This is a genomic window from Kitasatospora sp. NPDC043950, assembly GCF_056435345.1.
Genome location: NZ_JBWKER010000020.1, coordinates 57,672 through 114,477 on the forward strand (window position 1 = coordinate 57,672; position 56,806 = coordinate 114,477).

General features: G+C 73.8%; 46 protein-coding genes (1 of these 46 running past the window's edge). 18 read left to right on the top strand and 28 right to left on the bottom strand.

Features of this window, described 5'->3' with window-relative positions:
- The 4 genes from AC07BF_RS15745 to AC07BF_RS15760 form a co-directional block, all read left to right on the top strand.
- A protein-coding gene (locus tag AC07BF_RS15745; RefSeq protein WP_400804710.1) for an ATP-binding protein crosses the window boundary here: on the top strand, positions 1–265 show its 3' portion. 920 nt of this gene lie to the left of the window's left edge; 265 of the gene's 1,185 nt are visible here — the last part of the coding sequence; its start codon lies off the left edge, out of view; the stop codon is at positions 263–265.
- Between the two features lie 4 nt (positions 266–269).
- Complete coding sequence (locus AC07BF_RS15750; protein WP_400804713.1) at positions 270–4,025, top strand: vWA domain-containing protein; 3,756 nt, start codon at positions 270–272, stop codon at positions 4,023–4,025.
- Complete coding sequence (locus AC07BF_RS15755; RefSeq protein ID WP_478333475.1) at positions 4,022–5,968, top strand: hypothetical protein; 1,947 nt, start codon at positions 4,022–4,024, stop codon at positions 5,966–5,968. The genes AC07BF_RS15750 and AC07BF_RS15755 overlap by 4 nt, the downstream gene beginning before the upstream one ends.
- A gap of 100 nt (positions 5,969–6,068) precedes the next feature.
- The gene (locus AC07BF_RS15760; protein WP_363579560.1) at positions 6,069–6,548 is read left to right on the top strand and encodes a MarR family winged helix-turn-helix transcriptional regulator; all 480 of its coding nucleotides are present in this window, start codon (positions 6,069–6,071) and stop codon (positions 6,546–6,548) included.
- 145 nt (positions 6,549–6,693) lie between these two features.
- Here AC07BF_RS15760 and AC07BF_RS15765 read toward each other — a convergent pair whose 3' ends face one another.
- From AC07BF_RS15765 to AC07BF_RS15785, 5 genes are all read right to left on the bottom strand, one after another.
- The gene (locus AC07BF_RS15765) at positions 6,694–7,269 is read right to left on the bottom strand and encodes a GTP-binding protein (protein ID WP_363579559.1); all 576 of its coding nucleotides are present in this window, start codon (positions 7,267–7,269) and stop codon (positions 6,694–6,696) included.
- Between the two features lie 53 nt (positions 7,270–7,322).
- Complete coding sequence (locus tag AC07BF_RS15770; protein ID WP_363579557.1) at positions 7,323–7,703, bottom strand: DUF742 domain-containing protein; 381 nt, start codon at positions 7,701–7,703, stop codon at positions 7,323–7,325.
- Positions 7,700–8,131 carry a roadblock/LC7 domain-containing protein gene (locus AC07BF_RS15775; RefSeq protein WP_360205186.1) on the bottom strand — a complete coding sequence of 144 codons (432 nt, stop codon included), beginning with the start codon at positions 8,129–8,131 and terminating at the stop codon, positions 7,700–7,702. The genes AC07BF_RS15770 and AC07BF_RS15775 overlap by 4 nt, the downstream gene beginning before the upstream one ends.
- Positions 8,131–10,308: a sensor histidine kinase gene (locus AC07BF_RS15780; protein ID WP_478333476.1), complete on the bottom strand. Its 2,178-nt coding sequence runs from the start codon at positions 10,306–10,308 to the stop codon at positions 8,131–8,133. Before AC07BF_RS15780 ends, AC07BF_RS15775 begins: the two co-directional genes overlap by 1 nt.
- A 464-nt stretch (positions 10,309–10,772) precedes the next feature.
- Positions 10,773–12,047 carry an acyl-CoA dehydrogenase family protein gene (locus AC07BF_RS15785; protein ID WP_400804726.1) on the bottom strand — a complete coding sequence of 425 codons (1,275 nt, stop codon included), beginning with the start codon at positions 12,045–12,047 and terminating at the stop codon, positions 10,773–10,775.
- A gap of 420 nt (positions 12,048–12,467) precedes the next feature.
- Between AC07BF_RS15785 and AC07BF_RS15790 the strand changes: the two genes are divergently transcribed.
- The 3 genes from AC07BF_RS15790 to AC07BF_RS15800 all read left to right on the top strand — a co-directional run bounded on the left by AC07BF_RS15790 (position 12,468) and on the right by AC07BF_RS15800 (position 17,892).
- Positions 12,468–13,541, top strand: coding sequence for a GAF domain-containing protein (locus AC07BF_RS15790; RefSeq protein WP_363579553.1), 1,074 nt, complete (start codon positions 12,468–12,470; stop codon positions 13,539–13,541).
- Positions 13,542–13,919: 378 nt separating this feature from the next.
- Positions 13,920–15,509, top strand: a complete 1,590-nt coding sequence (locus AC07BF_RS15795) for a lipase maturation factor family protein (protein ID WP_400805270.1) — start codon at positions 13,920–13,922, stop codon at positions 15,507–15,509.
- A gap of 205 nt (positions 15,510–15,714) precedes the next feature.
- The gene (locus AC07BF_RS15800) at positions 15,715–17,892 is read left to right on the top strand and encodes a hypothetical protein (RefSeq protein ID WP_478333477.1); all 2,178 of its coding nucleotides are present in this window, start codon (positions 15,715–15,717) and stop codon (positions 17,890–17,892) included.
- An 88-nt stretch (positions 17,893–17,980) separates the two neighbouring features.
- Here the strand turns inward: AC07BF_RS15800 and AC07BF_RS15805 are convergent, their stop codons facing one another.
- Both AC07BF_RS15805 and AC07BF_RS15810 read right to left on the bottom strand, forming a co-directional pair.
- A complete protein-coding gene (locus AC07BF_RS15805; protein WP_363579549.1) occupies positions 17,981–19,009 on the bottom strand; it encodes a transglycosylase SLT domain-containing protein in 1,029 nt (342 codons plus the stop codon).
- Between the two features lie 49 nt (positions 19,010–19,058).
- Entirely contained in the window at positions 19,059–19,865 is an 807-nt protein-coding gene (locus AC07BF_RS15810) for a helical backbone metal receptor (RefSeq protein ID WP_478317844.1), read from the bottom strand.
- 186 nt (positions 19,866–20,051) lie between these two features.
- Between AC07BF_RS15810 and AC07BF_RS15815 the strand changes: the two genes are divergently transcribed.
- The 3 genes from AC07BF_RS15815 to AC07BF_RS15825 are packed head-to-tail and all read left to right on the top strand — an operon-like array spanning position 20,052 to position 23,146.
- Positions 20,052–21,164, top strand: a complete 1,113-nt coding sequence (locus tag AC07BF_RS15815) for an ABC transporter substrate-binding protein (RefSeq protein WP_400984204.1) — start codon at positions 20,052–20,054, stop codon at positions 21,162–21,164.
- Between the two features lie 3 nt (positions 21,165–21,167).
- Positions 21,168–22,256 carry a FecCD family ABC transporter permease gene (locus tag AC07BF_RS15820; RefSeq protein WP_363579543.1) on the top strand — a complete coding sequence of 363 codons (1,089 nt, stop codon included), beginning with the start codon at positions 21,168–21,170 and terminating at the stop codon, positions 22,254–22,256.
- Entirely contained in the window at positions 22,253–23,146 is an 894-nt protein-coding gene (locus AC07BF_RS15825) for an ABC transporter ATP-binding protein (RefSeq protein ID WP_363579542.1), read from the top strand. The genes AC07BF_RS15820 and AC07BF_RS15825 overlap by 4 nt, the downstream gene beginning before the upstream one ends.
- On the opposite strand, the gene AC07BF_RS15830 is transcribed toward AC07BF_RS15825, so the two are convergent.
- The 4 genes from AC07BF_RS15830 to AC07BF_RS15845 all read right to left on the bottom strand — a co-directional run bounded on the left by AC07BF_RS15830 (position 23,131) and on the right by AC07BF_RS15845 (position 27,908).
- Positions 23,131–24,153: an L-tyrosine/L-tryptophan isonitrile synthase family protein gene (locus AC07BF_RS15830; protein ID WP_478333478.1), complete on the bottom strand. Its 1,023-nt coding sequence runs from the start codon at positions 24,151–24,153 to the stop codon at positions 23,131–23,133. The two genes, AC07BF_RS15825 and AC07BF_RS15830, sit on opposite strands and share 16 nt — an antisense overlap.
- 99 nt (positions 24,154–24,252) lie before the next feature.
- On the bottom strand, positions 24,253–25,623 hold the full coding sequence (locus AC07BF_RS15835; protein ID WP_478333479.1) for a cytochrome P450 family protein: 1,371 nt from the start codon (positions 25,621–25,623) through the stop codon (positions 24,253–24,255).
- Positions 25,624–25,727: 104 nt separating this feature from the next.
- Complete coding sequence (locus AC07BF_RS15840; RefSeq protein ID WP_478333480.1) at positions 25,728–27,101, bottom strand: MFS transporter; 1,374 nt, start codon at positions 27,099–27,101, stop codon at positions 25,728–25,730.
- A 243-nt stretch (positions 27,102–27,344) separates the two neighbouring features.
- Entirely contained in the window at positions 27,345–27,908 is a 564-nt protein-coding gene (locus tag AC07BF_RS15845) for a sigma-70 family RNA polymerase sigma factor (protein WP_363579536.1), read from the bottom strand.
- 55 nt (positions 27,909–27,963) lie between these two features.
- Between AC07BF_RS15845 and AC07BF_RS15850 the strand changes: the two genes are divergently transcribed.
- Positions 27,964–28,248, top strand: coding sequence for a zf-HC2 domain-containing protein (locus tag AC07BF_RS15850; RefSeq protein ID WP_478317848.1), 285 nt, complete (start codon positions 27,964–27,966; stop codon positions 28,246–28,248).
- 307 nt (positions 28,249–28,555) lie between these two features.
- Here the strand turns inward: AC07BF_RS15850 and AC07BF_RS15855 are convergent, their stop codons facing one another.
- Complete coding sequence (locus tag AC07BF_RS15855; RefSeq protein ID WP_478333481.1) at positions 28,556–29,476, bottom strand: hypothetical protein; 921 nt, start codon at positions 29,474–29,476, stop codon at positions 28,556–28,558.
- 243 nt (positions 29,477–29,719) lie between these two features.
- Here AC07BF_RS15855 and AC07BF_RS15860 point away from each other — a divergent pair, with 243 nt between their 5' ends.
- Positions 29,720–30,970 (top strand): cytochrome P450, encoded by a 1,251-nt coding sequence (locus AC07BF_RS15860; protein WP_478317850.1) that lies wholly within the window; start codon positions 29,720–29,722, stop codon positions 30,968–30,970.
- An 85-nt stretch (positions 30,971–31,055) separates the two neighbouring features.
- Here AC07BF_RS15860 and AC07BF_RS15865 read toward each other — a convergent pair whose 3' ends face one another.
- Positions 31,056–31,514, bottom strand: a complete 459-nt coding sequence (locus AC07BF_RS15865; RefSeq protein ID WP_400843622.1) for an Lrp/AsnC family transcriptional regulator — start codon at positions 31,512–31,514, stop codon at positions 31,056–31,058.
- A 167-nt stretch (positions 31,515–31,681) separates the two neighbouring features.
- On the opposite strand from AC07BF_RS15865, the gene AC07BF_RS15870 reads away from it, so the two are divergent.
- From AC07BF_RS15870 to AC07BF_RS15880, 3 genes are read left to right on the top strand one after another with little or no spacing between them, the layout of a single operon-like run.
- Complete coding sequence (locus AC07BF_RS15870) at positions 31,682–32,311, top strand: LysE family translocator (protein ID WP_363579528.1); 630 nt, start codon at positions 31,682–31,684, stop codon at positions 32,309–32,311.
- Between the two features lie 22 nt (positions 32,312–32,333).
- Positions 32,334–33,845: a CoA transferase gene (locus AC07BF_RS15875; protein ID WP_478333482.1), complete on the top strand. Its 1,512-nt coding sequence runs from the start codon at positions 32,334–32,336 to the stop codon at positions 33,843–33,845.
- A gap of 60 nt (positions 33,846–33,905) precedes the next feature.
- On the top strand, positions 33,906–34,541 hold the full coding sequence (locus tag AC07BF_RS15880; protein ID WP_063349874.1) for a DUF6461 domain-containing protein: 636 nt from the start codon (positions 33,906–33,908) through the stop codon (positions 34,539–34,541).
- Positions 34,542–34,590: 49 nt separating this feature from the next.
- Here AC07BF_RS15880 and AC07BF_RS15885 read toward each other — a convergent pair whose 3' ends face one another.
- Positions 34,591–35,190, bottom strand: a complete 600-nt coding sequence (locus tag AC07BF_RS15885) for an HdeD family acid-resistance protein (protein WP_363579522.1) — start codon at positions 35,188–35,190, stop codon at positions 34,591–34,593.
- 263 nt (positions 35,191–35,453) lie between these two features.
- Between AC07BF_RS15885 and AC07BF_RS15890 the strand changes: the two genes are divergently transcribed.
- Positions 35,454–37,286 carry an NAD-binding protein gene (locus AC07BF_RS15890; RefSeq protein ID WP_478333483.1) on the top strand — a complete coding sequence of 611 codons (1,833 nt, stop codon included), beginning with the start codon at positions 35,454–35,456 and terminating at the stop codon, positions 37,284–37,286.
- A gap of 122 nt (positions 37,287–37,408) precedes the next feature.
- On the opposite strand, the gene AC07BF_RS15895 is transcribed toward AC07BF_RS15890, so the two are convergent.
- From AC07BF_RS15895 to AC07BF_RS15915, 5 genes are all read right to left on the bottom strand, one after another.
- A complete protein-coding gene (locus AC07BF_RS15895) occupies positions 37,409–38,194 on the bottom strand; it encodes an enoyl-CoA hydratase (protein WP_063349877.1) in 786 nt (261 codons plus the stop codon).
- A gap of 171 nt (positions 38,195–38,365) precedes the next feature.
- The gene (aceE, locus tag AC07BF_RS15900) at positions 38,366–41,092 is read right to left on the bottom strand and encodes a pyruvate dehydrogenase (acetyl-transferring), homodimeric type (RefSeq protein ID WP_478333484.1); all 2,727 of its coding nucleotides are present in this window, start codon (positions 41,090–41,092) and stop codon (positions 38,366–38,368) included.
- 195 nt (positions 41,093–41,287) lie between these two features.
- Entirely contained in the window at positions 41,288–41,950 is a 663-nt protein-coding gene (locus AC07BF_RS15905) for a GntR family transcriptional regulator (RefSeq protein ID WP_478333485.1), read from the bottom strand.
- A gap of 74 nt (positions 41,951–42,024) precedes the next feature.
- Positions 42,025–43,071 (bottom strand): enoyl-CoA hydratase/isomerase family protein, encoded by a 1,047-nt coding sequence (locus AC07BF_RS15910; RefSeq protein WP_478333486.1) that lies wholly within the window; start codon positions 43,069–43,071, stop codon positions 42,025–42,027.
- 148 nt (positions 43,072–43,219) lie between these two features.
- Complete coding sequence (locus AC07BF_RS15915; RefSeq protein WP_478333487.1) at positions 43,220–43,831, bottom strand: TetR/AcrR family transcriptional regulator; 612 nt, start codon at positions 43,829–43,831, stop codon at positions 43,220–43,222.
- Between the two features lie 97 nt (positions 43,832–43,928).
- On the opposite strand from AC07BF_RS15915, the gene AC07BF_RS15920 reads away from it, so the two are divergent.
- Positions 43,929–44,702, top strand: a complete 774-nt coding sequence (locus AC07BF_RS15920) for an SDR family oxidoreductase (RefSeq protein WP_478333488.1) — start codon at positions 43,929–43,931, stop codon at positions 44,700–44,702.
- Positions 44,703–44,839: 137 nt separating this feature from the next.
- On the opposite strand, the gene fahA is transcribed toward AC07BF_RS15920, so the two are convergent.
- The 7 genes from fahA to AC07BF_RS15955 form a co-directional block, all read right to left on the bottom strand.
- Positions 44,840–46,063, bottom strand: coding sequence for a fumarylacetoacetase (fahA, locus tag AC07BF_RS15925; protein WP_363579508.1), 1,224 nt, complete (start codon positions 46,061–46,063; stop codon positions 44,840–44,842).
- Complete coding sequence (locus tag AC07BF_RS15930) at positions 46,060–46,938, bottom strand: hypothetical protein (RefSeq protein ID WP_363579506.1); 879 nt, start codon at positions 46,936–46,938, stop codon at positions 46,060–46,062. The genes fahA and AC07BF_RS15930 overlap by 4 nt, the downstream gene beginning before the upstream one ends.
- Complete coding sequence (locus tag AC07BF_RS15935; protein ID WP_363579504.1) at positions 46,935–48,149, bottom strand: homogentisate 1,2-dioxygenase; 1,215 nt, start codon at positions 48,147–48,149, stop codon at positions 46,935–46,937. Before AC07BF_RS15935 ends, AC07BF_RS15930 begins: the two co-directional genes overlap by 4 nt.
- Before the next feature lie 76 nt (positions 48,150–48,225).
- A complete protein-coding gene (gene hppD / locus AC07BF_RS15940; RefSeq protein ID WP_363579502.1) occupies positions 48,226–49,440 on the bottom strand; it encodes a 4-hydroxyphenylpyruvate dioxygenase in 1,215 nt (404 codons plus the stop codon).
- Positions 49,441–49,646: 206 nt separating this feature from the next.
- Complete coding sequence (locus AC07BF_RS15945; RefSeq protein ID WP_478333489.1) at positions 49,647–50,993, bottom strand: phosphoribosyltransferase family protein; 1,347 nt, start codon at positions 50,991–50,993, stop codon at positions 49,647–49,649.
- 156 nt (positions 50,994–51,149) lie between these two features.
- A complete protein-coding gene (locus AC07BF_RS15950) occupies positions 51,150–52,850 on the bottom strand; it encodes an acyl-CoA dehydrogenase family protein (protein ID WP_478333490.1) in 1,701 nt (566 codons plus the stop codon).
- A 141-nt stretch (positions 52,851–52,991) separates the two neighbouring features.
- On the bottom strand, positions 52,992–53,564 hold the full coding sequence (locus AC07BF_RS15955; protein WP_478333491.1) for a PadR family transcriptional regulator: 573 nt from the start codon (positions 53,562–53,564) through the stop codon (positions 52,992–52,994).
- 186 nt (positions 53,565–53,750) lie between these two features.
- On the opposite strand from AC07BF_RS15955, the gene AC07BF_RS15960 reads away from it, so the two are divergent.
- Positions 53,751–54,221 (top strand): SPW repeat protein, encoded by a 471-nt coding sequence (locus AC07BF_RS15960; protein ID WP_063349890.1) that lies wholly within the window; start codon positions 53,751–53,753, stop codon positions 54,219–54,221.
- 104 nt (positions 54,222–54,325) lie between these two features.
- Here AC07BF_RS15960 and AC07BF_RS15965 read toward each other — a convergent pair whose 3' ends face one another.
- Entirely contained in the window at positions 54,326–55,732 is a 1,407-nt protein-coding gene (locus AC07BF_RS15965) for a class II fumarate hydratase (RefSeq protein WP_363616539.1), read from the bottom strand.
- A 253-nt stretch (positions 55,733–55,985) separates the two neighbouring features.
- Positions 55,986–56,729 carry a carbon-nitrogen hydrolase family protein gene (locus AC07BF_RS15970; RefSeq protein ID WP_478333492.1) on the bottom strand — a complete coding sequence of 248 codons (744 nt, stop codon included), beginning with the start codon at positions 56,727–56,729 and terminating at the stop codon, positions 55,986–55,988.
- Between the last annotated feature and the right edge of the window lie 77 nt (positions 56,730–56,806).

Genomic DNA, 56,806 nt, shown 5'->3' on the forward strand with positions numbered 1-56,806 from the left:
CGTCGAGCGCCCGTCCACCGTGATGAGCACCGCGGAAGCCGTCTCGGTCGCCACCGCGCTCGGTGTCACCGCCGCCTACCTGCCCGACGGCGGCGACCTGCTCGGCCGCCTCCCCGGCCAGCTCATCGGCGTCGTGCGCAAGGACGACCCGGCCGACGCCGCCCGGCTGCTCGGCTACTGGGACGGACCGGTCCGCCGGCGCGCCGAACAGGGCGCCGGCACCTGGCGCACCCTGTGGGACCTCCGCTCGGCCCTGGAGGCATGAGGCCATGACCAGCACGGTGACGCCCGCCCCGGCCGGCCCTGATCGCCAGGCCGGCCGCGACCACCAGGACGGCCCCGCCCGTCCGCTCGGTCCTGACCACCTGGACGGCCTGGACGGCTTGGACGACCCGCGCCAGGCCGTCCGGGCCGCGGCCGACCAACTGGCGGCCTCCGGCACCGACCGGCCCGGGCCCTACCTGATCGGCGTGCGGCACCACGCGCCGTCGCTCAGCGCGGTCCTCCCCGCGCTGCTCGACGCCGCCAAGCCCGAGGTGGTGCTGGTCGAACTCCCCGCCGAGTTCCAGCCCTGGCTCGGCTGGCTGGCGGACGAGGCCACCCAGGCCCCCGTCGCCCTCGCGGCCGCCCCGGCCGGCCGCGAGGGCGGTCGGGGCACCGCGGCCGATTCCGGCCCCGGCCGGCTCGCCTTCTACCCGTTCGCCGACTTCTCCCCGGAGCTGGTCGCCCTGCGCTGGGCCCGGCGCAACGGCGTCGAGACACTCGCCTGCGACCTCCCGCTCGCCCACCGCACCACACTCCACGGGGAACAACAGCCCGTCGCCGACGACCCAGGCACCCCCGGCGTCGCCGACGCGCTGCGCCACCGCCTCACCGGGCGCGCCTTTGACGACGACCTGTGGGACCGCCTCGTCGAGACCGCAGCCCCCGGTTCCACCCCCGACGCCGTCCGGCGCGCCGCCCTGCTGGTCGGCTGGGCGCTGCGCCGCGACGCCGAGACCGGCTCCGGCGTCGACCCGTACGACCTGCGGCGCGAAGCCTGGATGCGGGCCCGGATCCGGGCCGCGGCGGCCGACGGGCGCCGGGTCGCCGCCGTCGTCGGTGCCTTCCACGCGCCCGCCCTGCTCGACGGGCCCGCCGCCACCGAGGAACCGCCGCACCCGGACGACCTCGGGCACGCCCTCTCCCTGATCCCCTACACGTACCCGCTGCTCGACGCCCGCTCCGGCTATCCGGCGGGCATCCGCGATCCCGAGTGGCAGCACACCGTCCTCGACGCCGGCGGCGACCCCGACCGCCTCACCCTGGCCCTCACCACCACCGCCGTCCGGATCTGCGAGGCACTGCGCAGCCAGGACCACCCCTCCGGCCCGGCCGACGCCCGCGAGATCGTCCGCCTCGCCGGAGACCTCGCCCGCCTGCGCGGCCACGCGGCCCCCGGCCGCGGCGAACTCGTCGAAGCCGTCCAGACCGTCCTCGCCCAAGGCGAACCCCTCGGCCGCGGCCGGGCCGTCGCCCGGGCGCTCGAACGCGTCCTGGTCGGCACCCGAACCGGCCGCGCCACCCCCGCGGCCCCGCGCAGCGGGCTCGCCCCCGCCGTCGAAACCCTCCTCGCCGACCTCGGCCTCCCCGGCCCCGCCGACCCCGAGCCCCGCGAACTCCGCCTCGACCCGCTGCGCACCCCCCTCGACCGCCGCCGCGAGATCCTCCTCCACCGCCTCACCACCTGCGGGGTCCCCTATGCCGACCCCGTCACCACCACCGGCGCGGGCGGCACCGAAACCATCGGCACGCGCTGGAGCCTCCACTGGACCCCGGCCACTGCCGCGATGCTCACCGTCGCGGGCACCCGGGGCGTCACTCCCGCGCAGGCCGCCGAAGGCACCCTGCGCGAACGCCTCCGCCGAGAACAGCAGGCCGACGGTCCCACCGCCCGCGAGGTCCTCCAAGGCCTCACCGACGCGGCCGCCTGCGGCCTCCCGGCCCTCGCCGACACCCGCCTCACCCAACTCGCCGCCGTCCTCCCGTCCTCCGGCACCCTCCCCGAACTCCTCGACGCCCTGGCCCTCCTCGACCGCCTCGCCGCCGGCCACCTCCCGGGATACCCCTCACCCGACACCCCCGACGGCTCCGACGGCTCCGCACCGTTGCCCGATGCACCCGATGCACCCGATGCACCCGATGCACCCGATGCGGGCGGGTCGTCGGCCGTGCGGGCGGGGCGGTTGGGGGCGGTGGGCGAGGTGTTGACCGTGGCGGCCGTACGGCAGCTGGAGGGGCTGGGCGGGTCGGACGATCCGGCGGATGCGCGGGCACTGGTGGAGCTGGCGCGGCGGGCGGACCTGGACGGCGGGTTGCGGCTGGGGCACGTGCTGGCCGAACTCGCGGACCGGGGGAGTCCGTTGGTGCGAGGTGCGGTCGGAGCGGTGCGGGTGCTGCTGGGCCGGGAGCGGGCGGAGGTGCTGGGCGGGCGGGCGGCTTCGTGGGTGGACGGGGCGACCGGTCCGGAGGCCCGGCACGCGCTCGGTCGGGGGCTGGTCGGCCTGCTGACGGCGGCGGAGGGGCTGTTCGCCGCCGCACCGGAGGCGCTGGAGCCCGTGCTGGAGCGGATCACCTCGCTGCCCGACGCCGCCTTCCTGGACCGGCTGCCGGCGTTGCGCGGCGGCTTCGACGCGCTCAGTCCGGCCGCCCGGGACCGGTTGCTGGTCCTGGTCGAGGAACGTCTGGGCACCCGGCTCGCGAGCCTGCCCGAGGACGTCCCACCGGCGGTGGTGGCCGGCTGGGTCCGCGCGGATCTGGCCGCCCGCGCGGCGCTGGCCCGGCGCGGCCTGCTGCCGGCGCCCGGGGACGACCCGGTGCCCGAGCCTCCGCACCACGTCGGCCCTCTACCTTCCGCACCCGTCGCCACGCGGCACGCCCTCGCGACGGCCGAGCGCTGGCGGCTGCTCCTCGGCCGCCCCGGCAGCGGTGGCCTGAACGGGCGTTGCGCCCGACTCGCCACCGCCCTGGACGAGTTGTACGGCAGCGGGCGAGGCGAGGGCTCCGGCCCGGGCCTGGACGGGCGGTCCGGGCGAGGAGGCCGCGAGGCGCCCTTTCCGGGGGTACGGGAGTGGGCCGAGGAACTGTCGGCGCTGTTCGGGCCGGGCGTTCGGGAGGAGGTGCTGGCGGCCGCCGTGGCGCAGGGCCGGACGGACGTCCTGGAGGCGATCGAGCCGGGCGCCGTCCGCCCGTCGGTCGACTTGCTGCGCACGGTGTTGGAGCATGCGGGCGGCCTGCCGGAGGCGAGGGTGGCGCGGCTGCGTCCGCTGGTGCGGCGTCTGGTGGACGAGCTGACGCGCGCGTTGGCGACCAGGCTGCGTCCGGCGCTGACCGGGATCAGCGTGCCGCGTCCGACGCGTCGGCCGGGTGGCGGACTGGACCTGGACCGGACCATTCGCGCCAATCTCGCCACGGCCCGCCCGTCGGGGGACGGCGGCACGCTCATCGTGCCCGAGCGCCCGGTGTTCCGGACCAGGGCCCGGCAGTCGGCCGACTGGCGGCTGATCCTGGTCGTGGACGTCTCCGGGTCGATGGAGGCGTCGACGGTCTGGGCGGCGCTGACGGCGTCGATCCTGGCCGGAGTGCCTTCGCTGAGCACCCACTTCGTGGCGTTCTCCACCGAGATCGTCGACCTGACCGAGCGGGTGGAGGATCCGCTGAGTGTGCTGCTGGAGGTGCGGATCGGTGGTGGCACCAGCATCGCGGGCGGCCTGCGGTACGCGCGGAAGCTGGTGACGGTGCCGTCCCGGACGCTGGTCGTGGTGGTCAGCGACTTCGAGGAGGGCGGTCCGGTGGGCGGGCTGCTGGCCCAGACCCGGGCACTGGTGGATTCCGGTGTGCACCTGCTCGGTTGCGCGGCGCTGGACGACACGGGGACGGCCCGCTATTCGAAGGCGGTCGCGGGCCAGCTGGTCGCGGCCGGCATGCCCGTGGCGGCGTTGAGTCCGCTGGAACTGGCCCGCTGGGTGGGGGAGAAGGTGCGATGAGTGTGACGGAGCGGACGAGCGGCTGGCCGGTGGTCCGGCCGGAGGTGGTCGCGGAGGTGGTGGCCGGGTTGAGCGCCCGGTTGCAGAAGCGGCTGGACGGCGCGGCGGCGAAGCTGGCGGAGCGGCCGGTGATCCGTTGCGGCGACGAGTGGCGGGTGGAGGTGGACGAGGAGACGGCGCTCGTGCTGCACGCCCCGGGCGCGGTGGTCGCGGATGCGGCCGACGTGCGCTGCGGCTGCCTGCTGGCCCCGGCCTGCGTGCACCGGGCCGCTGCGGTCACGCTCTGCCCGTTGGCCGAGCTGGCCGAGCTGGCCGAGGAGACCGAGGAGACCGAGGAGGTCACGCCGACCGAGGCCGCCCCAGCGTCCTCGGAGGAGGCGAAGCCCGAGGCCGGGCCCACCCCGGTGGAGGTGGCGGCGGCCCATCATCTCCACCGGGCCGGGTGTGCCGTGCTGGCCGCCGGGGTGAGCGGCGCGGGGGCGGTCGCGCAGGCCGAGCTGCTGCGGGCGGCCCACCGGGCGCGGCTGGCGGGGTTGTACCGCCCGGCCGTGGCGGCGGTCGCGGTGGTGACGAGGGTGCGCGCGGCCCGGTCCGGGGCGCCGGACCACCGGCTGGCGGACCTGGTGGCCGGTCTGCGTGAGCTGCTGGACCTGACCACCGCTCTGAGCACCGGCTGCGGCCCGGTCTCCGAGCTGCGCGGCACCGCCCGCCAGGCGTACGGCGAGGAGGGCGGGTTGCGGCTGTACGGGCTCTTCGCCGAGCCGGTGCTGACGGCCACGCATGCGGGAGTGGTGAGTTGGGCGGTGGACGCCGGGGGGCGGCTCAGCACGGTGGCCGAGGTGATGCCGCACGGTGATGCGGCGGACGCGGCCCCGCAGGCGGTCGGTGCGGGCAACCGGACGGTCCGGCTGGGGGAGGCCCCGCTCAGCCACCGGGAGTTCAGCCGCGCCGGGCTGGCCGTCCAGGGCGCCACCCGGTCCGCCGCCGGGCGGCTGGGCGCGGGTGCTTCCGTCCGGGCGGTTCGGGCGGCGGGCGCGGCGTGGACGGCGGAGCCGGTGGCCGCGCTCTGGGCCGAACCGGCGGCCGCCCAGGTGGCGCGGGTGCTCGCGGCGGAGCCGCTGCCGTACGAGGGCCGTCCGGCCGGGAGCGACCTGCTGTTCCTGGACGTGACTCTGCTGGGCCCGGCTCCGGCCGGCCCGGGCGGGGCGCCGAGGCTGCTGGCGCGCTGCGAGGGCGGTGCCGACGGCGCCGACGGCGGCTTGGTGGTCGGTCTGTGCACGGGGCACGAGCACCCGGGGCTGGCCTTCCGGGCGAACCTCGCACTGCTCGCCACCGCGCCCGGCCTGCGGCTGCGGGTGATCGGCCGTCTGGAGCGATCGGACCGGCCGGAGCTTCGCCTGCTCGCGATCGGTACACCCCCGGAGCCCTCGATGGCCCCCGAGATCCCCGGCCTTCCCTCGCTCGCCGTCCCCGCGGACCGGGCCGACCGGGTCAATCTCGGCCTCGAACGCCTCCAGACCGCCGACCTCCGGACCGCCGACCAGCGGACCGCCGCACCCGCCGATGCCGGGCCCGGCTTCCCGGCTGGTCTCCCGAACGAGGCCCCTTACGGTCCACCCGTCCACGTGCTCGGCCGCCGGGTCGAGCAGGCGGTCACCACGGGGCGCCACGCCCTGGCCCCGAGCGCGGCCACGGCGGCCGCCGACGGGAGCCTGCTGCGCGCCGCCGGGCTGGTGACGGCCGCCGAGCTCCTGGACGCCCTGCGGGCCGCCGCGGCCGACCGGCGCCGCGACGTGTTCGGCCGGGTGGTCCCGGACGACCACGACGCCTTCGCTGGGTCCTGGCTGGCGGCCGCCTGCTACACGGAGGAGCTGGCCGCCGCGCTCTGCGCCGCCGCCTGGGCCGGGGAGCCCGCTCTGGACCGGCATCGGGGGGAGGTATAAGGAAAAGTATTTGCATAGACAGCTAATCCGCGTCGGCTGGCATACTTGTCGCAGGGAAGACGTCGCGAGACGTGCAGGGACGTGGAAGGGAAGGCGAGCTATGGGTATCCGCGACGACGCGGCCGAGGTCCGGGCCCGTGGCTGGCGAACTCTCGCCGCGCTGCACGGGCTGATCGACGCGGCGCTGGAGAAGGCGCTGCAGGCGGAGCACCGGCTCTCGGTGGTCGAGTACACGGTGCTGGACGCCCTGTCGCGGCAGGACGGGTGGCACATGCGGATGCAGCAGCTGGCCCGCGCCGCGGCGCTGAGCAGCAGCGCGACGACCCGCCTGGTGACCAGGCTGGAGGACCGTGGGCTGCTCAGCCGCTACCTCTGCGCCGACGACCGGCGCGGGATCTACACCGAGCTGACGCCGGAGGGCCGCACCCTGCTGACGTCCGCCCGCCCGGTGCACGACGCCACCCTGGAGGCGACGCTGGCGCAGGCCGCCGAGGTGCCGGAGCTGGCACCGCTGGTCCACGCGCTCTCCGGACTCGACGACCCGGCCGGGCTCACCGGCCGCACTCCGGCCAACGCCTGAACCCTGGCCAACGCCTGAACCCCGGCCAACGCCTGAACCCCGGCCCTGACCTGACCCCCGACCCCGACCTGGCCCCCGACCCCGACCCCGACATCAAGGTCGGCGCCGGCCCCGGCAAGCCGGCAAGCCCGTACGGACCGGACGCTCAACGCCGCCCGGCGGACAGGGCGTTGCGGTGCACCTGGTCGAGCAAGGCGAGCAGCAGCTCCTTGCTGGACGCCCGTTCCCGCACGTCGCAGAGCACGATCGGGACCTCGGGGTCGAGGTCAAGGGCGCGCCGGACGTCCTCGGGGCTGGCGTCGCGGCGGCCGTGGAAGCAGTTGACGCCGATCGCGAACGGGATGCCGCGCTGCTCGAAGAAGTCCACGGCGGCGAAGCTGGATTCGAGCCGCCGGGTGTCGGCGAGGACGATCGCCCCGAGGGCGCCGAGCGCGAGGTCGTCCCACATGAACCAGAACCGGAACTGGCCGGGTGTGCCGAACAGGTAGAGCACCAGGTCCTCGCGGACGGTGATCCGGCCGAAGTCCATCGCCACGGTGGTGGTGGACTTGCCCTGGACGCCGTCGAGGCTGTCGACCCCGATGCTGGCGCGGGTCATCCGCTCCTCGGTCTGCAGCGGTTCGATCTCGCTGACCGAGCCGACCATGGTGGTCTTGCCGACGCCGAAGCCGCCGGCGACGAGGATCTTGACCGCGCCCGGCACCAGGCTCTGGGTCGTCAATTCGGTTCTCCTGGAGTGGGACTGAGAGGTGCGGGGCGGTCGGGTCCGCAGGGTCAGAGCCGGCGGACGCCCTCGATCACGGCCTGGATCAGCGAGATGTCCGGCGCCTCGGCGAGCTGGACCGGGGCGCGGGTGAGGATCAGCCGGGCCTCGGCGAGGTCGTCGAGCAGCACCTTGACGACGCTGACCGGCAGGTCGAGGGTGGCCGCGATCTCGGCCACGGCCAGCGGGCGTTCGCGGCACAGGTCGAGGATCGCGGCCGGTTCGGGCGTGAGCCGGCTGGTGTCGGTGCGCGGGTCGGAGGTGACCACCAGGGTGATCAGCGCGAATCCGTCACGGACCGGGCCGGTGCGCCCGTTGGTGATCGCGTAGGGGCGGACCAGATGGCCTGCGTCCTTGTCGTAGAACCAGGCCTCGTCGGCGTCGGCGGTCACGCACCGCCGCCCGCGCCGGCCTGGCCTGCGTCGCTGCGCGGCGCCGCGGTGAGGTACTGGCCGACCTGCTTGACCAGCATGTTGATCTCGTAGGCCATCAGCCCGGCGTCCACCTGCTCGCTGGTGAGGACGGCGAGCCGGGCGCCCTGCCCGGCGGTGGTGACGAACAGGAACAGCTGGTCCATCTCGACCACGGTCTGCCGGACCCGGCCGCCGTTGAAGCGGTGGCCGGCGCCGCGGGCGAGGCTCTGCAGGCCGGAGGCGACGGCGGAGAGGTGTTCGGCGTCGGCCCGGTCGAGACCCTGGGACATGCCGACCAGCAGGCCGTCCTCGGAGAGGACGATGGCGTGCCGGGTCTCGGGTACCCGCGCCACCAGCTGGTCCAGCAGCCAGTTGAGGTCGCGCTGGGTGTCGGTGTGCTGCGTCATCACTGCTGTTCCTTGGCTTCCTGAACGGCGGAGGCTTCCCGGGCGGCGGAAGGTGCGGCCGGGAAGTGGGGCGCGGCGGGCGCCTGGGGGGCGGTGGGGCTGGTCGGCGCGTCGGGGTCGGCCGCGCGGGCGGTCCGGGTGCCGCGCTGGATGGCGGCCATGGTGGTGCGGGATCGCTGTGGCGACGGGTCGTCGGCCCTGGCGGCCCCGGTTTCTCCGGTGGCCCCGGCGGCTCCGTGCCAGGGCCCGGCCTGGGTCGGCGGGCCGACCACGGGGGGCGGCATGGCGCCGGGAGCGTGGGCCTCGCGGAGCTGTTCGGCGAGGCTGGCGTTGCGGACCCGCTGCGGCAGGACCCGCGGGGTGCGCAGTTCGCCGTCCGGTCCGTGGTTCAACTGCTCCTCCTGGGCGCGTTCGTGCGCGGGCGCAGGGGGCTCGGCGGTGGCACCGTAGAAGGGCCCGGCCGTGGTCCCGGCCGTGGTTCCGGCCGGCACGTCCGCAGCACGGCCGTCGGCCGACGGCTCACCGGGCGAACTGTCGGACGGGGCCTCGTACGGGCGCGGGAGAACGGGCCGGGGGACGACCACGGCCCCGGGCAGTCCGGGTATCTCGGCACCGACCGGCAGACCGCCGTTGGCCGGGCCGGGGGCGGCTCCCCCGGCCGGGCCGCCCTCCAGGGGGTACTGGGCGAGCAGTTCGCCGATGATCACACCGCTGCCACCCGCACCGGGCACACCACCCACACCGGGCACACCGGGAACGCCAGGCGCGCCGGGAACACCAGGAGCTCCGGGAACGCCAGGCGCCACCAGGCCGCCGGCGACACCACCAGCCCCGGGCTCGCCGGGCCCGCCGGGCGCACCCGGCTCGGCCCCGGGCGCCGGAGCGCCCGGTCCGGTGCCGATCAGCCCGCCGAGCACTCCGGCGAGCGCGCCGGTCAGCCCCCCGTCCGGACCGCCGGGGTCGTTGCCGCCCGCCGCCCGCAGGGGCTCGGGGACGGGGGTCCGGGTGACTCGCGCGCCGGACGGCAGCCCGGCCATGGCGGCCGGCTGTTCGGCCTGCTCCAGCAGCACCGACGGCACCAGCACCACGGCCCGGGTGCCGCCGTAGGGCGAGGGCCGCAGGGTGACCTGGATGTCGTGCCGGGCGGCCAGCCGTGCGACGACGAACAGGCCGAGGCGCAGGTCGTCGCCGAGGGCGGAGACGTCCAGCTCGGGCGGGTTGGCCAGGTAGTCGTTGAGCCGCTCGTACTCGTCCTCGCCCATGCCGAGGCCGCGGTCCTCGACCTCGACCGCCAGGCCCTTGGGGACTTCCTGCGCGGAGACCTGCACCTGGGTGTACGGCGGGGAGAAGGTGGTGCCGTTCTCGATGAGTTCGGCGATCAGGTGGATGACGTCTGCGACGGCCTGTCCGCTGAGTGAGGCGCGCGGCACGCCCTGGACGACGACGCGGGCGTAGTTCTCGGTCTCGGAGACGGCACTGCGCAGCACGTTGACCATGGGCACGGCGTTGCGCCAGCGCCGGGCGGGCAGGGCGCCGCCGAGGATGACGAGGTTCTCGGCGTTGCGCCGCATCCGGGTGGCGAGGTGGTCGACCGCGAACAGTTCGCGCAGCAGCTCGGGTTCCTCGTGCTCGCGCTCCAGGGCGTCGAGCATGCTGATCTGCCGGTGGATCAGGATCTGGGTGCGGCGGGCGATGTTGAGGAAGACCTTCTTCGTCCCCTCGCGGCCCTGGGCCTGGTGGATGATGGCGGCGACGGCTGCCTGGCGGACGGCGGCGAGGCCGTCGGAGGTCTGCTGGACCTCGTCGCCGGTCCGGCGGGACGGCGACCAGGCGGGCGGTGTGGGCACGGGCTCCCCGGCGCGCAGCCGTCCGACGACCTCGGGGATCTCGTCCTGGGCGAGCGCGAGGGTGTCGGCGCGCAGTGCGCCGAGGCGGGCGGACAGGGTTCGCGCGGTCCGGATGCCGTGGACCAGGCTGATCAGCAGGACCAGGGCGACGACGGCGCTTCCGGCGATCACGGTGGTGCGGTGTTCGGCGCCGCGCAGCAGGTAGGCGGCGTAGCCCCAGGCGGCGGCGAGGCCCAGGCTGGGGACCAGGACGAGGGCGAGGAGCGAGCTGCGGAGCGAGCCGGACCGGCCGGCGCGGTGGGCCGTGCGGGGGGCCGATATGCCTGGCATCTGATTCCTTGTTGCAGGGCCGAGTCGCTGGGCCGAACGGCGGGTCGGCCTGAACGAGGTCCGGCCGGGGCTTCAGGGCGCCACGGCCGGGGTGGCCGGACGGGGTGACGCGGTGTCATCGCCCGGGCGGGGGTGCAGCACGGCCGCCGACGGCAGGAACGGTATCAGTCCCAAGTGCCCTCATCGCAACATCAACTGACGATATGTGGGCGGGTGATGGCGATGGCGGAGGTGCCCGGAAGGAGTGTCCGCCGGCGGAACGTCGCAGCTCACGTCGGCCGCGGGCGGCGCGTGGGCGGTGCGCGGACGGCTCTCCGGGGGCCGGGAGAACCTCCCGGAGAGTCGTCAGGAACAGGTCAATTCACCGCCGCGCCGAACGTTCGCCCTCGCCCGACAGCCCGGCCCGCCGGTCCGCCGGTGCGCAGGTCGGTCGGTGTACAGGTCCGTCGGTGCGCAGCGCCGGTTCAGCCCGCCAGCGGTATCGGTACCACCTGCCCGCCGCCGATGGCCTGAAGCTCCACTGCGGCCTCCCGCTGGGACAGTTCGGTCCACGCCCAGCTCGCCAGGTCGGACAGCTCCGCCGACCACTGCTTGCCGTAGGTGCCGCAGGCGACCTGGCCGAGCCGCAGCCGCTGGACGTCCGAGGTCCCGGCCGGCGGGTAGACGTGGGTGGCGTCGCGCAGGTAGCGCTCGATGCTGAACTCGGTTTGCAGGCCCCGGGCGGCGTGGATCTCCATGGCGTTGCGCGCGGAGTCCAGCGCGTACTCGGTGTTGATGAGTTTGGCGTTCATCAGCTCGGCATCGCAGGCCTTGCCGTGGTCGAGCAGGTGCGAGGCGTGGTAGGCGGCCAGCTTGGCGGTCATCAGCCTGGACTGCATCTCGCCGAGCTTCAGCGCGATGTTGGGCAGGCGGTTGATCGGCTTGCCGTAGAGCACCCGCTCCTCGGCGAAGCGCGCGGTGTCCTCGACGATCGCGGTGTGGATCCCGAGCGCGACGGCGGCGAGGTTGAGCCGGCCGTAGAGGGTGGAGGAGGAGTAGGCGACGTCCAGGCCCTGGCCCTCCAGGCCCAGCCGGTTGCCGACGGGGATGCGGCAGTCCTCGAAGACGATCTCGCCGAAGCTGAAGCCGTGCAGGCCGCTCTGCGAGCCGAGTTCGCCGACGCGGAAGCCGGGGCGCTCGCTCTCGACCAGGAACGCGGACAGGCCCCTGCTGCCCTCGCCGGTGCGGAGGACCACGCCGTGCACGTCGCCGATGTGGGAGTTGCCGACGAACCACTTGCGGCCGTTGAGCACGTACTGGTCGCCCTCGCGGCGGGCGGTGCCGGACATGCCGAGCACGTGGCCGCCGCACTCCGGCTCCGTGACGGCGATGGTCGGCAGCGACTCGCCGGAGGCGAACCTCGGCAGCCACTTGCGCCGCTGGACGTCCGAGCCGAAGTGGATGACCTTGGCGACACCGAGCTGTGAGGCCTGCGCCACCGCGCCCATGGCGCCGCTGACCCGGGCGAGTTCCTCCACGATGACGGTCTTGGCGAGGTGCCCCAGCCCCAGTCCGCCGAATTCGCGCGGAATGGTCACCCCGATCCAGCCCCGCCGGGCGATCTCCCGCGACAGTTCGAACTCGACGGTCCGTTCGGCCTCCATTCGGGCCACGTGCGGGCGTACCTCCTTCTCCGCGAACTCCCGGACCTCCGCTCGGAGACTCTCGTGGCGCTCGTCGGTGAAGTAGTCCATCGCCATGCTGGGGTCCTCTCGTGTCAGTGGATGTGCCGTGCCTCCGTCCGTGCTGTCGAAGTCGCTCCAGCCGCTCCCCGGGGATGAGTGGGGGTTCGAGGTGGTGGCGGCCGACTGCCCCGTCGCAATCGGTGCATGCGGAACTCGGGGCGGCTTCCCGGGGATTGGGAATGCCGCCCGTGTCTTCGGCAGGGCTCATTGTCGTATGGGCCTCCTGTGCTGACCCAGAGTCGATCTTGAATTGGCGGAAATCGGCCCGTCCTTACGCTGAGGAGTTTTGCCATGGCTCTGAGTGGGAAGTGATCTTGACCCGCCGCGGCAACCTGCTGAGCGGCCGCTCACATGCGGCTTTGACTGTCCATCAGCAACGGCGATGAGCCGGACCGGGAGCACCGAACCGCCCGGATGTCTGATTACATGTGCGCCATGACTGATGTGATGAGCACTCAAGGCCAGTTCCCGGGTGCCGCCGGGGAGTCCGAGCGGACCCGCAGGCTGCGCAGCCTTGGTCTCAACGAACCGTCCGCGGACGAGGCCTTCGACCGCTTCGCCCACCTGGCCGCCAGCATCACCCGCGCTCCCATCGCGATGGTCAACTTCATCAACGACGAGCGCCAGATGTTCCGGGGGCTCTACATTCCGCCAAACTCGAACGACGTCGCGGTCGACGACGGCGCTTCCTGGGCCGATCGGGGCATCGCCTTCGACCTGCCCACCCGTCAGATGCCGCTGAGTCACGGTTTCTGCCCGCACGTCGTCGCCCAGCGCTCCCCCCTCGCGCTCGACGACATCCTCGCCTACCCCCGGTTCTCCGGGAACCCGGTCGTCGACGAACTGGGCGTGCGCGCCTACCTCGGCGCCCCGCTCGTCGACGACACCAACACCGTCATCGGCACCGTCTGCGTCCTCGACCGGGAACCCCGGCAGTGGGGGCGCGAGCGGCTGCGCGACATCCAGCACCTCGCCGAGGCGCTGCTCTCCGAGATCCGGCTGCGCGACAACCTGCTCGCCCAGCAGCAGGAGATGTTCGCCGCCTTCGACGGCTCCCCGTTCCCCATCATGCTGACCGACGGCCCCGGGCAGGAGATCCGCTACGCCAACGCCCAGCACGCCGACACCTTCGGCGCCCCAGTGGCGTACGGCGCGATCGGCCTGGCCTACCCGCAGCTCGGCGCCGCCGGCCTCCAGCAGGCCATCGTCGAGGCCTACCACACCGGGCGCAGCACCGTCCTCAACGACGTCCGGATCCAGTCAGGCCGCCCCGACGCCCAGCGCGGCCAGCAGGTCTTCAGCTTCACCTGCACCCCGTTGCGGGCCGCGCGCACCGGCCAGGTCAACGGTGTCCTCACCGTCGGCATGGACGTCACCGCGCAGTCCCGCACGGAGGAGGAACTCGGCACGCTGGCCGCCCTGCTGGTCGACCGGCTCCAACAGAACGGCGCCACCCCCGTCGGCCGCCCGGGCATCGCCGGGGAGTCCGGACTCGTCCTGCCGAACTGAGCCGCCGACCCGCCGACCCGCCGTCCGCGTGCGGCGTCGCCGTCCCCCTCCGCACCATCGCTCGCCGATCCGCACCACCGCGCACCACCCACCACCGTGGGGGGGGGGGGGGGGGGGGGGGGGGGGGGGGGGGGGGGGAGGGGGTGGGGGGGGGGGGGGGGGGGGGGGGGGGGGGGGCGTCCCTTCTCCCCACCCAACACTCTCGCCACATCACCCACCACCCCACCCCCCCCACCCTTGGGGCGGCCCCCCCCCCCCCCGGGGGGGGCCCCCCCCCCCCACGGTGCCGTCCGGGTGCGGGCCCGAGCGGGTGAACCGTCCCCGCCCGCACCCCGGCCGCGTCCCGCCCGGCGGCCGCCGATGGTAGGCATGGGCCGCATGGACTGGTTCGCCGCCCCCGACCACTGGCTGAGCCGACTGCTCGTCCAACGCCTGCTCGCCGGCCTCTACCTGATCGGATTCCTCGCCGCCGCCGCACAGTTCCGCGCCCTCATCGGCAGCGACGGCATGCTGCCGGTGCCCCGCTTCACCGCCCGGGTCCCGTTCCGCCACGCGCCCGGACTGTTCCACCTCCACTACAGCGACCGCTTCTTCGCCGCCGTCGCCTGGAGCGGCGCCGCGCTCGCCGCCGCCGTGACCGCCGGACTCGGCGACGCCGTCCCGCTCTGGGCGTCCGTCCTGCTGTGGGCGGTGCTCTGGGGGCTCTACCTCTCGATCGTCAACGTCGGACAGACCTGGTACTCCTTCGGCTGGGAGTCGCTGCTGCTCGAAGCCGGCTTCCTCGCCGCCTTCCTCGGCAACGCCGACACCGCGCCGCCCACCCTGGTGCTCTGGCTGATGCGCTGGCTGGTCTTCCGGGTCGAGTTCGGCGCCGGACTGATCAAACTGCGCGGTGACCGCTGCTGGCGCGACCTCACCTGCCTGCGCTACCACCACGAGACCCAGCCCATGCCCGGGCCGCTCAGCTGGTTCTTCCACCACCTGCCCGACCCGCTGCACCGCGTCGAGGTCGCCGCCAACCACTTCGTCCAACTCGTCGTCCCCGTCGGACTCCTCCTCCCGCAGCCGGTCGCGAGCTACGCCGCCTGCGCCGTCGTCGCCACCCAGCTGTGGCTGATCGCCTCGGGCAACTTCGCCTGGCTCAACTGGCTCACGATCACGCTCGCCCTCGCCGCCGTCGACCCGGCCCGCATCGGACTGCCCGTCCACGCCCGCGTCCACCCCGCCACGCCCGTCTGGTTCGAGGCGCTGGTGATCGCCCTGACCGCGGCCGTCGCCGTCCTGAGCTACTGGCCGGTCCGCAACCTCGTCTCCCGCCGCCAGGCCATGAACCGCTCCTTCAACCGGCTGCACCTCGTCAACACCTACGGCGCCTTCGGCAGCATCAGCCGCGTCCGCCAGGAGGTCGTCGTCGAAGGCACCGACGAACCGACCCTCACCCCGCACACCGTCTGGCACGAGTACGGCTTCAAGGGCAAACCCGGCGACGTGCGCCGTCTCCCGCGCCAGTACGCCCCCTACCACCTGCGGCTCGACTGGCTGATGTGGTTCGCCGGCATCTCACCCGCCTACGCCCGCCCCTGGTTCCTGCCCTTCGTCGCGCGCCTGCTCGCCGGCGATCCCGCCACCCTCCGCCTGCTGCGCCACAACCCCTTTCCCGGCACCCCGCCGACCCACGTCCGGGCGACCCTCTACCTCTACCGGTTCACCAGTTGGCGCGAACTGCGGGAAACCGGCGCATGGTGGCACCGCACCGCGCTCCACGAGTACCTCGCGCCGGTCGACCTCACCTCCCTCGGCCACGCCGGGTACCGCCCACCCCTCGGCCGACGGCTCCGCGCCGTCCCGCTGGACCGGCTGCGGCGGCCCGGGGCCCGCCCGGGGGCCCCGCCCGCCCGGCCCGACGGCCGTGGGCCCCAGTACCCGTCCGGCCCAACGTCCCACCACCCGTGCGGCCCTCCCGGGTAGCGGCCAGGCGGGGGGTATGGCACACGACACCGGCCCGTCGGGCGGTGGGTGCGTGCAAGGCTCGAACGGGCACCCGTATTCTGGGCGTCCACAACCGGCGGCCCGCCCGCGCGCCCCCCAGCCCCGCCCCCGGGGCACCCCGCGCAACCGGTCCGCCGCCCCCTCGCCGCCAGCCCCGCCGTCGTCGCCCAGAACCGGACCTCACATGACAGTGCTTCACTCGCGCAACGCCGACGCAGCCGACCCGGCGGACGTCGCCGACGCCGCAGACGTCAAGGACCCCCAGGACGCCAAGGCCACCACGGCGGAGACCGACCTCCGCGAGGACCTCGGCCGCTACGCCGAACTCGGGGCCTTCACCCTCACCGCCGACACCCACGCCTGGTACGCGGCCGTCGACACCGTCGCCACCCCCGAGGACGCCCGGGCCGGCTCCACCGCCCTCGCCGAACTGCGTGGCCGCGACCTCCGCCAGACCTGGGACGCCGTCACCGTCCTCGCCGCCGACGCCAAGCTCGACGAACCCGACACCGTCGCCAAGGCCGCACTCCTCGTCGAGATGCTCCAGCGCGTCCACCGCACCTCCGCCACCCTCACCACCGCCGCCTACGACGCCGACCTCGGCGCCCTCGCCGCCGCCACCGCGGACGGCACCTGGCGCCGCGAGAACGGCGTCAAGCTCTCCTGGCTGCGCGCCCGCTCCCTGCGCAAGCAGGCCACGGCCCTCGCCGCCGACCGCCGCATCCGCCGCGAGGACCTGCACGAGGCACTCGCCTCCGCCGAGGTCGAGCGCCGCGCCTGGGCCGCCCTCGCCCCCGCCGGCACCCTGCCGGTCGTCCCCGCCGACGGCGCCCTGGTCGAGCGGACCGCCCAGGCCTTCGAGGCGATCAACACCGGACTGCGCGGCCTCGCCCGGCTGCTCCCCGACCACGACCTCGACGGGCTGGCCTTCGCCGAGCTCGTCGACCTCGTCGAGCGGCTCGCCGCGGACGAGGGCACGCTCTACCGCCTGCCCACCATCCGCGGGCTGCGCACCACCCTGGAGGAAGCCGGCCTCGGCGACCTGCTCACCGAACTCGCCGCCGCCCGGGCCGACCGCCGCGCCGCCGAAGCCGCGTTCGCCGCCCGCCAGGCCCTGGCCGGCGGCCAGCGCGATGGGCTCGCGGGGGAGGGCAGCACCGTCGAGGTTCCGGCTTCGGTTCCGGGTCCGGGTCCGGTTTCGGTCGAGGAGACGGTGACCGACGCGGACACGGAAGCGGAAGCGGAAGCGGAAGCAGACTCGGGCGAGGCTGAGGCCGTGGTCGAGACGGCCGAGGCAGCCGAGGAGGAGGTGACGGAGGAAGCCCCGTCCGCTGTCGTGGTCTCCCTCCCGGCACCGTCCCCGGCCGCCGACGACCTGGTGGTCGCCGCGACCGCCGCCCTGGCGGAGGCCGCGGAAACCACGGAGGCCGAGGCCGCCGTCGAGGTTTCCGCTGTCGAGGCCGTGGCCGACGCCAAGGCCGAGGTCGAGCTTGCGGAGGAAGCTCCGCTCCTGGAGGACGCGCCCGTCGTCGAGCCGGAGACGATCGAGCCGGCTGCGGAGCCTGAGACGGTTGCCGAGGTCGACGCGGTCGAGGTTCCCGTGGCCGAGGTTGAGCCGGTCGCTGAGCCTGCCGTTGTCGTGGAGCCGGTGGTCGAGGTCGAGGCCGTCGAGGAGGCGCCCGCCGTCGCCGTTGCGGAGCTGGTGGTCGAGGTCGAGGAAGCTGCGGAGCCTGAGACGGTTGCCGAGGTCGACGCGGTCGAGGTTCCCGTGGCCGAGGTTGAGCTGATCGCTGAGCCCGCCGCTGTCGTGGAGCCGGTGGCCGAGGTCGAGCCGGTTGCTGAGCCTGCCGCTGTTGCGGAGCCGGTGGTCGAGGCTGAGGCCGTCGAGGAGGCGCCCGCCGCTGTCGTCGTGGAGTCGGTTGAAGCGACCGAGGCCATTGAGGACGTGCAGCCGGTGGCTGAGGCCGAGGCCGTCGAGGAGGCGCCTGCTGTCGCCGTCGCGGAGCCGGTGGCCGAGGTCGAGCCGGTTGCTGAGCCCGCCGCCGTTGCTGAGCCCGCCGCCGTTGCGGAGCCGGTGGCCGAGGTCGTCGAGCCCGCGCCCGCCGTCGAGTCCGCGCCCGCCGTCGAGTCCGCGCCCGTCGCGGCCGGCCGGCCCGAGAAGCCGGACTTCACGCCCGGCCGGCCCGTGACCGCCTACTCGGCCGACGAGCTGCTCGCCGTCGTCCGGTGGGTGGACGGTGACGGTGTGAAGCGTACGGAGGAGGAACTGCTGCGGGCGGCGATGAAGGAGCTGGGCTTCGCCCGCCTCGGGCCGCGGATCAAGGAGGCGCTGGGCGCCGCCGTCACTACCGCGCGGGGCTGACGTACCAGCGGGGAACAACGGCGAAGGGCCCGGGACGCGAGACCGCGTTCCGGGCCCTTCCGCCGTCCCGCGCGGGTTCGGGGGTTTGTCAGCCGGTCTTGGTCCACGGCTGGCCGGTCATCAACGCCTTGACGTTGGCCACGTATCCCGGGTTGGGGATGACCAGGCTGCCGACGACCTGGCCGGTGGCCGGGTCGGTGACGGTGTTGTAGTGCACGTTGCCCGCCCCGGCGTTGTACGCGGAGATGACGAGGTCGAGCAGCGGCGTCTTGCCGGTGGCCGGGTCGGGGGAGAGGTCGTATTTGCCGTCGAAGGAGGAGTCGCCGTAGTAGGCGACCAGCCAGTCGAGCAGCTGGGTGCCGAGCTGGACGTTCCCGGGGAGGGTCTTCGCATCGGAGGTGGTGCCGAACTTGCTGTTCATCCAGCTGATCGTGTTCGGCATGATCTGCATGGTGCCGATCCCGCCGTCGCAGGCGAGGATGCCGGACTGCCAGCCGCTCTCCTGCCAGGCGATCGCCTTGACCAGGTTGACGGGCAGCGGCGGGAGCTTGTCGGTGCCGCCGCTGCTGAGGTTGAGCGTGCGGGCCTGGCCGGCGGCGGTGGCGAGGGCCGCGCCGACGGCCTCCTTGGGCTCGTCGGGCTGGGGCTTGCTGGGCTGGCAGCTGCTCTGCAGCGGCGGGACGTGCGGGGTCGGCGGAGCGGGCGGCGGCGGGGGAGCGACCGGGCCGGGCTTGGCGACGGGCACGGGGGCCACGACGGCGGGCTTGGCGACCGGGGGCGGTGTGGTGGGAGCGGCGGGCGGGCTGCTCGGGGCGCCGGGCTTGGTGGCGGTCGGGGCCGGGGTGGTCGGGGCGGGCTTGCTGGACTTGCTCGCGGACGGGTTCGGGCTGTGGGAGGCACTGGCCGTCGGGGAGGCGGTCGGCGTCGGGGTGGCGGTCGCGGACGGGCTCGCGCTCGGCGTCTCGGTCGGCGTCCCGGTGGCGGCGACCGCCGTGGTGTCCGGCGCGCTGTTCTGGTGGTTGTCGGCGTGCTTGGTGCCGCAGCCGGCCAGGACGGCCGTCGAGACTGCTGCGGCCGACACCATGACCAGTGCTCTCCGGGATGCGCTGACTGCCACTGTGGTTCCCCCCACTCGTCACCGGCGGTCCCGGTGAGTGGCGGTCATCCTACGATGTGCCGTTCGAGCCCCGTACGAACGGGTGGTCCAACGCGTGCGCGAGGACCGTCGGCGCCGTCACCAGGGACGGTCCGTACCAGGTCAGGTGGCGTCCGCTGACCAGCGCCGACGGGACGCCGGGGAACGCCTCGGGGCCGTCCTGTGTCGTGAAGCGGTACGGCTCGTCCGGGAGGACCACCAACTCAGGGCGGCAGGCGAGCAGTTCGGGCAGCGGGATGGCGGGGTAGCGCTCGGCGTGCCCGGCGTGGACGAGCCGGAGGCCGAGGCGGCGCAGCAGGTCCCCGGCGAAGGTGTCGCGGCCCAGGACCATCCACGGGCGGCGCCAGACCGGAACGATCGCCCGCGGGCCGTCCGGCGGGCGCCGGACCGGGGACCACGCTGCCTCGGCCCGGTCCAGCCAGTCCGGGCGCGGGAGCGCACAGGCGGCGGTGAGCAGCCGGTCGAGCGAGCGGAACGCGTCGTCCAGGGTGCGGATGTCGGTGACCCAGACCGGCAGGCCGGCCGCCCGCAGCGCGTCCAGGTCGGGGCGCCGGTTCTCCTCGTCGTTGGCGAGGACGAGGTCCGGGGCGAGGGCGAGGATGCCCGGCACGTCCGGGTTCTTGGTGCCGCCGATCCTGGTGACCGCCAGGTCGGCCGGATGGCTGCACCAGTCGGTGGCGCCGACCAGCAGCCCGGGTGCGGTGGCGGCGACCGCCTCGGTCAGCGACGGCACCAACGACACCACCCGGCGCGGCGGGCGCGGGCCGAACCGGACGGGCAGGTCGAGATCGTCCCGCAGGACGGTGGGATCGGCCATCCGGTCACCCTACGCCGGGGGTTCGCGGATGGGCGGCGGTCGGGCGGCGAACGGGCAGCGGCCGGCGGGTGAACGGGAGCCGGGCGGTGCGGAAATCCCCGGGAACCCCCCGGACGGTCCGGCCGACTACCTGGTCCGGGTTCGCAGGACGGGCCCCGAGCACGATCACCGACCAGGAGAATTGTCATGCGCCCTCGCGTTGTCTGCGGAATCGCGGCCGCCGTCGCCCTGTTCGCCACGGCCTGCGGAAGCGGCGCCGGAAACGGCGTCGGAAACGGCGGCGGGGGAGGCGGAGAGCGCGGCGCGGCCGGCGCCGCCCAGACCGCCCCGGCCGGCGGCTATCCCGTCAAGGTGGCCGACTGCGCGGACCGCGAGTCCACCATCGCCAAGGCCCCCGCCAAGATCGTCACCAGCAACGCCGCCGCCCTGGAGATACTGCTCCAACTCGGCGCGGGCGACCGGGTGATCGGCACCGGCTTCCCGCCCGGCAAGGGCACTCTCCCGCCGGCCCTGGCCGAACAGGGCGCCAAGGTGCCGGTGCTCGGCGACAAGACCATCCCCAAGGAGAAGCTGCTCGGCTCCGGCGCCGACCTGTACGTCGACACCTTCGGCGCGATGCCGATGATGGGCGGTGGCGCCACCGGGCCCAGCGAGGAGGAGTTCGCGGCGGCCGGCATCCAGCACGTCTACCTCCTCTCGACCGCCTGCGCCGGCACCCCCAAGGCCGCCAAGGCGCCGCGCACCGACCTGTCCGGGGTCGAGAACGACATCCGCCGCCTCGGCGCGGTCACCGGCACGGCCGCCCGTGCGGAGGAACTCGTCACCGGGATGGAGAAGCAGATCGGCGAGGTGCGCACCGCCCTCGCCGGCGTTGCGGAGGCGCAGCGGCCCGGCTACTTCGTCTTCGACTTCGACGCCGGCACCAAGCAGCCGGTGGCGGTCTGCGGTCGGCAGGTCGCCAACGCGGTGATCACCCAGGCCGGCGCCCGCAACGTGTTCGCCGACTGCGACGCCGACTTCAAGCCCGGCTCCTGGGAGGACGTCGTCGCCAAGAACCCGGACTGGATCCAGCTCGCCGTCCGCAACCGGGGCAGTGAGGAGGCCACCCGCAAGGCCTTCGACGACGCCGAGGCGTTCCTGCGTGGCTTTCCCGCGACCCAGGGCCTGAAGGCCGTCCAGGAGGGCCACTTCGTGCGGCTCGGCTCCGAGGTCACCACCATCGCGGGCGTGCGCAACGCCGATGCCGTCCGGCAGATCGCCGCCACCGTCCACCCCGACCTCGTCAAGAACGGGCAGTAGCCGGTGACGTCGGCCGTCTCCGCCGAACGGCGCGACGAGCCCCGCCCGGCCCGCACCCTGCGGGCCGGGCCGCTGGCCGTCGCGCTGATCGCCGCCTTGGTACTCGCGCTGACCGCCGCCGTGTCGTTCGGCGCAGTGGACATCCCGCCCGGCGAGGTCTGGTCGGTGGTCGCCCACCACCTCACCGGGCGGGCCCCCGAACCCGGCACCCGCGACCTCATCGTCTGGCAGCTGCGCGTCCCGCGCGCCCTGCTGGCGGCGATGGTCGGGGCCGGGCTCGGCCTGGTCGGCACGGCCGTGCAGGCCCTGGTCCGCAACCCGCTCGCCGACCCCTACCTGCTCGGCATCTCCTCCGGCGCCTCCCTCGGGGCGGTCGCCGCGATCGTCCTCGGCACCTCGCTCGGCCTCGACCTCGCCTTCGGCAGCGCGCTCGGCCTCACCGTCTCCCTGGCGGCCTTCGCCGGCGCGCTCGCCGCGTTCTCCCTGGTCTGGCTGGCGGCCCGGCGCGGCGGCGGCTTCTCCCCGCTGCGCCTGGTCCTCGCGGGCATCGCCATCGCCCAGTTCCTCGGCGGCATCACCAGCTACCTCGTCCTGCAGACCCGCGACGAGCAGCAGACCCGTGGCGTGCTGTTCTGGCTGATGGGCAGTCTCGGCGGCGCCGTCTGGGCCCAACTCGCCGTCCCCGCCGTCGCGGTGGCGCTCGGATTGGCCCTGCTCCAGGCCCGTGCCCGCGGGCTCAACGCGATGCTCATGGGCGACGAGACGGCCGCCGGGCTCGGCGTGGACGTCACCCGGCTGCGCCGGGAGGTCTTCGTCGTCACCAGCGTGCTGACCGGCGTGCTGGTCGCGGTCTCCGGCGCGATCGGCTTCGTCGGACTGATGGTGCCGCACGTCTGCCGTCTGCTCGTCGGCGGCGACCACCGGCGCCTGCTGCCGCTGTCCGCGCTCACCGGCGCGCTGCTGCTGGTCGTGGTCGACACCGTGGCCCGCACCGCGCTGGACGGCCAGGAACTGCCGATCGGCGTGGTCACCGCCGTCCTCGGCGCCCCCACCCTGCTCTACCTGCTGGACCGACGACTGGAGCGCACGTGAGGATCGCCGTCGAGGACCTGAGCGTCACCCTGTCCGGGCGGGCGGTGGTGGCCGGCGTCCACCTGGTCGCCGAGGAGGGGGAGATCGCCGGCCTGGTCGGGCCCAACGGCAGCGGAAAGTCCAGCCTGCTGCGCACCGTCTACCGGCACCTGCGGCCGAGCGCCGGGCGGGTGCTGCTGGCCGGGCGCGACCTGGCCGGGCTGCGCCCCGCGCAGTCCGCCCGGCACATCGCTGCGTTGCCGCAGGAGCGGGGCGGGGACTTCGAGTTGAGCGTCCGCGAAGTGGTCGCGATGGGCCGCACCCCCTACAAGCGGTCGTTCGCCGCCGACGACGCCGAGGACCACCGGATCACCGCCGACGCGCTGGCACGCGTCGGCATGGCGGATGCCGCCGACCGCCGCTTCGCCCAACTGTCCGGGGGCGAACGGCAACGGGTGCTGCTGGCCCGCGCGCTCGCCCAGCAGCCTGACGTCCTGGTGCTGGACGAGCCGACCAACCATCTGGACGTCCGCCACCAGGTCGAACTCCTCGCCCTGCTGCGGGACCAGCGCCGCACCACCCTGGTCGCGCTGCACGACCTCAACGCCGCCGCCTCCGTCTGCGACCGGCTGCACGTCCTGCACCGCGGCGCCCTGGTGGCCTCCGGGGCGCCGCGCGAGGTGCTGACCGCGGAGCTGCTGGCCGAGGTTTTCGGCGTTCGGGCCGCGGTGGTCGAACACCCGCTCACCGGCGACCCGTTGATCGCCTTCGACCACCGCACGCCGGCCGTCCCGACCGCCCCGGCCCCGGCCCCGGTGGAGGGTGCCGGGGCCGGGGCGGACGCTGGTGGGGCGGGGGTCGAGGGGGTGCAGGCTGCCGAGGTGGGGCCCGCGCGTCAGAACGCCTCGTAGTGGCTCGGCCGGCCGTCGAGTTCGACCAGCCGGCCGCGCTGCGCGGCGTCCTCGCTGCGCAGCAACTCCCAGTCCCCGTCGGCACGGTGGAGTACCGATGAGTGCCAGGGCGTCATCCAGGCGTCGGCGGCCTCCAGCAGCCGGATGCCGAACTTCGGTGCGCCCGCCGGTTGCGGGTGGATGGAGAGCCGGACCGACCGGGGGTGCTGTTCGGCGATCAACTCGCCCCAGGAGCGGCTGCGCTGGATCACCCCGTACGCGCGGCGGCGGCAGTCGCGTTGCAGGGCGGAGCGGGTGCCGGTGAAGCCGACGGTGTCGTCGGTCAGGAAGCGGGTGATGCCGCGGTAGAGCCGCAGGGTCTCCTCGTCCGTCAGCACCAGCTCGCGCAACTCCTCGACGCTCGGCGCGTACTGGGCGTGCACCCGGGCGCGTTTGTCGTCGTACGGCAGGTCGCCGAGGACGTCCCGCAGGTCGAAGGTGGCGAGGTGGGAGAGGTCCTCGCGTGCGATCATCGCCGTCAACTCGTCGGAGTACTCGTCGATGTGGTCGTCGGGGACGTGGACGAGGTCGCCGAAGATGTGGCCGTCCGAGCAGATCAGGATCCGCGCGCCGGGCTCGTAGTACCCGCCGATCTCCGCGCAGAGCCCGTCGAGGAAGGTGAGCGACAGCCGCTCGCCCTCGTCGGGCAGGTGGCTGAGCACCTTCGCGGGATTCGGCGACTTGCAGGGGAAACCGGGCAGGGTGAACAGGATCGGGTCGCCGGCGGTGATGAAGTCCGTCAACTGGGCTATCTGGAACGGGAAATGCTCGGGCTTGGCGTCCAGCCTCGGGTCGGAGGCGCGGCGGTGCGGCAGCAGCAGGCCGAGGATCCGGGCGGCGAGCCGCGCGGCGGACTGCGGGTCGGACTGCGGGTCGGCGCCGCCCCCGGTGTTCGCGGGCTCGGGCGCGGGTGTGGGCCCGGGTGCGGTGTGGTGGTGGCGGGTGGAAACGGTGCCGGCGGGCGGCATGGTGGTCCTCCGTGGAAGGTGGTGCGGGTGTGGAGCGGACGCCGGGTGGACGTCGGCGGGCGGCCGAGAGGTGTTCGTGCGGTGGCCGAGGGCCCCGGCTCAGACCCGCCGGTCATAGCCGACGGGCAGCCGGTTGACCCCGCGCGCCAGGACGGCGGGGATCCAGGCGAGGGAGTCCAGGCCCTCGCCGGGGGCCTCGGACGGGCGCAGCCCGGGCAGCCGGGTGAGCAGGGTGGCGATGGCGGTCTGGAGTTCGGCCCGGGCCAGGGCGGCGCCGGGGCAGTAGTGGATGCCGTGGCCGAAGGCGAGATGGGCGTTGGGCGTGCGGTCGAGGTCGAGGCGGTCCGCGTCCGGGAACCGCGTCTCGTCCCGGTTGGCGGCACACAGCGAGACGATCACCGAGTCGCCGGCCGGGACGGTGGTCCCGAACAGGTCTCCGTCCTCGGCGAGGAAACGCCAGGTGGTGAGCTCGAACGCGGCGTCGTGGCGCAGCAGTTCCTCCACCGCGCGGGCCAGCAGGTCGGGGTCGTGGGCGGGCCCCTCGGAGAGGGAGCCGCGCAGCCGGGCGAGCTGGTCGGGGTGGCGCAGCAGGGTGATCAGCATGGTGGTGATCTGGTTGGTGACCGGCTCCTGGCCCGCGACCAGCAGCTGGAACACCATGGAGTCGAGCTCCTCGCGGCTCAACTCGCCCGCGTCGTGGGCGGCGACTAGCCGGCCCAGCAGGTCGGCGCCGGCCGTGGCCGGGTCGTGTCGGTCGTGATCATCGACGGGGTTCCCGGCGCGCTTGTGGGCGACGACGTCGGCGATGTACGTCTGGAGGCCGCGCAGCCGCGCCTCGTACGCCGGGCGGCCCGGGTCGTGCGGGCCGACGGGCTGCACGACCTTGCCCCAGTCGCGGTCGAATCGCCTCGCCAACTCGGATGGCAGGCCGATCACTTCGGCGAGGACCCGGAACGGGAAGTGTGCCGCGAAGCCGGCCACCAGCTCGGCGCCGCCGGCCTCGGGCAGTTCGTCGACCAGTGCGTCGGCCAGCTCCTGGAAGCGCGGGCGCAACGACTCCACCCGACGCGGCGCGAAGGCGTCCAGGACGAGCCTGCGCATCGTGGTGTGCTTGGGCGGGTCCTGGTGCAGCAGGTGGACCTGCAACTGGGAGTGCTGCGGCTCCGGCATGATCGACGCCAGCTTGCGCCAGTCCTCGTTGCCCAGCGCGTGGTTCTTGCCGAACCGGGGGTCGTTGAGGGCCTCGTGGGCGGCCTGGTAGCCGGTGACCAGCCAGGCGTGGATGCCGCTCGGGAACTCCACCCGGTGTACCGGCCCGGCCTCGCGCATCCGCCGGTAGAGCGGGTACGGGTCGCTCTTGTACGCGGGGCCGTACAGCGGTACGGGGTCCGGGAGCTGGTCGTACCCGTACGGGCAGCGCGGCTCGTCCGCCGGGTGGGCCGGCGCCGGGTCGTGGACGGTGTCGGTCATCTGCGGTGTTCCTCCGGTCGTGCGGGCATGACGGGGTGCGGGCTCTGGGGGCACGGGCCCCGGGGTGCGGGCGAGGGGAGTCGGGGAGACGCGGTCCGGCGGTCTCAGGTCCGTGGACGGCGGTGCAGGGCGAGCAGGACCACGGCCGTCGCCGCGACCAGGGCGGCCATGGCGATACCCGCCCGGGTGCCGGTGGTGGCGCGGTCGCCGGCCAGCGCGGCGGCGCCGGCCAGGGCCGGGCCGAGGGCGAAGCCCAGGCTGCGGGCCAGTTGGACGGCGGAGCCCGCGGTGGCGAGCTTCCCGGGGGGCGAGGCGGTCATCACCAGGGCCTGGGTGGGGCCGCCGTTGAGGCCCATCCCGACACCGGCCAGGGCGAGCCGCCAGGCGACGTCGGCGGCGGACCAGCCGGTGTCCAGCGGGACGAGCAGCGCCAGGCCGAGGGTGGTGACGGCGGCGCCGGCGAGCGCGGTCGGGCGGGCGCCCCAGCGGTCGGCCAGCCGCCCGCCGACCCGGCCGGCCAGCACCATGCCGAGCGGGAAGGCCAGCATGGTGAGCGCGGTGGCGGTGGCGCTCTCGCCACCCGGGCCGCGCAGGTGCTGGGCGAGCAGGTAGTGGCAGGCCGCGAAGCCGGCGGCGAGGGCCAGCACCGACGCGTTGACCCCGACGGTTCCGGCGGCCCGCAGCACCTCGGCGACCGGCCTGCCCCCGGGGCGGCGCAGCCAGACCAGCACCAGAGGGGCGGCGGGCAGCGCCAGCAGCAGCCACAGCGGCGCCTCCGGGGCCAGGGTCAGTGCGAGCAGCACGGCGGCGACGGCCGCGCCTATCAGGGCGGCGTCGCCGAGTGATGCCCGGTCGGGCGGGCGCAGGCGGCCCCGCCGCGGGGCGTACCGGCGCACGATCAGCACGGCGGCCAGACAGACCGGCAGCTTGATCAGGAAGACCGCCCGCCAGCCGAAGTGGTCCAGCAGCAGGCCGCCGATGACCGGCCCGGTGACGGCGCCGAGCGGGCCGAGCGTCGCCGGGACGCTCATCGCCCGTCCGCGGGACTCGGGGCGGACGGAGGCGGCGGCCAGCACAGGCATCAGGACGAACAGCACCGCGCCGAAGGCGCCCTGGAGCAGCCGGGCGGCGATCAGCCAGCCCGCCCAGGGGGCGAGGGAGGCCAGCACGCTGCACGCGGCGAAGCAGCTGACGGCGAGCAGCAGCGCCGAGCGGGTGCCCACCTGGTCCAGCCAGCGCCCGGCGGGCAGGAGGAGCGCCACCAGAGGGAGTTGGTAGCCGAGGGTGGCCCACTGGGCGACCCCGGCGGACACGTGCAGGCTGGCCGAGATATCGGTGAGGGCCAGGTTGACCACGTTCATGTCGAGCATCGCGACGAACGAGAGCAGCCCGGCGGCCACGACCAGGATCCACCGGTCCGCCGCATCGGAATGACGGTCCGTCAGTGTGGCGGCGGCCAGTGGCTGTTGCGCTGCCATGGAGTCCCTCCGTTGCCCGGCTGCTGTCCCGGACACCGCCTCGGCGGCGGGGTCCGGTACAGCAGTCGGAGGCGCGGGGGCTCCAGTTCCGAACATGTGGGGGAATTTTCGGATGGGCCGACGGATGGGCGGGCGGGGGTGGCGGGCGACGGACAGATGGCAACCGACAACTAACAGATAACAGATTTCGAAATCTGTTATCTGTTAGTTGTCATCTGTTGCTGCCACCTGCCGTCCGTCCGCTCAGCAGGCCGCTGCGAGTTCCCCGCCCTCGGCCGCGCGGAGCCGGGCTATCAGCTCCTCCCGGGCGCGGGCGACTCGGGAGCGTACGGTGCCGATCGGGCAACCGGCGACCTCGGCCGCCTCGGCGTAGCTCAGGCCGACCACCTGGGTGAGCACGAAGGCCTCCCGCCGCTGGGCGGGCACCCGGTCGAGCAGGTCCCCGAGCGCGACGCCGTCCTCGAACCCGGCCGCCGGTTCGGCCCCCTGCCGCTCCGCCGCCTCCTGCCAGTCCGGCAGCGCCGCGCAGCGCGGTCGGGCGGCGGCCGTCCGGTACCGGTCGATCACCGTGCGCCGGGCGATCGACAGCAGCCAGGTGCGGGCCGAGGAGCGGCCGGCGAACGCGGGCAGGCCGCGCAGCGCGCGCAGGAAGGTCTCCTGTGCGAGGTCGTCGGCGGACTGGACGTCGGTGAGGTGGGCGACGAACCGCCAGACGTCCCGCTGGGTGGCACGGACGAAGGCCTCGACGTCCGGGGCCCGGCCCGCGCGGGCGGTCAGCGCGAGCGCGGTGAGCTGCTCGTCATCCACGGCGGCCTCCCACCCGGCCGGTCCCACCGCGAGGGCAGTGCGGGACGATGGTCGTATGAGATGCGCGCAGTTCCGTACCGCCCTGTCGGCCCGGCTCGACGGCGAACCGACCGGACTGCCGGATGGCCGGCTGGACGGGCACGTCGCGCGCTGCGCCGGCTGCCGGGCGTGGCTGGAGCGGGCCGAGCAACTGCGCGGCCGCGTCCGGGTGAGCGCCGCCGCCGGTCCGTCGGAGGAGTGGTCGGCCCGCTTGCTGGACGGGCTCGGCGTGAGGGGGCTCGGCGTGAGGGGGCTCGGGGGCGGTCAGGCCCCGGACGGGCCGGAGGCCGTGGAGCGGTAGGACGGTGGCGCCGGCCCAAGCCGGTGCGCCGTCGTAGTCAGGCATGCGAAGGTCCTGAGGGGAGGGCTGGGAGCGGCGCCACCCGAGGCGGCGCCGCCGGCGGTCCATGGGACTTCCGCGCTGCCCACGGCGCCTCCACGGAGGAGACGGTGGGCGGGCGCGGGTCCGGGCCCTGGCGGCACGGCGGCGAAGGCACGGCCGAGCGGCAGGGCGACCTGCCCGTCGAGTGAACCCCGTGGGCCCTGCGGTCCCCGGCGGCGGTGGGCTGCCGGGGGCGGTGGGCAGAGGAGTGGGGGCGGCGGGCGCGTCAGCAGGCGAGGGCGAGCGCCGGCGGGCCGCGCCGGACCACGGCATGGGTGAGCAGCACCGACCGGGATGGCCGGGTCCGGCCGCCGGTGGGCCGGGGCGCAGTCGGCGGGCGGTAGCCGAAGGGGCGCGCGAACAGCGCCAGCAGCGGGAGCACCAGCACTCCCGCGACCACGGTGCCGAGCGCGCCGAGCAGGTCGAAGAGCCGGACCAGCGCGGCGTCACCGCGCCACAGCAGCAGCGCGCAGGCCAGCGCGGCGAGCGCGTGGGCGGCGATCATCCCGAGGGACATCCCGTGCGCCATCCCGTGCGCCATCCCGTGTGTCGTCCCGGAGGGCATCCCTGCCATCCCGGCCACGTCCAGCGCCGTCCCATCAGCCGAAGCCGAAGCAGACGCGGAGACCGACACGGAGACCGACGCGGACGTGGGTACCGATACCGATACCGGGGCGGAAACCACACCCGCCGCCGCCGTCCCGTGGTGCATGCCAGCCATGGCGTGCAGGCCGTTGGCGGCGGGCGGGACGTCCGGGTCGAGGCCCGCCATCCGGGCCAGCTCGACGGGGGAGAGCCCGCCGGGGATCCGCTCGGGGTTGCAGAGCAGCAGCGAGGCCCAGTCCGTGGTGGCGAGCCGGCCGAGACCGCCGCCTCCCCGGCCGAGCGCCGCGGCCTGTTCGAACAGCAGGTGCAGCGCGCTCTGCGCCGCGACCATCCAGGCGCTGATCGCGCCGAGCCCGCGCCGCCTGCCGGCGAGCAGCCAGGTCAGACCGAGGACGGCCCCGAACGCGCCGGCCAGCACCGGCGGTGAGACCCCGGCTCCGGCCATGGCGACGTGCGCCGCGGCGGCCAGCGCCACGCACAGCGCGGCGAAGACCACGGCGCGCAGCAGGCGGATCCGGTCGGTCATCACGATGGCACTCATCGTCGCACCCGTCCCGCCCGGCCCGGACCGCACCCTCCGGTATTGGCCGGTTCCACCCCGTGAGACCATGCCCGGCCCCGTGCCGCCGCGCGTCGAGACACCCGGTCCGGCCGCCGCACCAACCCGTTCGTACGACCATCGACGCGGTTTGACATCGCCCTCCGCTTGCTCACTAAATGTGCACACCCCGGCACCGATGGTGGCCGCCGGGCGGACCCCGAACGCGAAGCAGGAGGCCCGGCCATGGAGACCTCGACCGGCTTGGCGGCCCCCGCCGCCGACCTCGCCGACCCCCGCTTCTGGCAGCTGCCCGCCCCCGCCCGCGCGGTCGCCTTCGCCGAACTGCGCCGACTCCCCGCGCCGGTGTTCTTCGGAGATCCCGCCACCGGTCGGGGCTTCCACGCGCTGGTCCGCCACGCCGACGTGGTCGAGGCCAGCCGCACCCCCGCGGTGTTCCTCAGCGGCCCCGGCGTCACCACCCCGGAACCGCCCCGCTGGGTCCGGCTGGTGTTCGGCGACTCGATGGTCAACCTCGACGACCCCCGGCACGCCCAGCTGCGCAGGATCGTCTCGCGAGCCTTCACCCCCCGGCTGCTCGGCCAGGTAGAGGAGGACATCCGCCGCGTCGCCACCCGCCTGGTCGACGACGTCGAGCGGCGGCGGCCGGAGGACTTCGTCACCTCCGTGGCCGCCGAGCTCCCCTTCCAGGTGATCTGCACCATGATGGGGATCCCGGAACACCCGCGCCGAATGATCCTGGACCAGGTCAACCACGCTTCCGAGAACATCGGCGTGGCCCGCCCGCTGCGCCGCCGGATCCGGATGCCCGGGCGCGGGCTGCTGGCACTGGCCCGCATGCAGGGCATGGTCGCCTCGATCGGCCGTGAGCGCCGCCGCAGGCCCACCGAGGACCTGATCTCCGCCCTGGTCACCGCCGACGTGGACGGCCGTCGGCTCACCGGACGTGAACTCGGCGCGTTCTTCTCCCTGCTGCTGGTGGCCGGCGTGGAGACCACCCGCAACGCGCTCGCCCACGGCCTGCACCTGCTGACCGCGCACCCGGAGCAGCGCGCCCTGCTGCTCGCGGACCTCGACGGGGGGCTCGGCGGTGCGGTCGACGAGATCATCCGCCACGCCACGCCGATCATCCACTTCCGCCGGACCCTCGCCGTCGACCACGAGCTCGGCGGCCCCGGGGGCCCGCTGCTGCACGCGGGAGAGAAGGTCGCACTGTTCTTCGGCTCGGCCAACCGGGACGAGACGGTCTTCCCCGACCCGGACGCGTTCGACATCACCCGCACGCCCAACCCCCACCTCGGCTTCGGCGGCGGAGGGCCGCACTACTGCATCGGGGCGCACCTGGCACGGCAGGAGATGAAGGTGCTGTTCCGCGAGCTGTTCGCCCGGCTGCCCGAGGTGCGGTCGGTCGGCGAGCCGGACATCGTTCCGTCCAACTTCGACCACCGGGTCCGGTCGCTGCGCTTCACGTTCTGAACCGTCCGAGCCCTCCGAGCCCTCCGAACCCTCCAGCCCTCCGAGCCCTCCGAACCCTCCAGCCCTCCGAGCCCCCGTTCGCGCCCTACCCGCCGATCGGCAGCCCCCGGTCGGCCTTCACCTGCTTCATCGTCAGATGGGAGTTGACCTGCGCGATCCCCGGCAGGCCGGAGAGCACGTCGGTGATGAAGCGCTCGTACGAGGCGATGTCGGCCACCGCGATGCGCAGCAGGTAGTCGGGTTCCCCGAAGAGGCGGTGCGCCTCCACCACTTCCGGCAGCTCCGCCACCCGGCGTTCGAACTCGGCGACCGTCACCTGATCCTCGTGACGCATGGTGATCGTGACGAAGGGTTGGAAGCCGCGTCCGACCGCCGTGCCGTCCAGGAGCGCGCGGTAGCCGCGAATCACGCCGTCCTGCTCCAGTTGTCGGACCCGGCGCAGGCAGGGGGAGGGGGTGAGGTCCACCCGGGCGGCCAGGTCGGCGTTGGTCAGGCGGCCGTCCTGCTGGAGCTCGCGGAGGATTCTGCGGTCGATTCGGTCCATGGCGCAATATTCTGCCAAAACGCGGGCCGGGCGAGCAGGAAGTGGCCATCGTGTGCCAGGGCTATCCGGCTACCTTCAGTGACCGAACGCACCGGACAGGTGCCGCGAGGATCACCGGACCAACGGCCGGGACCCGCCCGAACGAGCACGACAGGTCACCGCCACCCATGGACACCCACGCCCTCCTCCTCTTCCTCGGAGTCGACCTGCTGCTGGTCTGCACACCGGGGCCCGACTGGCTCTACATCGCCGCCCGGGGCCTCGGCCAGGGCCGGCGCGCCGCCTTCACCGCGGTCGGCGGCGTCTGCGCCGGCTACGCCGTCCACACCCTGCTCTCCAGCGCCGGCCTGGCCGCCGCGCTGCGTGCCGTCCCCGCCGCCCTGCCCGTCCTGCGCCTCACCGGCGCCGCGTACCTGCTGGTGCTGGCCGTCACCATGCTGCTCGCGCTGCGCAAGGGCGGGGGCGCCACGGCCCTCACCGAGCCCAAGCCGCAGCCCACCGCGACCGTGCTGCGCCAGAGCATGCTGACCGCCCTGCTCAACCCCAAGGGGCTGCTGCTCTACCTCTCCCTGGTGCCGCAGTTCGTCGAGCCGGGCGCCGCGCTGCCGGTCGGCGGGCAGGTGCTCGCCCTCGGCTCGCTCAACGTGCTGGCCTGCGCCGTCGTGTACGGGCTGGTCGCGCACGCCAGCGGACGCCTGGGCGGACGGCTCGGCGGCACCCCGCGCGCGGCGCGCCGGATGACCCTCGTCTCGGCGGTGCTGCTGATGCTGGTGGCGGGCGTCACGGCGAGCGCCTGAGAACGGGAGCACAATGCCGGGCATGACAGAGCGTCCGACCTTCCCCGGCACCCGGCCCGCCGATCAGCCCGCCTCCACCGATCAGGCCGTGCCCGCCGATCAGCCCGCCTCCACCGATCAGGCCGTGCCCACCGAACAGCCCGCCCCCGGCGGGGAACCCACGGACCGGCCCACCGCCGAACTCTGGACCGCCCTCGGCGGATCGGCCGACCTGCTGGGGCGGGTCTCCTTCCACGGCCCCGGCGACGTCCTGCCCTCCGGCCTGCCGGTGCGCCGGCTCGCCCGGGCCACCGTGGCCGCCTGCTCGCTGGCCGCCGCCGAACTCGCCGCCCACCGCGCCGGCGGCCCGGTCCCCGCTGTCCGGGTGGACCAGGGCGCCGTCGCCACCGCCTTCGTCAGCGAACGCCACCTGACCGTCGACGGTCGCACGCCCGTCAGCTTCGCCCCGCACTCCGGCTTCTGGCGCACCGCCGACGGCTGGGTCCGCACCCACGCCAACTACCCGCACCACCGCACCCGACTGCTCGCCGCCCTCGACCTGCCCGCCGACGCCGGGCCCGAACAACTCGCCGAGCTGCTGGGCGGACTGCCGGCGGGGCAGGTCCAGGGGCGGGCGTTCGAAGCGGGGGCGCTCGCCGTCGCCGTCGCGCCGGCGAGTGCCACCATGCACCCCCTGGTGGAGAGCCGGGTGACCGGCACCGCGCCCGTCCGCCCGCTCGGCGACGCCGGCCCGGAGCGGCCCGCCGCCGGGATCCGCGTCCTCGACCTCACCCGGGTCATCGCCGGACCGGTCGCCACCCGCACCCTCGCCCTGCTGGGCGCCGACGTCCTGCGCGTCGACCCGCCCCAGCTCCCCGAGGCCGACGACGCCCACGCCGACACCGGCTTCGGCAAGCGCTCCACCCGCCTCGACCTCGCCGATCCCGCCGACCGAGCCGTCTTCGACGGCCTGCTCGCCACCGCCGACGTCCTCGTCACCGGCTACCGCCCCGGCGCCCTCGACGAGCACGGCCTCGCCCCCGACGCACTGTCGGCCCGCCACCCCGGCCTGATCGTCGCGCAGCTCTGCGCCTGGGGCTGGACCGGCCCCTGGGCCGGCCGGCGCGGCTTCGACAGCCTCGTCCAGGCCGGCGTCGGCATCGCCGCCCACGAGGCCGGCCCCGACGGCCGCCCCGGCGTACTGCCCGCCCAGGCCCTCGACCACGGCACCGGCTACCTCGTCGCCGCCGCCGTCCTGCGCGCCCTCACCGAGCAGCGCACCGGTCGGCCCGGCGGCCGCCACCTGCGGTTCTCCCTCGCCGGTACGGCCTCGTGGCTGCTGCACGGCATCCCGCCCGAGGCGCCCGCCCCTGCTACCCCGGCGGACGGCGCTCCGGACACCGGGGCGTACGACCCGGCCCGGTGGCTCGCCGAGACCGACTCCGCCTACGGACGGCTGCGCCACGCCCTGCCGCCCATCGCCTACACCGGCGCGCCCACCGACTGGTCCCGCCCGCCGGGGCGCTGGGGGACGGACGCGCCGGTCTGGCTCTGAGGACGCCGCGCAACCGCCGCCCCGGCCGGCGGTGTCACAGGCAGCTGGCAGCATCGGCGCATGACTGCACACGCCACCGACTACACCTGGTTCGAGCAGCGCTACCCCATCCCCGGGGCGGCCCACTGCCTGACGCTGGTCGAGGGGATCACCGCCGACGAACTGCTGCGCCGCTTCGGCGCCCTGCCCGGTCGGGAGGTCACCGGCCTGGACGCCGTGGTCGCCGCCTGGGAGACCTTCGACGACGGGGAGGACGAGGAGGCGGAGGCCCGGATCGAGCCGGAGGATGACCGGCTGCTCGTCGCCGTCACCGAACTCGACGGGTGGGCCGTCGTCGTCGAGGTCTTCGGCTACCTCGGCAGCCTGCCCGACGTCATCCGCCGCCTCGCCGACGGCACCCGGCTGGTCTCGCACTTCCGGAACGCCGTCGCGGTGGACCACTTCAACTGGTGGGAGCAGGGCAGCTGCCGGCTCCAGTTCGAGCCGCTGTTCCCCACCCAGCGGCACGGTTCGGACGCCGACGCCCCCGGTGTCCCCGCGCTGCTGACGGCCTGCGGCTTCCAGCTCGACGGGGAGGGTCATGACCTGCACACCGAGGCCGCGTTCGCGCTGGCCGAGCGGCTGACGGACGTCCGGCTCACGCCGGAACGGCTGGAGGCCGCCACGTTCCGGATCGGCTACGCGCCGACGCGCTAGCTGCGGAGTGAGGCCCGTGAAGTCAGGCCCGTGAAGTCAGGTCGTGAAGTCAGACCCCCGCCGGGATCTGCTTGGCCCGGCCTCGCATCTGGAGGGCCGTCACGATCTCGATCAGCCCGAGGATCAGTAGCCAGCAGCCGGCCAGGACGGTCAACGCGGCGATCGAACCGACCGGCCAGACCAGCAGCAGCACACCGGCCACCGTGTTGGCCGCTCCTGCGAAGGCCTGCCAGCCACGGGCCGGCATCTCCGGGTCGGAGACCGCGGCGGCGAGCTGGGTGATGCCCCGGAACAGCCAGCCGATGCCGATCCAGATCGCCAGCAGGACCAGCGACTGCGCCGCGCTGCGGAAGCAGAGCAGCCCCAGCAGGACGCAGATCGCCCCGCTGATGAAGGCCAGCACCCGCAGTGCGGTGGACGCGTGGGTGCCGAACGCGGCGACCAGCTGCACGATGCCGATGACCAGCAGGTAGAGGCCGAACAGCACGCCCACCACCAGCAGGGTCTCCCTCGGCCAGACGAAGACGACGATTCCGAGGGCCAGCGAGACGATTCCGGCGAGCAGCAGGACCTGCCAGGCGGCCTTGGCGAGCTGGCCGAGCGGACCCTGGACCGGGGAACCGTCGGGGGTGATGATCGGGGAAACCACGGTGGTGTACTCCTCGGGGCCGGGGACGGGCAGGGGTCGAACCCCAGACTGGCCGGGCCACCGCCGACCGGCGCGTCGGGTGCGGCCGTTCGGGGGACGGAGACAGGAGAGACAGGAGAGGGAAGAGAGGAGGCGGAGGGGGATGGAAGGGGGACGGGAGGGGAAGCACGGAGGAGACGAATGTTCGATGGAGCGGCTCCGGTGGCCTTCCGGTCGCCGGAACGACACCGTCCGGCCGCCTGCCGTCGATATCATCCGGCGGTATGACTTCTGAAGGGTGGGGGACCCGTTCGGTCGAGCCGGTCAGTCAGCACTACATCGTCTGCGGGGGCAACGCACTCGCCCACCGGCTGGTCCTGGAACTCGTCGAGCACTACGAGGTCCCGGTCGTCGTCCTGGTCGCCGATCGCACCCGCGACCACGCGCCGCAGATCGAGCAACTCCCCGGCGTCGCCGCCGTCGTCGAGTCCGCCAGCATCACCGACGAGGCGCTGCGCGAGGTGTCGATCGACACCGCCCGCGGCCTCGCCCTCGTCGAGGGCAGCGACCAGGACAACATCCACGCCGCGCTCAGCGCCCAAGGCCACAACCCGGACATCCGGATCGTGCTCCGGATGTTCAACCAGCGCCTCGGCGAGAACATCGAACGGCTGCTCAGGAACGGCGCCGCGCTCTCCGGTTCCGCCACCGCCGCACCCGCCTTCGCCGCGGCGGCGCTCGGGCGGCCCAACTCGGTCGAGATCGGCGGACGCTTCCTGCACATCGCCTTCGACGACGCCATCACCTCCGACCGGATCTGCGTGGTCGCCGACCACATCGACCGCCAGGACCTCAGCAGGATCCGCCTGCTGCCCGAACAGCGCGGCGACTCGGCCGACTTCGTCCGGCTCGCCAGCGAGTTCGGCGACGACGGGCCGGTGCGCCCCGGTGGCGTCCGCCGCGACGCGGAACCGGAGCCGGTGCCCGAGGAGGAGCCGGTGCCCGAGGAGGAGCCGGGCGGCGTGGCCGCCCTCCAAGCGCTGCGCATCGAACCCAGGGAACCGATCAGCTGGGCGCGGCGGGCGCGCTGGCGGCTGCTCGACATGATGCGCTTCTTCACCAGCGCCCGGATGCGGCTGGTGCTGCTCACCGCCCTCGCCGCAGTGCTGATGGCCTTCGGCGTGCTCTGGTACCTGAACCGGAACTTCGGCTGGACCCTCTACATCTCGCTGCTCGACCTCGCGGGCGCCGCCCAGCCCGACCAACTCGCCGACATCGCCGCCGGGACCGGGACGGGCGGGCTGTGGCAGCGGGTGGCACAGGTGGTGATCACCATCTGCGGGATCACCTTCGCCCCGGTCGCCACCGCCATCGCGGTCGAGGTGCTCGGCTCCGGGCGGCGCGGGCAGCCCCGCAACCCCGGGGCCGGCACCCGGGACCACGTGATCGTCGTCGGCCTCGGCAACGTCGGCACCCGGGTCGCGGCCCAGCTGCACGAACTGGGTGTGCCGGTGGTCTGCATGGAGCGCGACCCGCAGGCCCGGGGCATCGCCGCCGCCCGGGCGCTCGGCATCCCGGTGGTCCTGGGCGACGGCCCGTTCGAGGAGCAGTTGCGCCGCGCCCGGTTGAAGCACAGTCGGGCGCTGGTCGCGGTCAGCGGCGACGACGCCACCAACCTGGAGGCGGCCCTGGAGGCGCGCCACGGGAATCCCGAAGTCCGCGTGGTGGTGCGGCTGTTCGATGACAACTTCGCCGGGCACTTCTACGCGACGCTGGACAACGCGGCCTCGCGCTCGGTCTCGTACCTGGCCGCACCCGCCTTCGCCGCCGCCCTGATGGGGCGCGAGGTGCGCGGGATGCTGTCGGTGTTCCGGCACGTGCTGCTGATCGCCGAGTTGACGGTCGAGGACGGCAGCGGGCTGATCGGGATGAACCGGCACGACCTGGAGGACCCGGGCGGCGTCCGGGTGATCGCCGTCCGGTTCGCCCGCAGCGCGCAGTTGCAGTGGAACTTCCCCGACCGCACCCGGCGCCTCACCCCCGGCGACCAGATCGTGGTCGCCGCCACCCGTAGCGGGCTCGCCCGGCTCAACACCGCGCTGGTGGACGAGGTGTGATGGCGGCTGACGGGTAACAGCCGACAGATAACAGCTGACAGATTTCAGATGACGAAATCTGTCAGCTGTTATCTGTTGCTTGTCGGCTGTTACCCGTCAGCTGTCAGTCGTGAGCGGCCAGGTCACCGGTTGGTGAAGGACGGCGGGCGCTTCTCGGCGAACGCCGCCATGCCCTCCTTCTGGTCCGCCGTAGCGAACGCCGCGTGGAACAGCCGGCGCTCGAAACGGACGCCCTCGGCGAGGGTCGTCTCGAAGGCGCGGTTGACGCTTTCCTTCAGCATGACCGCCGCCGGGGTGGACATCGCCGCGACGGTCTCGGCCACCGTCAGGGCCTCGGCCAGCAGCTGGTCCGCCGGGACGATCCGGGAGACCAGGCCGGCCCGCTCGGCCTCCTCGGCGCCCATCATCCGGCCGGTCAGGCACAGTTCCATCGCCTTCGCCTTGCCGACCGCCCGGGTCAGCCGCTGCGAGCCGCCGATGCCGGGGATCACGCCGAGCTTGATCTCCGGCTGCCCGAACTTCGCGGTGTCCGCCGCCAGCAGGATGTCGCACAGCATCGCCAGCTCGCAGCCGCCGCCCAGCGCGAACCCGGCCACCGCCGCCACCACCGGCTTGCGCAGCGCGCCGAGCCGGTCCCAGGGGCCCAGCCAGTCGTCCAGGTAGACGTCCGGGAACCGGTTGCCCTGCATCTCCTTGATGTCGGCGCCGGCCGCGAACGCCTTCTCCGAGCCGGTGATCACCAGACAGCCGATCTCCGGGTCCCGGTCGAAGGCGGTGGCGGCCGCGACCACCTCGTTCATCAGCTGGGTGTTCAGAGCGTTGAGCGCCTTCGGTCGGTTGAGCGTGATCAGCCCCACCCGGCCCTTGCGCTCGACCAGGATCGTCTCGTAGGTCTCGGTCTCGGTCATCGCCGTTGACTCCCATTCCGCTGCTCGGCGCCGCGCGGGCGCGCCCTGACCATCCAACGATCTACGACGCGCCCCGCCTCGCGCCAGTCTTGGTATGCGAGACGGTCGTCACGGGCCCGGCTCCCCGCTGCGGAGCCGGGGCCCAGGGCTCCGGACACGGGCCGCCAGGGGTCAGAAGCGGACCCCGTAGCGCTCGGCCGCCTGCCGGACGGTCTCCGCCTTGACCTCACCCCGGCGCGCCAGCGCGGCCAGCGCCGCCACCGCGACCGACTGGGCGTCCACGCCGAAGTGCCGGCGCGCCGCGTCCCGGCTGTCGGAGAGGCCGAAGCCGTCCGTGCCCAGCGACGTCCAGTCCTGCTCCACCCACGGGCGGATCTGGTCCGGCACCGCGCGCATCCAGTCGCTGACCGCCAGCACCGGCCCGGGCGCCCCTGCCAGTGCCCGCGTCACGTAGGGGACGCACGCCGCCGCGCCCGTACCGGCCGCAGCCTGTGTCAGGTTGGCCGCGTCGCAGTCCAGTGCCTCCCGGCGCAGCTCCGTCCAGGAGGGTGCCGACCAGACGTCCGCCGCCACGCCCCAGTCCTCGCCGAGCAGTTGCTGGGCGGCGAGTGCCCAGCGAACGGCGGTGCCCGAGGCGAGCAGTTGGAGCCGCGGCGCGTCGCCGTCCGGGGAGGGCTCCGCCGGGCGGTAGCGGTACAGCCCGCGCAGGATGCCGTCGGTGATGTCAGTGACATCGGTGACGTCGGTGACATCCGCGCCGGTCGGCAGCGGCGGCTGTGGCAGCGGCTCGTTGTAGACGGTCAGGTAGTAGAACACGTCCTCGCCGTACGGGTGTCGGGGGCTGCTGCCGTACATCCGGCGCAGGCCCTCGCGGACGATCACCGCGACCTCGTACCCGAAGGCGGGGTCGTAGGACAGTGCCGCCGGGTTGGTGGAGGCGATCAACTGCGAGTGTCCGTCGGCATGTTGAAGGCCCTCGCCGGTCATCGTGGTGCGTCCGGCGGTGGCGCCGATCAGGAAGCCCCGGCCCAACTGGTCGGCCAGGGCCCACATCTGGTCGGCAGTGCGCTGCCAGCCGAACATCGAGTAGAAGATGTAGAACGGGATCACCGGCTCGCCGTGGGTGGCGTAAGCGGTCGCGGCGGCGGTCAGCGAGGCCATCGAACCGGCCTCCGTGATGCCCTCGTTGAGGATCTGGCCGGTCGCCGACTCCTTGTAGTGGAGCAGTTGGTCGCGGTCGACCGGGTCGTAGGTCTGCCCCAGCGGCGAGTAGATGCCGGCGCTCGGGAAGAGCGACTCCATGCCGAAGGTGCGTGCCTCGTCCGGGACGATCGGCACCCAGCGGTGGCCGGTGGCCTTGTCCCGCATCAGGTCCTTGACCAGTCGGACGAACGCCATGGTGGTCGCGATCTCCTGCGTGCCGGAGCCCTTGATCAGCGTCTCGAAGGGCTTCGCGGGCAGCTCGGGCAGCGGGGTGAAGCGCACCCGGCGGGCGGGCGCGGGGCCGCCCAGCGCGGCGCGCCGCTCCCGGAGGTAGCGGGCCTCCGGGGAGTCCGGGCCCGGGTGCGCGTACGGGACCAGCTCGCCGGTCAAGGCGCTGTCCGGAATGGGGAGTTCGAGCAGGTCGCGCATCGCCCGGAACTCGGCCCCGGAGAGCTTCTTCATCTGGTGGTTGGCGTTGCGGGCCTCGAAGCCGGGGCCGAGCGTCCAGCCCTTGACCGTCTGCACCAGTACCACCGTGGGGGCGCCCCGGTGCTCCAGCGCCGCCCGGTAGGCGGCGTACACCTTGCGCGGTTCGTGTCCGGCCCGGGAGGTCGCGACGATCTCCAACAGCCGCTGGTCGTCCACGGTTTCGGCGATCGCCCGGAGTTCGGGCGCGGCCTGGAACAGGTGCTCGCGGACGTAGTGGGCGTCCGAGGCGGCGTAGGTCTGGAACTGTCCGTCCGGCACCGCGCCGAGCCGGCGCACCAGCGCGCCCGTGGTGTCGCGGGCCAGGAGGTCGTCCCAGGCCTCGCCCCACAGTGACTTGACGACGTTCCAGCCGGCGGCGCGGAACTGGCGCTCCAGCTCCTGGACGATCTTTCCGTTTCCGCGTACCGGTCCGTCCAGGCGCTGGAGGTTGCAGTTGACCACGAAGGTGAGGTTGTCCAGCCCCTCGCGGGCGGCCAGGGCGAGCGCGGCGGTCGACTCCGGCTCGTCCATCTCCCCGTCGCCGAGGAACGCCCACACGTGCGAGCCGGAGGTGTCCTTGATGCCGCGCGCGGTCAGGTACCGGTTGAACCGGGCCTGGTGGATGGCCGACAGCGGTCCGAGGCCCATGGACACGGTCGGGAACTCCCAGAACCACGGCAGCCGGCGCGGGTGCGGGTACGAGGGCAGGCCGTCGCCGCCGGCCTCCTGCCGGAAGCGGTCCAACTGGGCCTCGCCGATGCGCCCTTCGAGGAAGGCGCGGGCGTAGACGCCGGGCGCGGCGTGGCCCTGGACGTACAGCTGGTCGCCGGAGCCGTCGGCCTCCTTGCCGCGGAAGAAGTGCTGGAAGCCGACCTCGTACAGCCAGGCGGCGGACGCGTACGTGGCCATGTGCCCGCCGAGGCCGCCGCGGTGGTTGCCCCTGGTCACCATGGCGGCGGCGTTCCAGCGGTTCCAGGCGGTGATCCGGCGCTCCATCGCCTCGTCGCCGGGGAACTCGGGCTCGGCGCCGGTCGGGATGGTGTTGACGTACGGGGTGTCCAGGAGCGGCGGGACGTCGAGCCGGCGCAGTTCGGCGTGTTCGACGAGGCGGCGCAGCAGGTGGGCGGCGCGGTGCGCTCCGCCGAAGTCGCGGGCGGCGTCCAGGGAGGCGCGCCACTCCGCCACCTCTTCGGGGTCGTGGTCGGGAAGCTGGTCGAGCTGGGACACGGATGGTTCCCCTTTGCCGGTGCTTCAGAGTGCCGATTCCGGGATGCGGAATGACATTTCTCTCCATGGAAGGTCTCTATGGACGGTAGGGAGTGATCCGGCGGCGCGTCAACCGCTACTGGAGGGTAGTGTGAGTGATGATCGATCATCTTTATGCGAACTATGATCCCGGGCCAGGACCCCGCCCGGATCCGCTCAGGCGGAGCGGTCGGCGTACTCCAGGACGTGTTCCGCCAGCAGCCGCCCGACTTCCGGATCCCGCCGCCGGAAGGCCTCGATCAGCGGAGCGTGGTCGGCCGCGTTCTCGTGCAGCTCCGGGCGGACCCGGTGCAGCGACAGCACCGTCCACACCTCCACGCCCAGCCCCTCCCAGGTCCGCAGCAGTGCCCCGTTGCCGGCGGCGGCCACGATCTCGCGGTGGAAGGCCACGCCGTGCCGGGCCTGCCCGAGCGCGTCACCCGCCCCGGCCGCCGCCGCCATCCGTTCCGCGTGCCGCTCCAGGGCGGCGGTGTCCCCGGCCAGGCGGATGACCGCCGACTCGGCGGCCAGCCGCTCCAGTGCGGCCCGCACCTGGTAGACCTCGCGCAGTTCGGCCGGGCTGATCTCGCGCACCCGCACGCCCCGGTTGGGCTCGGCGTCGAGCAGCCCGAGCGACTGCAGCGAGCGCAGCGCCTCGCGCACCGGCGCCTGGCTGACGTTCAACTCGGCGGCCAGGCGTCGTTCCACGATCCGGTCGCCGGGCTGCCAGCGCCCGTTCAGCAGGCCCTCCAGCAGTAGTCCGCGCACCTGCTCGCCGAGCGGCACCCGGGACAGCGGGTCGGCGTCCCCGGTAGGCGGCGGAGGGCTCGGGCGGGTCATGCGGGCTCCTTGATCGTGGTTCATGACGCGTGGTTCATGACGCGTGGCGGTGCGGGGCCGGCGCCGCCGCCCGGTCAGGCCAGGCCCAACTCGTCGCCCACGCGAGGGGCGAGGAAGCGGGCGACGTCTGCCTCCCCGACCTCGGCGAGCGTCGCCGGGGACCAGCGCGGGGTGCGGTCCTTGTCGATCACCTGGGCGCGGATGCCCTCGACCAGGTCATGCCCGCCCAGCGCGGCGCAGGAGACGCGGTACTCCTGGTCGAGCACGGCCTCCAGGGAGGGGAGCGTGCGGGCCCGGCGCAGCGCGGCGAGGGTCACCGTGACGGCCGTGGGGGAGTTGCCGAGGACCAGCTCCGCGGCCTCCTTCGCCTCCGCCACACCGGAGTTCAGCAGTCGTTCGACGATCTCCGCGACGCTGTCGGCCGCGTAGCAGGCGTCGATCCAGCCGCGCTGCTCCGCGAGCGGGGCCCGCGGAGCGGGCTCGGCGTGCGCGGCGACGACGGCGGCCGGGTCGGGGCTCTCGGCCAGGGCGTCGAGCAGCGCCGCGATCCGCGCCGAGGGGACGAAGTGGTCCGCGAACCCGCACAGCAGCGCGTCACCGGGGCCCATCGAGGCCGAGGTGAGGCCGAGGTGGGTGCCCAACTCGCCCGGGGCGAGCGCGAGCAGCCGGCTGCCGCCGACGTCCGGGACCAGCCCGATCCGGGTCTCGGGCATGGCGACGGTGGAACGTTCGGTGAAGATCCGGACCGCGCCGTGGGCGGACAGGCCGATGCCGCCGCCCATGGTGATGCCGTCCATCACCGCGACGTACGGCTTCGGGTAGTGGGCGATCAGCGCGTTCAGCCGGTACTCGTCGCGGAAGAAGGCCCGGGTGCCGGCCCCGCCGGCCTTGACGTCGTCGTGCAGTGCGCGGAGGTCGGCCCCGGCGCAGAGGCCGCGCTCGCCGGCGCCGGTCAGGACGACGGTGCGCACCCGGTCGTCCGCGGCCCACTCGGCCAGCGTCGCGTGGACGGTGGTGATCATGCCGTGGGTCAGCGAGTTGAGCGCCCGCGGTCGGTTCAGCACGATCCGTCCGGCCCCGCCGTCCAGGGAGACCTGGACCTCCGCCACCTCTGCGCTCATCGGGTCCGTTCCCGTCGTTCGGTCGTTCCTCGGTCTTGACGACTCCTGTCGCCCACCGTACCGGGGCGGCGCGGAGCCGTGATCACCCGGCGGGCGGCGGGCCGTCCTCGCGGCCCGCCGGCAGGCCGCCCGGGCCCGGTTCGGGGCCCTACGGCCAGGCGTGCAGGGCGAGTTCGGCGGTCCGGGCCAGGTCGGCGGCGGTGGCGCCGTCCCGGGCCTGCTGCGACATGCCCTGGATGACCGTGCCGAAGTAGCCGGCCAGCGCGTGCGGGTCGGCGTCGGGCGGGAGTTCGCCGTCCGCCTGGGCCGTGCGCAGCCTGGTCTCGAAGGCGTGGAGGTTGCGGTTGCGCAGGTCGCGCAGGTGGGCCTGGACCTCGGCGTCCTGCGGGGAGACGTTGGTGGCGGCGCTGATCACCAGGCAGCCGGCCGGGTGGGAGGGGTCGGGGTAGATGGCCGCCGCCTCGCGCAGGATCCGGGCGAAGGCCGCGTACGCGGTGGTCTCCTCCTGTAGGGCGGCCTCCGCGAACGCGCCGACGGGGGAGTGCCCGTAGTGGCGGACGACCTCCTCGAAGAGCGAGCGCTTGTCGCCGAACGCGGCGTAGAGGCTGCCGGGCCGGATGCCCATGGCGGTGGTCAGGTCGGTGACGGAGGTGGCCTCGTAGCCGCGCTCCCAGAACAGCCGGGTCGCCGCCGTCAGCGCCACGCCCCGGTCGAAGGTCGGCGGTCGTCCGCGCCGGGGCCGCGTCGGGTTCTCGGTCATGCCGGAATTTTAGAACACCCGCTCAACAAGTGTGTTAGCTTCTTTCTTGAGTGACCACTCAACAAATAGGGTGGGCGAAGCGGGAAGGGGCTCAGTCATGGGCAGGCAGGCACTCAAGGGCAAGACCGCGCTGGTCACCGGGGGCAGCAGGGGGATCGGCCGGGCGATCGCCCGCAGGCTCGGCCGCGACGGCGCCACCGTCGCCGTCGGCTACGCCCGCGATCAGGAGGCGGCGGGTGAGGTCGTCGCGGGCATCCGCGCCGACGGCGGCCGAGCCTTCGCGCTGCACGCCGAACTCGGCCGGCACGGGGACGCGGCCGCGCTGTGGGATGCGTTCGATGCCGGGATCGGCGCGCACGCGCCCGACGGCGGCGTCGACATCATCGTGAACAACGCCGGGATCGGGCGCAGTGCCGACCTCGCCGCGCTCACCGAGGAGGGCTTCGACGAGGTCTTCGCCGTCAACGTCCGTGCGCCGTTCTTCGTCGTCCAGCACGGACTGCACCGGCTGCGCGACGGCGGCCGGATCATCAACGTCTCCAGCGGCGCGGCCCGCCTCGCCATGCCGGAGATCATCGCTTACGGGGCGACCAAGGGGGCGCTCGACACCTTCACCCTCAACCTCGCCAAGCAGCTCGGCCCGCGCGGGATCACCGCCAACTCGGTCGCGCCGGGTGTCGTCGACACCGACGTCAACGCCGGCTGGCTGCGCGGCAACGCGGAGGCGGAGGCCCATGCGGCCTCGCTCGCGGCCCTCGGCCGGGTCGGGCAACCGGAGGACGTCGCGGACATCGTCGCCTTCCTCGCCTCCGATGACGCCCGCTGGGTCACCGGCCGGGTCATCGACGCCACCGGTGGGGCGGGCCTGTAGGCGCGGTGGGTCCGGTGCGCGGGGGGAGTTCGAGGAGGGGGCGGGGGTAGCAGATAACAGCTGACAGATGATGAAATCTGTCAGCTGTTATCTGTCATCTGTTCGCCGTCAGTTGTGGGCCAGCGGCTGTGGACCGGCTACGGCTGGACCCGCCCCGTCACCTCGCCGAACCCGATGACGGCGCCGTCCGCCCCCGGCGCGGTGGCCGTGATGGTGACCTCGTCGCCGTCCTCCAGGAACGTCCGGGTGGTGCCGTCCGGGAGCTTCAGCGGCTCCTCGCCGTTCCACGTCAGCTCGATCAGCGCGCCGCGGGTCTCCGGCTCCGGCCCGCTGACGGTGCCCGAGGCGAACAGGTCGCCGGTGCGCAGCGAGGCGCCGTTGACCGTCATGTGGGTGAGCTGCTGCTGTGCCGTCCAGTACATCGAGGCGAACGGCGGCCGGGACACCAGGTGCCCGTTCAGCCGGACTTCCAGCGCCAGGTCCAGTCCCCACGGTTCGCCGCCGCGGTCGTCCAGGTACGCCAGCGGCTCGACGTCGCGCTCGGGCGGCGCGACCCGGGCGTGCTGCAGGGCGTCCAGCGGGACGATCCACGGGGAGACGGAGGTGGTGAAGGACTTGCCGAGGAACGGGCCGAGCGGCACGTACTCCCAGGCCTGGATGTCGCGCGCGGACCAGTCGTTGACCAGGCAGACGCCGAACACGTGCTCGCGGAAGTCGTCCAGGACGACCGGTCGGCCCAGCTCGGACGGGGTGCCGACGACGAAGCCGACCTCCGCCTCGATGTCCAGCCGCCGGGTCGGCCCGAACGACGGCGCCGGGTCGGCGGGCGCCTTGCGCTGCCCGTGGGGCCGCACCACCGGGGTGCCGGAGACGACCACCGTGCCGGCCCGCCCGTGGTAACCGATGGGCAGGTGCTTCCAGTTGGGGGTGAGCGGCTCCGAGCCCGGGCGGAAGATCCGGCCCAGGTTGGTGGCGTGGTGCTCGGAGGCGTAGAAGTCGACGTAGTCGGCGACCTCGAACGGCAGGTGCAGCTGGACCTCGCCCGCCGGCAGCAGCGCAGGCGACAGCGCCTCGCGGTAGGACTCGTCCGTCAGCCACCGCGTGAGGTCGGCCCGGACCTGCGTCCAGGTCGAACGCCCCGCCGCCAGAAGCGGGTTGAGCGAGTCCGCGGCCAGCAGCACGGACGGCGCCCCGGCCGCCCGGGCGGCCGCCGCGGCGTCCAGCACGAAGTCCCCGACGCGCACGCCGATCCGGCGCCGGCCGGGCTGGTCGGCGGCGGTGAACACGCCGTACGGCAGGTTGTGCACGCCGAACGGCGAGTCCTGGGCGCTGGCGAGCCAGCTGCGGGGGGTGGTGCTCAACGGTCCTCCTGGGGCTGTGACGTGGACGACAGCAGGCCGAGCGCGGCCAGGTCGTCCAGGGGCTCGGCGATGCTGCACGTGCCGAACGCGGTGAACGAGTTCCGGATCACCGTGACCTGACGATCGGTCAGCGCTTGGGCGGCCTTGGCCAGCACCGCGCCGTCGCGTTCCGCCAGCACCGCCGCTGCTGCGGCCCGGTCGGTCTCCTGCGCGGCCAGCAGCACGTTGAGGAAGCCGTGGTGCTCGAAGCCGGTGGTCGGGTCGGTGTGCCGGACGGCGTTGTGCAGTCCGGCGGTGCACTTGTACGGCAGTCCGCGCAGCGCGCAGCCGGTGAGGAAGGCGGCCAGCTCCTCCTCGTCCGGGAACGCCTCGGCCACCACCCCGCCGGTGCGGAACTTCGCCCGGTAGGGGCTGTCGACGAGCACGTCCAGCACTTCGCCCAGGCCGTCGCCGCGCAGGAGTTCGCGCGGCAGCTCGATGGCGGCCGGGACGTCCGGCGGCAGCAGCCGGTCCAGGGCGGCGACCGCCTCGGCGGCGTCCCGGACGGCGAGTTCGACGCCGGCCACCTCGAAGGGCGCGGCGGCGAGCGCCGGGCCGAGTTCGGCACTGCCCCCCGGCAGTACGAGCCCGACCCCGAGCGGCGCACCGCCCGCCACCGCCGCGGCCAACTCGCCCAGCCGGCCGGCCCCGCACAGGAGCGGGCCGACCGCCTCGGCGTACCAGGCCGCGCGGTGCCCGCGGTGCGCGGGCACCGCCTCGGCGACCGGCAGGTTCCCCGGGGGGAACACCGCGGCGTCGTCGAAGAGCCCGTGGAACAGCTCGGGGATCGCCCCGGTGGCCGGTGAGTCGGGCGCGGCGGACGAGGCGGCGCTCATCGCCCGGGCCCCCGCCCGGCCCAGGTCCAGGCGTAGTTGCCGTCCTCGCCGGCCCGGCCGCCCTCGCCGAGCTCCAGCGGGCGGAACGTGTCCACCATGACGGCGAGTTCGTCGAAGAACTCCACGCCGATGCTGCGCTCGTACGCGCCGGGCTGCGGCCCGTGGGTGTGCCCGCCGGGGTGCAGCGAGATCGAGCCCTGGCCGATGCCCGAGCCCTTGCGGGCCGCGTAGTCGCCGCCGCAGTAGAACATGACCTCGTCGCTGTCCACGTTGGCGTGGTAGTACGGCACCGGGATCGACAGTGGGTGGTAATCCACCTTGCGGGGAACGAAGTTGCAGATCACGAAGCCGTTGCCCTCGAACACCTGGTGGGCCGGCGGCGGCTGGTGGACCCGGCCGGTGATCGGTTCGAAGTCCCGGATGTTGAAGGCGTACGGGTACAGGCAGCCGTCCCAGCCGACCACGTCGAAGGGGTGGTGCGGCACGGTGTAGCGGGTGCCCGAGACGCCGTTCGGGCCGCGGTGCTTGACCAGCACGTCGACGTCTCCGGCGGCGTCCCCGGTGGCGTCGACGACCAGCGGGCCGACCGGGCCGCGGAAGTCCCGCTCGCAGTACGGCGCGTGCTCCAGCAGCTGCCCGTACTTGGAGAGGTAGCGCTTGACCGGGGTGATGTGGCTGTTCGCCTCGATGCAGTACGCGCGCAGCGGTTCGTCCCCGGTCGGCACCCAGCGGTGGGTGGTGGCGCGCGGGATGATCACGTAGTCGCCCTGGCCGACCTCGATCGAGCCGAAGACCGTCTCGACCGTGCCGGAGCCGGACTCCACGTACACGCACTCGTCACCGAGTCCGTTGCGGTACAGCTCGCTCGGGGCCCCGGCGGCGACGTACGAGATCCGCACGTCGCCGTTGCCGAGGACCAGTCGGCGGCTGCCGACGACGTCCGCGGACTTCCACTCCTGGTCCGCGAACAGCTCGTGCAGCTTGAGGTGGCGGGGGAGCAGGGGGTGGTTGGGCACCGTGGACTGGTCCGGCAGCTCCCACGGCACCGCGTTCACCACGGCCGAGGGGATGCCCCGGTGGTAGAGCAGCGAGGAGTCCGACGAGAACCCCTCCTCGCCCATCAACTCCTCGTAGTACAGCCCGCCTTCGGGTGTGCGGTGCTGGGTGTGCCGCTTGGGCGGGATGCTGCCCAGCTGCCGGTAGTACGCCATCTCCCTGCTCCTCCTCGACCGTGCTCAGCCGACCGTCCTCACGGTACGCCCGACCGTGCTCAGAGTTCCCCAGCACTCACAGGTTGCCGCGGGCGTCCTGCTCGCGCTCGATCGCCTCGAACAGCGCCTTGAAGTTGCCCTTGCCGAAGCCCAGCGAACCGTGCCGCTCGATGAACTCGTAGAAGACGGTGGGGCGGTCGCCGATCGGCTTGGTGAAGATCTGCAGCAGGTAGCCGTCCTCGTCGCGGTCGACCAGGATGCCGCGCGACTTCAGCTCGTTGATGTCCACCCGCACCTTGCCGATCCGGGCGCGCAGCTCCGGGTCGTCGTAGTACGAGTCGGGAGTGTCGAGGAACTCCACGCCGCGCGAGCGCAGCACGTCGACGGTGGTGAGGATGTCGTTGGTGGCGAGCGCCATGTGCTGGCAGCCGGGGCCGGTGTAGAACTCCAGGTACTCGTCGATCTGCGACCGCTTCTTGGCGATGGCCGGCTCGTTGAGCGGGAACTTCACCCGGTGGTTGCCGCTGGCGACGACCTTGGACATCAGGGCGGAGTAGTCGGTGGCGATGTCGTCGCCGACGAACTCGGCCATGTTCACGAAGCCCATGACCCGGTTGTAGAACGACACCCACTCGTCCATCCGGCCCAGCTCGACGTTGCCGACGGCGTGGTCGAGGGCCTGGAACAGGCGCTTGGGCGAGCCCTCCGGGTGCTGGACCTTGCTCTGCGCGGTGATGTACCCCGGCAGGTAGGGGCCGTGGTAGCGGGAGCGGTCGATCAGGGTGTGGCGGGTCTCGCCGTAGGTGGCGATGGCCGCGCGGCGCACGGTGCCGTTCTCGTCGGAGACGTCGTTCGGCTCCTCCAGGACGGTGGCGCCGGTCGCGCGGGCGTGCGCGATGCACTTGTCGACGTCCGGGACCTCCAGCGCCAGGTCGACGACGCCGTCGCCGTGGCGGCGGTGGTGGTCCAGCAGCGGGCTGTCCGGCAGCACCCCGCCCTTGATCACGAAGCGGCAGGAGCCGGAGCGGAGCACGAAGGCCTTGCGGTCACGACGGCCGGTCTCCGGGCCGGAGTAGGCGACCAGTTCCATGCCGAACACGGCCTGGTAGAACTGGGCCGTCTGGGTGGCGTTGCCGACCACGAAGACGACCGCGTCCTGCGCGGTGACGGGGAACGGGTCGGTGGCCGGGTCGTGCTCGACGAGGCCGACGAGGCGGCGCAGCTGGTCGGCGTCGAGGCCGGCCTCGCGCTCCTCGGGGGTCAGCTCAAGGGCGTGGGACTGCGGGGTCATCGGTCGTTCCTCCACTTTTGGCCTCGGCTCTGAGGCGTCCGCTTGAGGCGGCCGCGCCGCGAACGGGTGGGCGGTGCGGCTGGCGGAGAGCTTGCTCCTGTCCGGGTGGCTGGGCAACAGGTCGGGATTTCACTGTTCAATGTGTACAAGCTGATCAGGAAATCCCGCATTCGGCTGCGCAAAATGTGCTGCCGATCGGGACCGGTTCACGGGGCCCGCGACACCGGGTCCTGGGCGGTCCCGAGCGGGGGGAGGTGGCGCAGGAACCAGGCCCCGGCGAGCTCGGCGACCTGGTCCAACGTGCCCGGCTCCTCGAACAGATGGCCCGCACCCGGCACCACCGCCAGTTCGCTCACGCAGTGCAGCCGGGCCCGGGCCCGCCGGTTCAGGTCGATCACGGTGGTGTCCAGGCCGCCGACCACGAGCAGCGTCGGGGCGCTCACCCGGCCCAGGACGTCGGGACCGGCGAGGTCGGGGCGCCCGCCGCGGGAGACCACCGCGCCGACGGCGGGCCCGAGCGCGGCGGCGGTGTGCAGGGCGGCCGCGGCGCCGGTGCTGGCGCCGAACAGGCCGAGCGGCAGGCCGCGGGTCTCCTCCAGCCGGCCCAGCTCCTCGGCGACGGCGGTCAGCCGGTCACCGAGCAGAGCGACGTCGAACACCTTGCGGCGGTCCGGCTCCTCGGCCTCGGTGAGCAGGTCGAACAGCAGCGTGGCCAGCCCGGAGCGGTTCAGGTACCGCGCGACGTGACGGTTGCGCGGGCTGCGCCGGCCGCTGCCGCTGCCGTGCGCGAAGAGCACGATGCCGCTCGGTGCGGCGGGGACGGTCAACCGGCCGGCGAGGCGCACACCGGCGGCGCGCAGGACCAGCTCGCGGTCCACGTCCACCGGCCCCGGCGCGCGCCGCCCGCCCGCGGCCTCGGCGAGCAGCCGCAGGACCTCCTCGTCGCCGGTCTGCGCGAAGTCCCCGTAGAACTCGCCGATCGCGAAGAACGGCGACGGTGTGCCGACGCAGACCAGCTCGTCGGCGACCTCGGACAGGCGCTCCGTCCAGTCCGCCGGGGCCACCGGGACGGCGAGCACCACCCGGGCCGCGCCCCGGGCCCGGACGATCCGGCAGGCGGCCCGGGCGGTGGAGCCGGTGGCGACGCCGTCGTCCACCACGATCACCGTGCGGCCGCGCAGGTCGGTGGGCGGGCGGCCGCCCCGGTAGCGGCGGGCCCGGCGCTCCAACTCGGTGCGCTCGCGCCGCTCCACGGCGGCCAGCTGGTCGTCGCCGACCCCGGCCAGCCGGATGACCTGCTCGTTCAGCACCCGGACGCCGTCCTCGCCGATCGCCCCCATGCCCAGCTCGGGCTGGTAGGGCACGCCGAGCTTGCGGATCACGCAGATGTCCAGCGGCGCGCCGAGCGCGGCCGCCACCTCGGCGGCCACCGGAACCCCGCCCCTGGGCAGCGCCACCACCACGGTGTCGGCGCCGCCCAAGTGGCCCACGCGGGCGGCCAGCCGCCGGCCCGCGTCGGTCCGGTCGGTGAAGTGGGTCCCGGTGCCGTGCATGACGCGCCCTCCGTGTTCCACGGTACGTCCGGGCGGCGTCGGGCGGGGCACCGAGGGGGCGGGGCCCCGGGGGCGTGGGCCGGAGGTGCGGACCGGGGGTTCAGGCCCGTGCCCCCGGTCCGCGCCCCCGGGGTCGTTCCACGTTCCGCGTGGCGGCTACGGCCGCATCTCGTACGCGCCCGACAGCTCCTCGACCCGGGCCCACACGGCGGCGGCCCGCTCCGCGTTGGCGGCCGGCCGGCGCACGTTCGCCAGCGCCCAGGCGGCCTGCTCCGGGGTCGTCGAGGCCTTGCCGTGCAGCTCGGTCGCGTGCGCGGAGAAGTCGCGGACCAGCGCGTCGAAGATCTGGTCCAGGACGTCCTCGTCCAGGCCGGTCAGCTCCGCCTGCTCCAGCACCAGCTGGCCGTAGACGATCAGTGCGAACAGCTGGCCGATCTCCAGCAGGAAGTCCAGGTCCGCCTGCTGCTCCTTGCTCGGCGCGTGGCTGAGCAGCAGCTCGCAGAAGCCGTCGGCCTGTTCGCGGAAGCGGGCGACGTTCGGCAGCTGCGTGTGGCGGTCGTACGCGGTGCGCCAGTCGTGGAAACGGATCGCGCCGAGGCCGCGGGCCGCGCCCTGGCGGAACAGGAAGGCGTCATCGGCGGCGTCCAGCCGGGTCGGCACCGGAGCGTAGTCGCTCGGGGCGAACAGGTAGTTGCCCATGAACTTGAGGATCAGCGCCAGGTTGACGTGGACGGTGCCCTCCAGCTTCGGCAGGCCGCGGATGTCCTTCGCCGCCTTGTCGAAGTAGGTGTCCGCCTCGAAGCCCTTGGCGGCGATGACGTCCCACATCAGGTCGATGACCTTCTCGCCCTCGGTGGTGACCTTCATCTTGGTCATCGGGTTGAACAGCAGGTAGCGGCGGTCCTCGGGGGAGGCGGTGCGGAAGTAGTCCACGGCCCGCGCGCTGAACATCTTCATCGCCACCAGACGGGCGTACGCGTCGGTCAACTCCCGTCGCACGTGAGGGAAGTCGGTGACCTTCCGGCCGTACAGCACCCGGTTGTGGGCATGCGTGACGGCCTCGTACATCGCGTGCTCGCAGATGCCGACCGAGGCCGTGCAGAGGTTGAACTTGCCGACGTTGACGGTGTTCAGCGCGGCGTCGAAGGCGGCCTGCCCGGTGTGCAGCACGTCCTCGGCGCGCACCGGGTAGCCCTCCAGCCGGAACTCGCTGACGTACATCTGGGCGTTCACCACGTTCTTGACCAGGTGGTACGCGTCGTGGCGGCTGTCGGTGGCGAAGAAGACGTAGCCCTCGGGGCCCTCGACGTCGGAGCGGCGGCCGAACACCGAGACCAGGCCGGCCACGTTGCCGTTGCCGATGTAGTACTTGGAGCCGGTCGCGGTGAAACCGCCCTCGCCGTCCGGGGTGAGGATCATGTCGGTGGAGTAGATGTCGGCGCCGTGGGTGCGCTCGGAGAGGCCGAACGCCATGACGTGACCCTCCGTCAGGAGCTTGGCGGCGCGGGCCCGGACGGCCTCGTTCTTGCTCTGCCAGACCGGCCCGAGGCCGAGGATGGTGACCTGCCAGGTGTACCAGTAGCCGAGGCCGTAGAAGCCGAGGATCTCGTTCAGCTCGGCGATCCGGGAGGTGTCCCAGCGCTTGCCCGGGTCGGCCGCGGACGGGGTCAGGAACTCCGCGAACAGGCCCTCCTTGGCGGCGAATTCGAGGAAGTCGGCGTACCAGGTGCGGTCGACGTAGGTGTCGATCAACGCCTTCTTGCCGCGGGACTCGAACCAGTCCACGGTCGCGCGCAGCAGCCGGCGGGTCGGCTCGTCGAACTGCGCGGGGTCGTACGTACGCGGGTTGAAGAGCATCACGGGCTCCCGGGGGTCGAGGGTGAGGGGTCGAGGGTGAGGGGTGGCGGGTGAGGAGGCGGCGGGTGGTGGCCGGCGGGTGGCGGCGAACAGTGAACAGATGACAACTGACAGATTTCAGATTTCAGCGTTCAGATTCTGTTATCTGTCACCCATTATCTGTGACCTGCCATCCGCGGCGAGGCGGTGCAGGGTGGCGAGCACGTCGTCGAGCCAGGCGAGGGTCATCCGCTCGTACTCGATGCCGCCGCGCAGCACCACGTGCTGGAGCTCCTGCTGGGTGTCGAGCGCGGTGAGGTCGGGGAAGTCGCGCTGCTCGCCGTGCAGGTAGCGGGCGAGCAGGGCGGCGTGGCTCTCGCGGTGCCGTTCGACCTCGGAGATCAGCGCGGCCGGGTCGTCGAAGGCGGCGGCGCGGATCTTGACCGCGAGCTCGTGTCGGACGGACTCCGGCTCGACCGGTTCGCGCAGCCAGTCGGCGAGCACGGCCCGTCCGGCGTCGGCCGCCGAGTAGACCTTCTTGTCCGGCCGGCCGTCCTGGGCGACCTCTTCGGCGGCGACCCAGCCGTCGGCCTCCATCCGCCGCAGCACCTTGTAGATCTGCTGGTGGGTGGCGGTCCAGAAGCGCCCGATGGAGCGGTCGAAGCGCCGGGCCAGTTCGTAGCCCGAGCCCGGCTGCTCCAGCAGTGAGACGAGGATCGCGTGCTCCAGTGCCATGTTCGGCATCCTCCTATGCAACGAATTGCATAGGCAATGGGGGTCCGGAGTGGTGAGACGCAGGTCACCGGCGTGATCGGATGGTTATCGAGCATTTACGGCCAAAAGGCGCAAATCGTCGGAGAAGCGCCAGAATGGGTACGGGGCAAGCGCCCTCCATGTTCCGAACCATAGGAGGTGGTATCGGTGTCTACCCAGATTCCGATGGGCATGGAGCATCACCCGGACATCGTCGAACTACGGGAGCACTACGAGCGGATCACCTCGACCCCGCGCGCCCAGGCCACGGAGGCCCTGGCCGTGCTGGCGGGCCTCTTCCTGGCGGCATCGCCATGGATCGTCGGCTTCACCGCCTTCAACACGCTGACCGTGACCTGCCTGATCGTCGGCCTGGCCTACTGCGTGCTGATGGCGGGATACGGGTCGGCCTACGAGCGCACCCACGCGAGGGCCTGGGCGGCCACCGTGCTCGGCGCGTGGACGATCGTCTCCCCCTGGCTCGTCTCCGGATCGGCCGCGCAGGGCAGGAACATCGTCACCTGCGTCATCGTCGGTGCCGTGATGTTCCTGCTCGGTCTCGCGGCGATCTCGATGGCCACGATCACGGCGAACGGAGCAGCGATGCGACTCGGCCGCGCCGGCCGCGCCAAGGGCTGACGTCACTGACAGCCCGCGTCCGGGGCGTGGAGGGCCGAACCGTCCTCCGCGCCCCGGCGCACGTCGTCAGGGAGCCGCGGCCGTCACGGGCGGGTCGGTGGCCGTCACGGGCGGGTCATCCGCAGGACGTCGAGGGCCTCGTCGAGCTGCGCACGGGTGAGCTTGCCCTGTTCCACGTAGCCGTGCTCCAGCACGACCTGTCGGATCGTCTTCCGCTCGGCCAGCGCCCGCTTGGCGACCTTCGCCGCCTCCTCGTACCCGAGGTAGCGGTTCAGCGGGGTGACCACCGAGGGGGAGGACTCCGCGTACTCCCGGGCCCGTTCGACGTTGGCGGTGATGCCGTCCACCGTCCGGTCCGCCAGCAGGCGGGCGCTGTTGGCGAGCAGCCGCACCGACTCCAGCACGTTGCGGGCGAGTACCGGGAGCATCACGTTCAGCTCGAAGTTGCCGCTCGCGCCGGCCAGGGTGACCGTCGCGTCGTTGCCGACCACCTGGGCGGCGACCATCAGCACCACCTCGGGGAGCACCGGGTTCACCTTGCCCGGCATGATCGACGAACCGGGTTGCAGGTCCGGCAGGTTGATCTCGCCGAGGCCGGTGCGCGGGCCCGAGCCCATCCATCGCAGGTCGTTCGCGATCTTCGTGAATCCGACGGCCACCGTGCGCAGTTGCCCGCTCAGCTCGACCAGGGAGTCGCGGGCGCCCTGCGCCTCGAAGTGGTCCCGCGCCTCGGTGAGCGGCAGGCCGGTGGTGCGGGCGACCTCCTCGATCACCGCCGCCGGGAAGCCCGGCGGGGTGTTGATCCCGGTGCCCACCGCCGTGCCGCCGAGGGGCAGTTCGGCGACCCTGGGGAGCGTCGCCAGCAGCCGCTCCCGCCCGTGCCGGACCTGGGCGGCGTAGCCGCCGAACTCCTGGCCGAGGGTGACCGGCGTGGCGTCCATCAGGTGCGTCCGGCCCGACTTGACCACCTGCGCGAACTCGGCGGCCTTGCGCTCCAGCGCCTCCGCCAGGTGCTCCAGCGCCGGGATCAGGTCGTGCGTGACGGCGGCGGTGGCGGCGATGTGGATCGAGGACGGGAAGACGTCGTTGGACGACTGGCTGGCGTTCACGTGGTCGTTCGGGTGGACCGGGCGGCCCAGCCGCTCGGCGGCCAGGGTGGCGATCACCTCGTTGGCGTTCATGTTGGACGAGGTGCCCGAACCGGTCTGGAACACGTCCACCGGGAACTCGTCGTCCCACCGCCCTTCGGCGACCTCCTCGGCCGCCGCCGCGATCGCCGCCGCCGTGTCCTCGTCCAGGACGCCGAGGCGGGCGTTCACCCGGGCCGCTGCGGCCTTGATCCCGGCCAGCGCGGCGATGTGCGCGCGCTCCAGCCGCTGGCCGGACACCGGGAAGTTCTCCACCGCCCGCTGCGTCTGCGCCTGCCACTTCGCGGCGGCCGGCACCCGGACCTCGCCCATCGAGTCGTGCTCGACGCGGTACTCCCGCTGGTTCTCCTGCTCGTCACCCATCACGCGCTGCACCTCCTGAACGGGCCGGTGGTCCGGCCCCGAGCGGTCTCCGATCACCACAGCCGCGCGTGGGCCCCGGGTATTTCCGCCCGGCCGCATCCGGTTGTCGCAGCCCGGCCACGCTCGCCGTTCCGGCCCGGTCGCGTCCACGGTGACGGTCGGGCCGCGTCCGCCGGGCCGTGTCCGTGGTCACCGTCGCGTCCGCCGGGCCGTGTCCGTGGTCACCGCCGCGTCCGCCGGGCCGCCCCCGTCGTTACCGCCGGGGCAGCTCGGCGCGGACGAGTTCGCCCGGCGCGGTGCCGGCCTGGGCGACCAGGGCGCCGCCCGGCGCCCAGAAGCCGGAGCCGCCCGAGGTCTGCGGCTGCTCGCCGCTCGCCCCGGCGGAAGTGGCCAGCACGGCCCACACCCCGTGGGCGGCGGCGCGGTCGCGGAGGTGCCCGTCGCGGCGGGCGGCCTGCGCGGGCCCCGCGCCGTACAGGGTGGAGGCGACATAGGCGTCGATGCCGAGCGCGGCGGTCTCCTCGGCGTGCGTGGGATCGGCGGCGTCGGCGCAGATCGCGAGGCCGAACCGCAGGCCGTCCAGCTCCAGGACGGCGGGCCCGTCGCCGGGGGTGAACCGGTCGTCCTCGGCGCCGTGCAGCCGCGTCTTCCGGCACACGACGACGGCGCCTTCGCCGGTGACGGCCAGGGTGGCGATGGACTCGCCCCCGCCGGGCTCGGTGACCGGCGCGCCGACCAGGGCGGTCGTGCCGGTCGCGGCGCAGGCGGCGACCAGCGGGGCGAGGCGCGGATCGGCCGGGCCGAGCGCGGGCGCGGCCAGGTCGTACCCGGTCAGGGACAGCTCGGGGAACACCACCAGGCGCGCGGCGGCCTCCCGTACCGCCTGCGCGTGCCGTTCGACGTTCACGGCCACGGTGTCCGGGCGGCCGGCGTCGGCGCAGGCGGGCTGGGCGACGGCCACGGTGACGGTGGCGGCGGCGATCAGGGGTGCGGGCATGGCGGTGCCTCCGGGCGCGAGGTGGAAAAGATCAACGTATGCGCAGGTCCGGGCGGTGGACAAGGGTTTCGCGTGGC

Coding starts and splice junctions, on each gene's coding strand:
- AC07BF_RS15780 (WP_478333476.1), bottom strand. CDS start 10,308: ATGCCAGGCATATCGGCCCCCCGCACGGCCCACCGCGCCGGCCGGTCC.
- AC07BF_RS15835 (WP_478333479.1), bottom strand. CDS start 25,623: ATGACCGACACCGTCCACGACCCGGCGCCGGCCCACCCGGCGGACGAG.
- AC07BF_RS15785 (WP_400804726.1), bottom strand. CDS start 12,047: ATGGCGATGGACTACTTCACCGACGAGCGCCACGAGAGTCTCCGAGCG.
- AC07BF_RS15795 (WP_400805270.1), top strand. CDS start 13,920: ATGGACTGGTTCGCCGCCCCCGACCACTGGCTGAGCCGACTGCTCGTC.
- AC07BF_RS15895 (WP_063349877.1), bottom strand. CDS start 38,194: ATGACCGAGACCGAGACCTACGAGACGATCCTGGTCGAGCGCAAGGGC.
- AC07BF_RS15790 (WP_363579553.1), top strand. CDS start 12,468: ATGACTGATGTGATGAGCACTCAAGGCCAGTTCCCGGGTGCCGCCGGG.
- AC07BF_RS15875 (WP_478333482.1), top strand. CDS start 32,334: ATGACAGAGCGTCCGACCTTCCCCGGCACCCGGCCCGCCGATCAGCCC.
- AC07BF_RS15945 (WP_478333489.1), bottom strand. CDS start 50,993: ATGCACGGCACCGGGACCCACTTCACCGACCGGACCGACGCGGGCCGG.
- AC07BF_RS15870 (WP_363579528.1), top strand. CDS start 31,682: ATGGACACCCACGCCCTCCTCCTCTTCCTCGGAGTCGACCTGCTGCTG.
- AC07BF_RS15950 (WP_478333490.1), bottom strand. CDS start 52,850: ATGCTCTTCAACCCGCGTACGTACGACCCCGCGCAGTTCGACGAGCCG.
- AC07BF_RS15865 (WP_400843622.1), bottom strand. CDS start 31,514: ATGGACCGAATCGACCGCAGAATCCTCCGCGAGCTCCAGCAGGACGGC.
- AC07BF_RS15905 (WP_478333485.1), bottom strand. CDS start 41,950: ATGACCCGCCCGAGCCCTCCGCCGCCTACCGGGGACGCCGACCCGCTG.
- AC07BF_RS15890 (WP_478333483.1), top strand. CDS start 35,454: ATGACTTCTGAAGGGTGGGGGACCCGTTCGGTCGAGCCGGTCAGTCAG.
- AC07BF_RS15800 (WP_478333477.1), top strand. CDS start 15,715: ATGACAGTGCTTCACTCGCGCAACGCCGACGCAGCCGACCCGGCGGAC.
- hppD (WP_363579502.1), bottom strand. CDS start 49,440: ATGACCCCGCAGTCCCACGCCCTTGAGCTGACCCCCGAGGAGCGCGAG.
- AC07BF_RS15775 (WP_360205186.1), bottom strand. CDS start 8,131: ATGACGCAGCACACCGACACCCAGCGCGACCTCAACTGGCTGCTGGAC.
- AC07BF_RS15965 (WP_363616539.1), bottom strand. CDS start 55,732: ATGGGTGACGAGCAGGAGAACCAGCGGGAGTACCGCGTCGAGCACGAC.
- AC07BF_RS15815 (WP_400984204.1), top strand. CDS start 20,052: ATGCGCCCTCGCGTTGTCTGCGGAATCGCGGCCGCCGTCGCCCTGTTC.
- AC07BF_RS15760 (WP_363579560.1), top strand. CDS start 6,069: ATGGGTATCCGCGACGACGCGGCCGAGGTCCGGGCCCGTGGCTGGCGA.
- AC07BF_RS15855 (WP_478333481.1), bottom strand. CDS start 29,476: ATGAGTGCCATCGTGATGACCGACCGGATCCGCCTGCTGCGCGCCGTG.
- AC07BF_RS15915 (WP_478333487.1), bottom strand. CDS start 43,831: ATGACCGAGAACCCGACGCGGCCCCGGCGCGGACGACCGCCGACCTTC.
- AC07BF_RS15920 (WP_478333488.1), top strand. CDS start 43,929: ATGGGCAGGCAGGCACTCAAGGGCAAGACCGCGCTGGTCACCGGGGGC.
- AC07BF_RS15970 (WP_478333492.1), bottom strand. CDS start 56,729: ATGCCCGCACCCCTGATCGCCGCCGCCACCGTCACCGTGGCCGTCGCC.
- AC07BF_RS15850 (WP_478317848.1), top strand. CDS start 27,964: ATGAGATGCGCGCAGTTCCGTACCGCCCTGTCGGCCCGGCTCGACGGC.
- AC07BF_RS15880 (WP_063349874.1), top strand. CDS start 33,906: ATGACTGCACACGCCACCGACTACACCTGGTTCGAGCAGCGCTACCCC.
- AC07BF_RS15755 (WP_478333475.1), top strand. CDS start 4,022: ATGAGTGTGACGGAGCGGACGAGCGGCTGGCCGGTGGTCCGGCCGGAG.
- AC07BF_RS15860 (WP_478317850.1), top strand. CDS start 29,720: ATGGAGACCTCGACCGGCTTGGCGGCCCCCGCCGCCGACCTCGCCGAC.
- AC07BF_RS15750 (WP_400804713.1), top strand. CDS start 270: ATGACCAGCACGGTGACGCCCGCCCCGGCCGGCCCTGATCGCCAGGCC.
- AC07BF_RS15935 (WP_363579504.1), bottom strand. CDS start 48,149: ATGGCGTACTACCGGCAGCTGGGCAGCATCCCGCCCAAGCGGCACACC.
- AC07BF_RS15910 (WP_478333486.1), bottom strand. CDS start 43,071: ATGAGCGCAGAGGTGGCGGAGGTCCAGGTCTCCCTGGACGGCGGGGCC.
- AC07BF_RS15930 (WP_363579506.1), bottom strand. CDS start 46,938: ATGAGCGCCGCCTCGTCCGCCGCGCCCGACTCACCGGCCACCGGGGCG.
- AC07BF_RS15830 (WP_478333478.1), bottom strand. CDS start 24,153: ATGCCGCCCGCCGGCACCGTTTCCACCCGCCACCACCACACCGCACCC.
- AC07BF_RS15810 (WP_478317844.1), bottom strand. CDS start 19,865: ATGGCCGATCCCACCGTCCTGCGGGACGATCTCGACCTGCCCGTCCGG.
- AC07BF_RS15840 (WP_478333480.1), bottom strand. CDS start 27,101: ATGGCAGCGCAACAGCCACTGGCCGCCGCCACACTGACGGACCGTCAT.
- AC07BF_RS15955 (WP_478333491.1), bottom strand. CDS start 53,564: ATGGCACTGGAGCACGCGATCCTCGTCTCACTGCTGGAGCAGCCGGGC.